61 protein-coding genes and 1 pseudogene (2 of these 62 running past the window's edge) are annotated in these 55596 nt (G+C 56.5%); 49 read left to right on the forward strand and 13 right to left on the reverse strand.

Annotated elements, in window-relative coordinates; translation table 11 throughout:
- Window positions 1–1128 carry the 5' portion of a DNA mismatch repair protein MutS gene (mutS, locus tag AB4N73_RS00490; RefSeq protein ID WP_200890491.1) on the reverse strand. 1443 nt of this gene lie to the left of the window's left edge, so 1128 of the gene's 2571 nt are visible here — the first part of the coding sequence; the start codon lies at window positions 1126–1128; the stop codon falls past the left edge of the window.
- Between the two features lie 350 nt (window positions 1129–1478).
- Here mutS and AB4N73_RS00495 point away from each other — a divergent pair, with 350 nt between their 5' ends.
- Window positions 1479–2261, forward strand: coding sequence for a tetratricopeptide repeat protein (locus AB4N73_RS00495; protein WP_460142783.1), 783 nt, complete (start codon window positions 1479–1481; stop codon window positions 2259–2261).
- A gap of 13 nt (window positions 2262–2274) precedes the next feature.
- The gene (locus AB4N73_RS00500) at window positions 2275–2682 is read left to right on the forward strand and encodes a hypothetical protein (protein ID WP_460142784.1); all 408 of its coding nucleotides are present in this window, start codon (window positions 2275–2277) and stop codon (window positions 2680–2682) included.
- 54 nt (window positions 2683–2736) lie between these two features.
- Here AB4N73_RS00500 and AB4N73_RS00505 read toward each other — a convergent pair whose 3' ends face one another.
- From AB4N73_RS00505 to AB4N73_RS00545, 9 genes are all read right to left on the reverse strand, one after another.
- On the reverse strand, window positions 2737–3984 hold the full coding sequence (locus AB4N73_RS00505; protein WP_460142785.1) for an Arm DNA-binding domain-containing protein: 1248 nt from the start codon (window positions 3982–3984) through the stop codon (window positions 2737–2739).
- Between the two features lie 160 nt (window positions 3985–4144).
- On the reverse strand, window positions 4145–4432 hold the full coding sequence (locus AB4N73_RS00510; protein WP_150687736.1) for a hypothetical protein: 288 nt from the start codon (window positions 4430–4432) through the stop codon (window positions 4145–4147).
- Window positions 4433–4682: 250 nt separating this feature from the next.
- Window positions 4683–5225, reverse strand: coding sequence for a phosphohydrolase (locus AB4N73_RS00515; protein WP_460142786.1), 543 nt, complete (start codon window positions 5223–5225; stop codon window positions 4683–4685).
- Window positions 5222–5737: a hypothetical protein gene (locus AB4N73_RS00520; protein WP_460142787.1), complete on the reverse strand. Its 516-nt coding sequence runs from the start codon at window positions 5735–5737 to the stop codon at window positions 5222–5224. The genes AB4N73_RS00515 and AB4N73_RS00520 overlap by 4 nt, the downstream gene beginning before the upstream one ends.
- A gap of 55 nt (window positions 5738–5792) precedes the next feature.
- Window positions 5793–6110, reverse strand: coding sequence for a pyocin activator PrtN family protein (locus tag AB4N73_RS00525; protein WP_460142788.1), 318 nt, complete (start codon window positions 6108–6110; stop codon window positions 5793–5795).
- A gap of 158 nt (window positions 6111–6268) precedes the next feature.
- On the reverse strand, window positions 6269–6550 hold the full coding sequence (locus AB4N73_RS00530; RefSeq protein WP_460142789.1) for a phage antirepressor KilAC domain-containing protein: 282 nt from the start codon (window positions 6548–6550) through the stop codon (window positions 6269–6271).
- 10 nt (window positions 6551–6560) lie between these two features.
- A complete protein-coding gene (locus AB4N73_RS00535) occupies window positions 6561–7151 on the reverse strand; it encodes a hypothetical protein (RefSeq protein ID WP_460142790.1) in 591 nt (196 codons plus the stop codon).
- A gap of 293 nt (window positions 7152–7444) precedes the next feature.
- The gene (locus AB4N73_RS00540) at window positions 7445–8791 is read right to left on the reverse strand and encodes a hypothetical protein (RefSeq protein WP_460142791.1); all 1347 of its coding nucleotides are present in this window, start codon (window positions 8789–8791) and stop codon (window positions 7445–7447) included.
- A 37-nt stretch (window positions 8792–8828) separates the two neighbouring features.
- On the reverse strand, window positions 8829–9476 hold the full coding sequence (locus AB4N73_RS00545; RefSeq protein WP_460142792.1) for a LexA family protein: 648 nt from the start codon (window positions 9474–9476) through the stop codon (window positions 8829–8831).
- 98 nt (window positions 9477–9574) lie between these two features.
- On the opposite strand from AB4N73_RS00545, the gene AB4N73_RS00550 reads away from it, so the two are divergent.
- From AB4N73_RS00550 to AB4N73_RS00710, 33 genes and pseudogenes are all read left to right on the forward strand, one after another.
- Window positions 9575–9808 carry a hypothetical protein gene (locus AB4N73_RS00550; RefSeq protein WP_460142793.1) on the forward strand — a complete coding sequence of 78 codons (234 nt, stop codon included), beginning with the start codon at window positions 9575–9577 and terminating at the stop codon, window positions 9806–9808.
- 331 nt (window positions 9809–10139) lie between these two features.
- Window positions 10140–10658, forward strand: a complete 519-nt coding sequence (locus AB4N73_RS00555) for a phage regulatory CII family protein (protein WP_460142794.1) — start codon at window positions 10140–10142, stop codon at window positions 10656–10658.
- Entirely contained in the window at window positions 10651–10881 is a 231-nt protein-coding gene (locus tag AB4N73_RS00560) for a TraR/DksA family transcriptional regulator (protein WP_460142795.1), read from the forward strand. The genes AB4N73_RS00555 and AB4N73_RS00560 overlap by 8 nt, the downstream gene beginning before the upstream one ends.
- Window positions 10871–13090 (forward strand): VapE domain-containing protein, encoded by a 2220-nt coding sequence (locus tag AB4N73_RS00565; RefSeq protein ID WP_460142796.1) that lies wholly within the window; start codon window positions 10871–10873, stop codon window positions 13088–13090. Before AB4N73_RS00560 ends, AB4N73_RS00565 begins: the two co-directional genes overlap by 11 nt.
- Window positions 13083–13442 carry a PA0613 family protein gene (locus AB4N73_RS00570; protein ID WP_038362361.1) on the forward strand — a complete coding sequence of 120 codons (360 nt, stop codon included), beginning with the start codon at window positions 13083–13085 and terminating at the stop codon, window positions 13440–13442. The genes AB4N73_RS00565 and AB4N73_RS00570 overlap by 8 nt, the downstream gene beginning before the upstream one ends.
- A gap of 524 nt (window positions 13443–13966) precedes the next feature.
- Entirely contained in the window at window positions 13967–14311 is a 345-nt protein-coding gene (locus AB4N73_RS00575; protein WP_186633590.1) for a phage holin family protein, read from the forward strand.
- 135 nt (window positions 14312–14446) lie between these two features.
- Window positions 14447–15010: a hypothetical protein gene (locus AB4N73_RS00580; RefSeq protein WP_201135556.1), complete on the forward strand. Its 564-nt coding sequence runs from the start codon at window positions 14447–14449 to the stop codon at window positions 15008–15010.
- Window positions 15011–15014: 4 nt separating this feature from the next.
- Window positions 15015–17033, forward strand: a complete 2019-nt coding sequence (locus tag AB4N73_RS00585; RefSeq protein ID WP_460142797.1) for a phage terminase large subunit family protein — start codon at window positions 15015–15017, stop codon at window positions 17031–17033.
- 1 nt (window position 17034) lies between these two features.
- On the forward strand, window positions 17035–17241 hold the full coding sequence (locus AB4N73_RS00590; RefSeq protein WP_008087653.1) for a phage head-tail joining protein: 207 nt from the start codon (window positions 17035–17037) through the stop codon (window positions 17239–17241).
- Entirely contained in the window at window positions 17241–18722 is a 1482-nt protein-coding gene (locus AB4N73_RS00595; protein WP_401216877.1) for a phage portal protein, read from the forward strand. Before AB4N73_RS00590 ends, AB4N73_RS00595 begins: the two co-directional genes overlap by 1 nt.
- Window positions 18719–19867, forward strand: a complete 1149-nt coding sequence (locus AB4N73_RS00600; protein WP_460142798.1) for a head maturation protease, ClpP-related — start codon at window positions 18719–18721, stop codon at window positions 19865–19867. Before AB4N73_RS00595 ends, AB4N73_RS00600 begins: the two co-directional genes overlap by 4 nt.
- 2 nt (window positions 19868–19869) lie before the next feature.
- Window positions 19870–20214, forward strand: coding sequence for a head decoration protein (locus AB4N73_RS00605; protein ID WP_102902291.1), 345 nt, complete (start codon window positions 19870–19872; stop codon window positions 20212–20214).
- A gap of 63 nt (window positions 20215–20277) precedes the next feature.
- A complete protein-coding gene (locus AB4N73_RS00610) occupies window positions 20278–21273 on the forward strand; it encodes a major capsid protein (RefSeq protein WP_460142799.1) in 996 nt (331 codons plus the stop codon).
- Between the two features lie 2 nt (window positions 21274–21275).
- Complete coding sequence (locus AB4N73_RS00615) at window positions 21276–21596, forward strand: head-tail joining protein (protein WP_116254767.1); 321 nt, start codon at window positions 21276–21278, stop codon at window positions 21594–21596.
- A pseudogene (locus AB4N73_RS00620) lies at window positions 21593–22257 on the forward strand (hypothetical protein). Before AB4N73_RS00615 ends, AB4N73_RS00620 begins: the two are co-directional and overlap by 4 nt.
- The gene (locus AB4N73_RS00625; protein ID WP_460142800.1) at window positions 22250–22762 is read left to right on the forward strand and encodes a hypothetical protein; all 513 of its coding nucleotides are present in this window, start codon (window positions 22250–22252) and stop codon (window positions 22760–22762) included. The pseudogene AB4N73_RS00620 and the gene AB4N73_RS00625 overlap by 8 nt, the downstream one beginning before the upstream one ends.
- Window positions 22759–23325: a phage baseplate assembly protein V gene (locus AB4N73_RS00630; protein ID WP_460142801.1), complete on the forward strand. Its 567-nt coding sequence runs from the start codon at window positions 22759–22761 to the stop codon at window positions 23323–23325. Before AB4N73_RS00625 ends, AB4N73_RS00630 begins: the two co-directional genes overlap by 4 nt.
- Window positions 23326–23379: 54 nt before the next feature.
- Complete coding sequence (locus AB4N73_RS00635; RefSeq protein WP_460142802.1) at window positions 23380–23628, forward strand: hypothetical protein; 249 nt, start codon at window positions 23380–23382, stop codon at window positions 23626–23628.
- 5 nt (window positions 23629–23633) lie between these two features.
- Window positions 23634–23960: a GPW/gp25 family protein gene (locus AB4N73_RS00640; protein WP_083352359.1), complete on the forward strand. Its 327-nt coding sequence runs from the start codon at window positions 23634–23636 to the stop codon at window positions 23958–23960.
- Window positions 23957–24838: a baseplate assembly protein gene (locus AB4N73_RS00645; RefSeq protein ID WP_460142803.1), complete on the forward strand. Its 882-nt coding sequence runs from the start codon at window positions 23957–23959 to the stop codon at window positions 24836–24838. Before AB4N73_RS00640 ends, AB4N73_RS00645 begins: the two co-directional genes overlap by 4 nt.
- A 1-nt stretch (window position 24839) precedes the next feature.
- Complete coding sequence (locus AB4N73_RS00650; protein ID WP_460142804.1) at window positions 24840–25448, forward strand: phage tail protein I; 609 nt, start codon at window positions 24840–24842, stop codon at window positions 25446–25448.
- A complete protein-coding gene (locus AB4N73_RS00655; protein WP_460142805.1) occupies window positions 25441–27351 on the forward strand; it encodes a phage tail-collar fiber domain-containing protein in 1911 nt (636 codons plus the stop codon). The genes AB4N73_RS00650 and AB4N73_RS00655 overlap by 8 nt, the downstream gene beginning before the upstream one ends.
- On the forward strand, window positions 27351–27887 hold the full coding sequence (locus tag AB4N73_RS00660; protein ID WP_460142806.1) for a DUF4376 domain-containing protein: 537 nt from the start codon (window positions 27351–27353) through the stop codon (window positions 27885–27887). The genes AB4N73_RS00655 and AB4N73_RS00660 overlap by 1 nt, the downstream gene beginning before the upstream one ends.
- 104 nt (window positions 27888–27991) lie before the next feature.
- Window positions 27992–29158, forward strand: coding sequence for a phage tail sheath subtilisin-like domain-containing protein (locus AB4N73_RS00665; RefSeq protein WP_460142807.1), 1167 nt, complete (start codon window positions 27992–27994; stop codon window positions 29156–29158).
- Window positions 29159–29171: 13 nt separating this feature from the next.
- On the forward strand, window positions 29172–29675 hold the full coding sequence (locus AB4N73_RS00670; protein WP_460142808.1) for a phage major tail tube protein: 504 nt from the start codon (window positions 29172–29174) through the stop codon (window positions 29673–29675).
- Window positions 29676–29688: 13 nt separating this feature from the next.
- Window positions 29689–30288, forward strand: coding sequence for a phage tail assembly protein (locus tag AB4N73_RS00675; protein WP_136494152.1), 600 nt, complete (start codon window positions 29689–29691; stop codon window positions 30286–30288).
- 150 nt (window positions 30289–30438) lie between these two features.
- Window positions 30439–33078, forward strand: coding sequence for a phage tail tape measure protein (locus AB4N73_RS00680; protein WP_460142809.1), 2640 nt, complete (start codon window positions 30439–30441; stop codon window positions 33076–33078).
- 9 nt (window positions 33079–33087) lie between these two features.
- Window positions 33088–33933, forward strand: coding sequence for a phage tail protein (locus tag AB4N73_RS00685; RefSeq protein WP_108225745.1), 846 nt, complete (start codon window positions 33088–33090; stop codon window positions 33931–33933).
- The gene (locus tag AB4N73_RS00690) at window positions 33908–34114 is read left to right on the forward strand and encodes a tail protein X (protein WP_064596196.1); all 207 of its coding nucleotides are present in this window, start codon (window positions 33908–33910) and stop codon (window positions 34112–34114) included. Before AB4N73_RS00685 ends, AB4N73_RS00690 begins: the two co-directional genes overlap by 26 nt.
- 94 nt (window positions 34115–34208) lie before the next feature.
- Complete coding sequence (locus tag AB4N73_RS00695; RefSeq protein WP_460142810.1) at window positions 34209–35258, forward strand: phage late control D family protein; 1050 nt, start codon at window positions 34209–34211, stop codon at window positions 35256–35258.
- A 49-nt stretch (window positions 35259–35307) separates the two neighbouring features.
- Window positions 35308–35871 carry a glycoside hydrolase family 19 protein gene (locus tag AB4N73_RS00700; RefSeq protein WP_423662446.1) on the forward strand — a complete coding sequence of 188 codons (564 nt, stop codon included), beginning with the start codon at window positions 35308–35310 and terminating at the stop codon, window positions 35869–35871.
- On the forward strand, window positions 35853–36392 hold the full coding sequence (locus AB4N73_RS00705; RefSeq protein ID WP_460142811.1) for a lysis protein: 540 nt from the start codon (window positions 35853–35855) through the stop codon (window positions 36390–36392). Before AB4N73_RS00700 ends, AB4N73_RS00705 begins: the two co-directional genes overlap by 19 nt.
- A gap of 150 nt (window positions 36393–36542) precedes the next feature.
- The gene (locus AB4N73_RS00710; protein ID WP_423662449.1) at window positions 36543–37337 is read left to right on the forward strand and encodes a DNA adenine methylase; all 795 of its coding nucleotides are present in this window, start codon (window positions 36543–36545) and stop codon (window positions 37335–37337) included.
- 667 nt (window positions 37338–38004) lie between these two features.
- On the opposite strand, the gene AB4N73_RS00715 is transcribed toward AB4N73_RS00710, so the two are convergent.
- Entirely contained in the window at window positions 38005–38223 is a 219-nt protein-coding gene (locus AB4N73_RS00715; RefSeq protein ID WP_423662451.1) for a hypothetical protein, read from the reverse strand.
- Between the two features lie 419 nt (window positions 38224–38642).
- Between AB4N73_RS00715 and AB4N73_RS00720 the strand changes: the two genes are divergently transcribed.
- Window positions 38643–39461, forward strand: coding sequence for a DUF2971 domain-containing protein (locus AB4N73_RS00720; RefSeq protein ID WP_460142812.1), 819 nt, complete (start codon window positions 38643–38645; stop codon window positions 39459–39461).
- A gap of 337 nt (window positions 39462–39798) precedes the next feature.
- Here the strand turns inward: AB4N73_RS00720 and AB4N73_RS00725 are convergent, their stop codons facing one another.
- Together AB4N73_RS00725 and AB4N73_RS00730 are read right to left on the reverse strand one after the other, a co-directional pair.
- Entirely contained in the window at window positions 39799–41262 is a 1464-nt protein-coding gene (locus AB4N73_RS00725) for an SEC-C metal-binding domain-containing protein (protein WP_460142813.1), read from the reverse strand.
- 469 nt (window positions 41263–41731) lie between these two features.
- On the reverse strand, window positions 41732–43678 hold the full coding sequence (locus tag AB4N73_RS00730) for an AIPR family protein (protein ID WP_460142814.1): 1947 nt from the start codon (window positions 43676–43678) through the stop codon (window positions 41732–41734).
- A gap of 2258 nt (window positions 43679–45936) precedes the next feature.
- Between AB4N73_RS00730 and AB4N73_RS00735 the strand changes: the two genes are divergently transcribed.
- From AB4N73_RS00735 to AB4N73_RS00795, 13 genes are all read left to right on the forward strand, one after another.
- A complete protein-coding gene (locus AB4N73_RS00735; protein WP_056783238.1) occupies window positions 45937–46680 on the forward strand; it encodes a LexA family transcriptional regulator in 744 nt (247 codons plus the stop codon).
- A gap of 526 nt (window positions 46681–47206) precedes the next feature.
- The gene (locus AB4N73_RS00740) at window positions 47207–47545 is read left to right on the forward strand and encodes a phage holin family protein (protein ID WP_056783240.1); all 339 of its coding nucleotides are present in this window, start codon (window positions 47207–47209) and stop codon (window positions 47543–47545) included.
- Window positions 47546–47615: 70 nt separating this feature from the next.
- On the forward strand, window positions 47616–48137 hold the full coding sequence (locus AB4N73_RS00745; protein WP_056783242.1) for a hypothetical protein: 522 nt from the start codon (window positions 47616–47618) through the stop codon (window positions 48135–48137).
- A gap of 3 nt (window positions 48138–48140) precedes the next feature.
- Window positions 48141–48749, forward strand: coding sequence for a phage baseplate assembly protein V (locus tag AB4N73_RS00750; protein ID WP_252868876.1), 609 nt, complete (start codon window positions 48141–48143; stop codon window positions 48747–48749).
- A gap of 14 nt (window positions 48750–48763) precedes the next feature.
- Window positions 48764–49096: a hypothetical protein gene (locus AB4N73_RS00755; protein WP_056783245.1), complete on the forward strand. Its 333-nt coding sequence runs from the start codon at window positions 48764–48766 to the stop codon at window positions 49094–49096.
- Entirely contained in the window at window positions 49093–50088 is a 996-nt protein-coding gene (locus AB4N73_RS00760) for a baseplate J/gp47 family protein (RefSeq protein ID WP_423663568.1), read from the forward strand. The genes AB4N73_RS00755 and AB4N73_RS00760 overlap by 4 nt, the downstream gene beginning before the upstream one ends.
- On the forward strand, window positions 50085–50720 hold the full coding sequence (locus AB4N73_RS00765) for a phage tail protein I (protein WP_252868878.1): 636 nt from the start codon (window positions 50085–50087) through the stop codon (window positions 50718–50720). The genes AB4N73_RS00760 and AB4N73_RS00765 overlap by 4 nt, the downstream gene beginning before the upstream one ends.
- Entirely contained in the window at window positions 50721–52598 is a 1878-nt protein-coding gene (locus AB4N73_RS00770) for a phage tail-collar fiber domain-containing protein (protein WP_460142815.1), read from the forward strand.
- A 9-nt stretch (window positions 52599–52607) separates the two neighbouring features.
- Window positions 52608–53153 carry a DUF4376 domain-containing protein gene (locus tag AB4N73_RS00775; protein ID WP_305382320.1) on the forward strand — a complete coding sequence of 182 codons (546 nt, stop codon included), beginning with the start codon at window positions 52608–52610 and terminating at the stop codon, window positions 53151–53153.
- A 102-nt stretch (window positions 53154–53255) separates the two neighbouring features.
- Window positions 53256–53441, forward strand: a complete 186-nt coding sequence (locus tag AB4N73_RS00780; protein WP_039762525.1) for a hypothetical protein — start codon at window positions 53256–53258, stop codon at window positions 53439–53441.
- Between the two features lie 2 nt (window positions 53442–53443).
- Window positions 53444–54610, forward strand: coding sequence for a phage tail sheath protein (locus tag AB4N73_RS00785; RefSeq protein WP_016771437.1), 1167 nt, complete (start codon window positions 53444–53446; stop codon window positions 54608–54610).
- Window positions 54610–55116 carry a phage major tail tube protein gene (locus AB4N73_RS00790; RefSeq protein ID WP_039762530.1) on the forward strand — a complete coding sequence of 169 codons (507 nt, stop codon included), beginning with the start codon at window positions 54610–54612 and terminating at the stop codon, window positions 55114–55116. Before AB4N73_RS00785 ends, AB4N73_RS00790 begins: the two co-directional genes overlap by 1 nt.
- Window positions 55117–55268: 152 nt before the next feature.
- Window positions 55269–55596: the 5' portion of a phage tail assembly protein gene (locus tag AB4N73_RS00795; protein ID WP_305382322.1), read on the forward strand. It continues 254 nt past the right edge of the window; the window shows 328 of its 582 coding nt (coding positions 1–328); the start codon lies at window positions 55269–55271; its stop codon lies off the right edge, out of view.

The raw sequence follows: 55596 nt of genomic DNA on the forward strand, positions 1-55596 counted from the left end.
TTCGGGCAGTGCGCCGAGTGCGTCACGCAGACGCGCAAGGTCACGTGGTCGTGCATTGCGCAGACCGATACGCGCCAGAATCCGCTCGATATCGCCGATTTCCTTGAGCTGCGGTTGCAGCTTTTCGAAGCGGTAGCCGTCGAGCAGGCAGCGGATCGAGGTCTGACGCGCCAGCAACACGGTGAGATCGCGCAACGGCCGGTTCAGCCAACGAGTCAGCAAGCGGCTGCCCATGGCGGTCTGGCAGCGATCGACCACCGATTGCAGCGTGTTGTCGCGGCCACCGGCCAGGTTGGTGTCGAGTTCCAGATTGCGCCGGCTGGCGCCGTCGAGCACCACGGTGTCATCGAGACGTTCGTGACGCAGGCTGCGCAAGTGGGGCAGGGCGGTGCGCTGGGTTTCCTTGGCGTAGGCCAGCAGGCAGCCGGCAGCGCCGATGGCCAGGGTCAGGTTTTCGCAGCCGAAGCCTTTCAGGTCTTGGGTGGAAAACTGCTGGCAGAGACTTTTCAGCGCCGAATCACGCTCGAAATCCCACGGCGCGCGACGGCGTACGCCACGGCGTTTTTCCGCCGGCAGGTCTTTTGGCCAGTCATCCGGAATCAGCAATTCCACCGGGTTGACCCGCTCCAGTTCCGCCAGCAGGTTTTCCCAGCCTTTGATCTCGAGCACGGTGAAGTTGCCGCTGGTGATGTCCAGCACCGCCAGACCGAATAGACGCTCATCGCCCAATACCGCTGCAATCAGGTTATCGCGGCGTTCATCCAGCAGCGCCTCATCACTGACCGTCCCCGGCGTGATGATCCTTACGACCTGGCGCTCCACCGGGCCTTTGCTGGTGGCCGGGTCACCGACCTGCTCACATATCACCACCGACTCGCCGAGCTTGACCAGTTTTGCCAGGTACCCTTCCGCCGCGTGGTAAGGAATCCCACACATCGGAATCGCCTGACCCGCCGACTGCCCGCGCGCGGTCAGGGTGATGTCCAGCAATTTGGCGGCTTTCTTCGCATCTTCGTAGAAGATTTCGTAGAAATCGCCCATGCGATAGAACATCAGCTGGTCTGGGTGCTGATTCTTCAGGCGCCAGTATTGCTGCATCATCGGAGTGTGGGAGGACAGGTCTGAAATAGCTTTATTCATCAGTAGGTTAGCGTTAATCGTAAGGATAGGTGGGGCAGAAATGGGGCAAATAATAAAACAGCCTGATATTTATTTTCGAATGGTGCTGTTCTTTTATTGTCCCAGTCACTAGCATGAGTTGAACGAGGTTAACACGGTGAGAAAATGTCGTCCTCGGGAGCTATGGAGAAGGGGTGTTTCGTCGGACTATGTTGCTTGATGCCAATCTGCTACGTAGACTTCCGCCCCCAAGGCGAGAACGCTTACCTATGTAAGGATAGGTAAGCGTTTTTGCGGTCCGCCATGCACGGTAGAGATCGCGAAAATTATGGCAAGGAAAGCCGTTCAAAGGAGGGTTTATGCCCGTTCCCCAGCTTGCGACCGCAGGCATCACAGATAGGATCCAGGCGCTTAGCGACCAGGAAACCAAACGTCCTTTTGACGTTAAGTCTATCGAGCGTGATATCGAGCGTCTGAAAGCTATTAGCGCTGCCGAAGCTTTTATGCTATCCGGTATGCTTAAAGCAGCACTTGGCGAATATGAGGCTTCTAAGGAACTTCATCTTAAAAGCTTGCGCTTATCTATGAATGAGGTCGTGTTGGTTAACTACGGCATCTCATTGAGAATGCTCGGTAGGTACACCGAGGCTAAAGTTTATTTTCTTAAAGCTTTAGAAAGATCGCCAGGCTCTTCAGAAATACTCGAAAAAATTGTCCGTACGAGCACTTTTGTTTGTGACTACGAAGATCTTGAAAAGATTGTCGCGGGTTTTGCGAAAGCAAATCCAACTTTTGTCATAGAGGATATGCCTTGTATGGCCAAAGCACGATCTGTTATCAGCCATCTGGAAGAGATGAATATTTCTTTGTCGGAATATAGGTTGGTTGGTGGATTTATTGAGCAGGCAATGATTGAATTTGGACTTGTTGCAAATTTTATGCATGAGAAGCTCAGCAACTTCGACGGGGTAAAACATGTTTACATCGAAATTCCGTTGCCTGTAAGGGATGCTGCGCAGTTAGTTGCAATCAATGATCGTGTTGCTGAGTTAGTGCTCGGTTGTGACGATATTTTAAGCTGGGATAGATTGGTAGTGAACTTCATTGATCGTCGCTCAGTCCTATCATCCGCGGTAGCGTAAAAGGATTTGCGGTATGCCAGTAAGTTATGAAGATATTAGCAATGTAGCATTGACGTTGCTGAACACTGTACCCGGTACAGAGGCCGAGCGACGTAGTGCTATATCGCGTGCGTACTACGGTTTGTATCATGTCTCGCTCGAGTATGCTGATTCGATAAGTGTGCCTCCAGTTTCCGACGTAAGAGGGCCAGTTCACGCCACTCTCGGGGCGTACTATCAAAACCATATGCACGCTGATAAACAGGTCAGAATGCATTTGAAACAGATTGGTTGGTCCCTGAAGAGTCTGCATGAGTTGCGTTGCAAATCAGATTATCATCTGGATGCTACGGTCACTCATATTGATGCTGAAGCAGTATATCTTCGCTGCGCATCTAAAATTGCATTGGTACAGCAACTTATGTCCTCAAAGGCGGCATGAAAAAAAGGAGCTTCGGCTCCTTTTTCTATTTTTCGCACCTGGTATCAAAGTCGTTTAGTTAGACATCAATTTCGATATTCCTTTCCAGATATGGGTGATCTCAGTGTTTGAGGCGTCGTCCATCCATTTCGCATAGACGTCCACGAGCATAGAGAAGTCTTTGTGCCCCATCTGTTTCGCAATGAACGCCAAATTTCCGCGTGCAGTCAGGCACCAACAGGCGTAAGTATGTCGTGTCTGGTATGGGCGGCGGGGGCGTATCTCTGACCGCCTCTGAATCGCTGACCACTTCGTATTCCATGATGTTGGGACATACCACTGATTTATGGTTTTTTTTCTAGCTTGGGTCGTCGGGGACAGTAATGGAGTTACCGTTTCTATGCGGCTCTCATGCCGATTCATATAGATGTCGATTTGCAGCGGTTCATGATTGGTGACAAGACCGATAAGGGTCTTACACGCGTCGAGGGCAGGCGGCATCAAAAACACGGTGCGAGGCTTTCCTGTCTTGGGTACTTTGAAGGTGCCATCTGCAGTGATCGCCCTGGTTATTTGCAGCTGCCCGGATTCGAGGTCAATATCTTCCACTGCGAGCCCGCATAGCTCCCCGGGCCGAAGCCCCGTGTAAACGGCGAGTGTGATCGCAGCTGAATCCTGAACGTGTAAACAGCCTTTACTGATCAGCTGGTCGAACTCTGCCTTTGTCAGCGGATCTGGCTCTCGTCCGGTCATCGCGAAGCGGACGCAAGCCGCCGCCAATCCCTCACGGCAATATTGATTGTCTTCACACCACGCTAAGAAGCCGGCAAAGGTCGCCAGGTAATGGTTCGCCGTCGACGGCGCCCTAGTGGCGATGAGTTGAGTCCTCAGCCGCTGTATATCTTCGGGTAATAGGATGCCCGCCAAGCGTTCCGAGCCGAGCAGATCGGCGCAAATATCCAATGCGTAGCCGTATTTTTCTTCGGTCATCGGAGTGATGTCGACAGCCTTAAGCGGCTTGTAACGTTCCATCAACGCTCCGATCCGCTCGTCTTTAACCGCGGTGTAGTTGGCCGCGTTTTTGGAGTTTGGAAAATGGCGACCGTATTCAAAATGTCCCGTTTTGATCTCGTGAATAATTGCCGCCCTGAGCAGGGCGGCGTGCTTGATGTTAGCCTTGGTTACAGGCAGTCCAAGGGTTTCGCGGCAGCGAATCCGCCGCCACATGAACACCACGCGAATGCTCCCGCCGTGTATTTCAATCCCTTTATGTTTAGCCAGCTCTGCCTCTAGGCCGCTTGTTGCGGTGCGCTCTCGGCCCACTTGTCATACTCCGTCATGTTAATAGCGATTCGGCCGTCTGGTGTTTTGCGCCAAACACGACCTTGTGCCCAGGTACCGTTCTTCACTTTGTGGCGTATCGCGTCTTCGCTATAGCCAGTCAGTTCAGAGGCACGATTGATCATCACCCAGCGAGGTAAGCTCACTTATCGCTCTCCTGTACGGATTTGCTGCAGCAAAGCTGGTGGCAAAGTTTCTGCTCCCTAATAGCGCAAATTGCTCTTTCTAATGCCTCCTCGCGGGCGAGTGATTTTTCGTGAAGGGCTGTGAGGAGTTCGAGTTCTTCTTTCAGGGTCAGCTCTCGTCGATGAGCTGCATCCCGTTGTTCGATCGAATTTCCGTAAGACGAGGTGACGAAGCATTCTTTGTCACGTAACGCATCGAGTAGGGCGGGCGGAGGAGCATAGAGGACAATCGATACTTCGCTCATGCGGCCTCCAATGAGGGACGCATACATCCCACCACAGGCTGCGCGAGCTGGCGATTTTGAGCGATTAGCGTTGCATTGGGTGTCGCTGCCCCACGCAGCTTTTCGTGGGGTATAAGTGCCTCGGCAGTGGCGCTGGAAGAAGCAATAATGCCTGCTGCTGCGCAGCAGAGTCGGTTTTTTACAGGCGTGTCGATCCCGCTGTCATTGCGAAGCAAAGCGGCCTGCACCCATGTGTTGTCCTGTGAGTGCGTCATGCCGCTTTCCTCCGGTGTTCGATAGCGAGTTGATCCATCAGGCGCTGGTGGTAGGTGGTGCGTGCTTCTGCGGCAGACCATGGGCGCATGGTTTCGGGCATTGGATTTACGCCGACCAAGCAATCCCAGATAGCCGGAGCGGTTGGCATGAGATCGCGGCGTTCGGTAGCCAGCGCTATCAGATCGGCCTGGTGAACGCACATAGGGAGTTCTGGGTCTATGTCGAACCGATCACAAATGCGCCACCAGATACTGTCCTCGAAGTGTTGATATGCACTGATCCATTGCTTGAGTGGCCGCGTCATGTCACCCAGGTACGCCTCGGGTGCGTCATGAAGTAAAGCCGCAAGTTTGTGTTCTTCCGGCACTAGCTCGGCGACGATGCAGCTGTGTTGGGCAACGCTGTAAAACTCGCGGGTGTGACCGTTGAAGCGGCACAAATGAGCCAGCGAGTGCGCAATATCTCGCGGATCGATCATTTCGGCGTCCGGCTCAAACAAATCAAAATGCTTGCCGGTATGGGTGAGGATCCAGCTCATGCTGCACCTCTCGATTGCGCGGTGGTGGCAATGGCCTGATCGTCTTGTTGGAAAAAAATGGCAGCTTTCTCTGCATCGTCCGTGCTGAGAGGGATACGGAGAGGCACCATCTCAACCTTTGCATGGCCTGTTATTTCGGCGGGCTTCAGTAATTCCGCCATGGCGAGCGCCTCTTCGCGCAGGGCGAGGGTTTCGCGTTCAAGTTTTTTTCCCGTACGGAACGCGGCGAACGTATCGGCGGCGATGCGGAGTTTTTCGGCGATACCGAGCAGTGTCTGACGTTCAGGATTGCCGATCGTCAACGCTTGCTGAAGGCGTTTGCTGAATTGCGCCAATTGGGCGTGGTCGGCCTTGATGAGGTCGAGGGAGGCTTTTAACTCGCGAATGGTCATGGCGCTTTGTTTCATGTCAGCGGACATGCCGTCGGTACGGCCCATGAAGTAGCCAGCCCAGACTAATAGCCCGGCCAGAATGATTAGGGCGATGAGTGCGCAGATTTGAATTGCAGTCATTTGGTTTGCTCCTAGTTCAGTGTCGGACTGGTGGTGGCAGTCCTTGGAAGAAGGCTTACTCTGTTGGCTCGTCTTGCTGACTCTGCATGTCTTCGTCGGCCTGATAGGCGCGAATATCGATGAGCGATGCAACGTGTCGAATGTGTGCGTACTTGGGCGCTTTCCGACTTGAGTCCAGTGTGGTGATCGGAAGCTGGATCCGACCGCTATTGATTTCCATCACAAACTTTTGCTCGTTTAGGTTGCGGAAATACTTCTCGCGCACGGCCTCCAGCGGAATCAGCACATCACCGAAGGTGCGGTACAGCAGCTCGATGGTCGTGGATTCAGGAGCGGGGCGTAGCCGCAGTGGGGCTTGGGCTGCATTACTCATGGCTTTGTGTGGCCTCCTTGCGTTTGCTTCTTGCTGGATGGTTCCAGGCGTGCAGGCAATGGCGTTTGGTCAATTCCCGCAGATGCTCGGGCACCTCAAGGAGCGCGGCATTGCGCTCCTCTCGTGTCCGCATTGCGATGATCTGTCGGGCGTATTCCCTAGGCCACGTCACGGCGGTCTGCCGGAATTTCAGGTAGGTCGATGCCGAGTTTTTCAGCCAGCCAACGAATGCCGACTTGCTTGACCCGCGTCGACTGGCTGTATTGCACGCCGTACTTTTCGTCATACCAGGTGCCGTCCTTGACCCGCAGATACTCTTTGTCCCTTTTTGGGTAAGCCGGCAGGTTGCCCTTAAGCAGGTCTTTTTCCCGCATGAGTGCAATCAGTTTTGGACGTGTGAGGCCGAGTTTCGAGGCTGCTTGGGCGAGGGTGCGTTCCATGTCGTCCACCTCATGCCGCATGTGCGGCGGGTGTTGCTGCGGCCGCGAGATGGTTGATGGACTCGATAACCATTAGGTAAATCTCGGCATCGGTGTCGCTCACGGTGAAGCATCGGGTGTTGGGGCTTTTATTCCCGATGCTCAGGATGATGGTCGCCCCTCGGCGCGTGTGTGTCCGGTGAATGGCAACGTGCAGGGGGAGATCAAACCCCATGTCGAGGCTCAGCACGCCGCCGGTGCGCACCAGCTCAAGCACACGCTGCTTGTCTTGGGCTTCAAAGCGGCCGTATACGCGGCTGGCATGCGGGAGATGAACCGGGTCGCTGCTATCACTAGGACCGAACGGTCCGTTAGCGATCTCTTCAATGAAGTCGGCCAGCTTAAGGTGAGTTTTCTTGTCGCTTGGAAGGGTCAGCGTGTGACGTTCAGTCCCCAGCTCGACGCTGAATGCGGTCTCAGTTGCGCCCCGTTCTACTTTAAGGCGGAACGCCAGGCACTCGCGCGTGGTAGCGGTTCGTAGGACATGATTGAAGGTCTCGGTCAGGTTGACCTGAGCTTTGAGCAACTGCAGGGTGCGGTTGTCGATTCGGTATTTGCTCATGCCGCGTGCCCTCCACCATTTGGATCAAATGGAGAGCGTTGGGGCTTGGCAATAAGCTTCGGTTTGTTGTTGTGAATGATGACCAAGCAGCCGCTGAAGGACTGCAGCTGCTCGATCATCTTCTTGTTGCTGACGCACGCCGGATGGACGTGGAGGGTTGCTCTGGTTTGCATGATTTCGCCTCGCTCTGCGGTGGTAGAGTGAGGCGAGATTGTTAATCTCAAAGGTGAATCAAGTCAACAAAAAAACAACCTTATAGGTTAATTTTCTGGTCGCGTAGGGATTTACAACCCTCAGGCCGCTGGCTCAGGTTCATCCAAGCCCGTAAGCAGATCATCAGAGAAATCCGTTACCGGATGCGGAATGTCCGCCAAAATCGCGTCGCGGTCACAATGTCTTAAGAAAAAATACAAAGATGAATCGATGATTTTGAGTAGCTTGCTGCCACGATCATAATCTACAAACGGAGGCTGGATTCGTTTGTTAATCTGATGCTGAGTAATATTGTGAAGAAATGCACCAAGATCACCGGAGCGCACGTCATCTGGTCTGTGATGAACTCTCCGAATTCCCTCTAGTAGAGTAGACCTAGAGAGCCCTTGCTCTATATTTTCTAGGTCCGTCTTAAGAAGTAAATGTATGAAGTAAAAAGGGAATGCTAAAGACGGTTTGCCGCTTTGATTGCTTGTTTTTCTTGCGATGTCTACAAAGGATTCAAAGTTTCGAATATGACGGCCTCCATATTCGCCTGCTTTTGTTTCCAATGCTGTAGATAAATGGCCTTCAGTTATAGCTACAATTGACTCTGCCGTTTCAGTGATTCCGGCGGCAATACAACATTGCTTGCAAAGTTCTTGGACTACGCCGACACTATCGAATGACGATTTTATGAGTTTTTCTTTGATTTCAGAAAAGTCGACATTCAATAGCTCTGAACCCTTTTCTATTACTTTTGCAAAGTCCGAGTTTAGCCAGGGTTCGACAGGTACTTCTGTAACACGGTCTAAAAGATCGCCATTGAATTGAACTAGTCTATTCGCCTCGCGCCATATTCCTAGTACGATAAAAATTACACCTAGATCTTGGAATACTCGAAGATCGTATGCTAGTCGCTCTTGGACTTCTAGCGAAAGATAGTGGAAATTTTCGAGGACTATAAACTTATCAATATTTTTTTTTCTTAGAAGCTCTGAAACATCCTGTGCAAGCTCTAGGTTGTACTCAATATATAGTTCTTTAGAAGAGCTACTTTGAGTTGTTTTGTCAGCAGTACCTGCGCCAAGGTTTGCTTCACCCATAAAGGGAACTTTTACTTTGATCCCAGCATTGACATTTGATCCGACCTCGAAGCTGAGGCCCTGAGTGTCACTTTCAAAGTACGTAATGTTTGATTGTCTAAGAATTGATCGGTAGATGTCGATGGCTTGTGTTTGCGGAGAACACTCTACTTTCACATATTCTTCTGGATTCAGATGCTTAAGGGTGAGGGAAGTCTTCCCTTGTTTTGATGAGCCGTAAACGATTACTTGGTTTTTATCTTCCAAGGCAGCGCTGAATAGCTCGTCAACACTCGGTCTCTCTATATAAGATTCTATAAGTTGACTGCGTACGCCAAAAACATCACTTGTCTTGTACTTCATTTGATATCCCTTTCTGAAGTCGGAGTTTGATGATTGTTTACAAGTCTGAAATTTTCCAGCGGGCTCTTCCGCAGATGCTCCACTCTTCAGTCATCCGGATTATTCTTTCCGGCCAATCTGGGTTTAGTGCATACAGAAACTGTTCATTTCCCTCTTGCCTCAACTGTTTAAGCGTCGTGGCTTGATCTCTGGTGCGTTTGGCGGCCACAAAATGGCCAGGTAAAGCCTCGAGTGCAGGGTCGATTACTATCTTGTCCCCTTCTAAAAACTTTGGCTCCATGCTCATACCCTCCACGCGAAGAATGAACGCGCGTGGACCGACAGGGCCAGGTGCATCAATCCACTCTTCAGCATCACGCGGGTCAAAGCTGATATCAGGTTCGCACCATGCTCCGGCAGCGATTGATCCCATCACTGGTAGTTTTCGTCCTGTATGACTAAGTAACGTTGCATTGTCGTATTCGCCTAGCCCATAGGGCATGTCGAGATAACCGTCATGCAGTTGTAGCGCTTTCTCAATTTCACGTGCGATCTGATCGCCGATGCCCTTCGTGGGATTTTTTCCACCGAACGCGCTTACCTGAGCGGGGGCTTTGCCCAAAAGCTCGGCGATGTCAGTCAAGCGCAGTTTTTTTTCTGCCAAGACCCTTCGGAAATTCTGGAGGCGGGTATCTGAAATTTTCATTCGCCGATTCTGGCTGGATTAACCTTGAAGGTGAATGCTCTCTGGGGTATTGCAAAACATAACCCCAAAGGTTAATTTATCGTTTTGGAGGTAAACCCATGAAGCTACGCGACTACATCACCTACTTGGATTCGGAGGAGCTCACGGCTTACGCAACGCGTTGTCGTATTGCCGACAGTTATCTGCGCCTCCATGTCAAATACGCAAGCAAAGACCCGAGTGTTTCATTGATCAAGGCATTAGCCCGTGAAAGCGAAGGGAACGTCTCGCTAGCGGAGGTTTTGGAGCATTTCGGCGTCACCGAAACTGTTCCCGTTAGCGAAGCTGCATAGTCAGAAAAAAGGCGACCAAAAGGTCGCCCAGTTCCTCCCGACACGCACCACCACAGCGCTGTCGGGCCGCGATAGGGGCTGGCGGGCAAACCAAATGCAAAACCGCCCACTCCTATCGCGTTTTCCAAGGCTCGGAAGCTTTGGTGTTGCTGCCTTTTCCACCACAGAGCTGGCAGCTTGTGCGCCAGGGGTGAACAACGGATTGTTCGCCCCGGCACGGTGCCGGTGTTGGTCATAGGGACCTCGCCGGCGTTTGGGCCTATCAAGCCACACGACAAATGTATCACTACTGCTTGTCGTGCGGCACTGGCAACATTCAAGGATTAATGCCATGAGCCGAATCGCTCTGAGTTCTGTAGATCGAGCCCAGCGGGAAGTCCTGCCGCTCGATCTTGCGCTTTATCACGCTGCGCGCGACTACCCAGGCGGCGCCGCTGCTATCGCAGCCACCACTGGCCGCAACGCCACGACGTTGCAGCACAAGCTTTCCCCAACCCACCCAAGCCACACCGTGAACATCCAAGAGTTTGGCGAGATCCTGGAACTGACTAAGGATCGCCGCATTTTGGATGCGGTGCATGCGCTGGTCGGCGACACGACTTGGCAGGAACTGGCTGAGGCCTACACCAACGACATGCCCGAGACATTGACGACCGGCATCGCGGAGTACTTCCGGCGTGTGGCGGATTTGGCCGAGACCTGGGCTAAGAGCATCGGTGACGGCGTCGTCACCGACCAAGAACTGGCGGCGATTCGTCTGCAGGTGTTCCGTGGGATTCAGGGGCTGCTCGGATTGTTCAACCGCGCCACCTACGTCAACCAAACGACGCGAGGTGCTGACCATGGCTGACATCGCTGACTTCGCTAATGATCTGATTCTGGAGCGTGTCGACCAAGCGCTCGCAGCACGTCGAATCGCCGCCAAACCTGCCTTGGCGGCGCACTCGTTTCTGTTCTGCGAAGAGTGCGATGAGCCAATTCCGGAAGCGCGCCGTGTGGCGCAGCTTGGCTGCACGCATTGTGTGGATTGTCTTTCCCTCGCGGAATTGAAGGGAGCTCGTCATGCTCGATGAAGTATTGGCGCAGTTCGCGGACTATGGCCTTTTACCAGCGCAGCCGCTGGTCTTCGGTAAGCTCACTCGGTGCAAGACGACGCAGGATAAGGGCACCGAGAAAAACGGCTGGTATGTCGCCCATGAACATCGCACCGAGAAAGGCGAGACGCTTATTTTCGGCTCATTCGGCGATTGGCGTTCGGGCGAAACGCAGAAGATCAAGGTTAAGGCCGGTCGGATGTCTCCCGAAGAACGCGAGGTTATGCGCGCCCGTCAGGAGGAGGGCAAACGTCGTGCTGCTGAGGTGGCAGCCAATGCGGCGCGCCGTGCGGCGAAGCGTGCGGACGGCTTATTCCAGCGCATGCCGGAGAAGGGTCGCAGCGAGTATCTGGACCGCAAGCAGATTGTCGGTTTCCGAGTTCGCTACGCGCCGCGCTCAGGTGCAGTCTTGGTTCCTATGAGCAATGCGCGGGACGAAATCGTCGGGCTTCAGGTGATTTACCCCAGCAAACAGGAAGACACCGGTCGGGACAAGTCTTACTGGCCCTACGGGATGTCGAAAGAGGGTGCTTTCCACCTTATCGGGCCGGATGCTGAGCCAGGTGATCCAGTGCTGGTATGTGAGGGCTACGCCACCGGCGCCAGCCTGCACATGGCGACTTCGCTGACCGTGGCGGTGGCATTCGACGCGGGTAACCTGCTGGCCGTGTGTAAGGCCATGCGCGAGCGGTTTGCCGGTTGCACTCTGATCATTTGCAGGGACGATGACTGGAAGACCACGAAGCCAAACGGCGACGCCTGGAACCCTGGTGAAGAGAAGGCCAATAACGCGGCACTGATCGTCGGTGGCCAAGTGGTTGCGCCGATCTTTTCCAGTGAGCGGGAAGTGAAGTGGACCGACTTCAACGATCTGCATGTCGCCGAGGGTTTGGAGGCGGTGCGCCGTCAGGTATTGGCCGTGGTCAAGCCACCGGCTGCAGGTGGTTGGAAAGATCTACTAGCTCGCAGTGATAGCGGCGCTCTGATCGCACACATGCAGAACGTTGAATTGATACTGGCCAATGATCCACGTTGGGCTGGGGTCATCAGCTACAGCGCCTTCAGTTCGAAGCTCGTCAAGCTACGTGCGGCGCCTTATGGCGGCGGCACGGGTGACTGGGCGGACATCGATGACGTGCGGGTAATGAAGTGGCTCGCGCAGCAATACAACCTTCGGGTCAAGGCGTCCCATGTGATCGAGGCGGTCAGTGTGGTCGCACATGATCATGCGTTTCATCCGGTGCGACAGTACCTGCGCAAGCTTGAATGGGATCGCGTGCCTCGTCTAGAAAGCTGGCTCACCGATGTCATGGGTGTGAAGGCCACCGACTACTCGTCCAAGGTTGGCAAGCGCTGGATGTTGTCGGCCGTGGCGCGAGTGATGAAGCCTGGCTGCAAGGCTGACTCGGTGATGATCCTTGAGGGGGCACAGGGCGCCGGTAAGTCGACGGCGATGAGCATTCTCGGCGGCGAGTGGTTCATGGATACGCCGTTCGCGCTGGGCGACAAGGACGGCTTTCAGGCGATCAGGGGCAAGTGGATTGTTGAGCTGGGCGAGCTGGACAGCTTCAACAAGGCCGAGAGTACCAAGGCCAAGCAGTTTTTCTCGGCGTCCACGGACACTTATCGCGAGAGCTACGGCCGTAGAACAATGGACGTGCCACGCCAGTGTGTTTTCGTAGGTACAACGAACCAGGACGAGTACCTCAAAGATGCCACCGGTAACCGCCGTTACTGGCCGGTGGCGTGTACCAAAGTGGATCTGGAGTTGTTGCGCTCAATCCGCGATCAGCTGTGGGCCGAGGCGGTGTTCTGCTACGACGCGGGCGACCTTTGGTGGGTAACGCTGGATGAGGCGGCATTGTTCGCGGAGGAGCAGGACGAGCGCTTCGTAGTGGACGAATGGGAAACACCAATCTTGACCTGGTTAGAAGAGTCGCAGATTGGTGAGACCACGACCGGCAGCGAGGTTCTGACTCAGGCACTCAAGCTCGACCCGGGACATTGGGGTAAGCCGGAGCAAATGCGTGTCGGTGCAATCCTGCATCGGTTGGGCTGGAGACGTTTCCGGCTCGGTGCAATGACCAAGAGTCGGCAGCGGTTGTGGGGCTACAAAAAACCAGCGGACTGGGGGAAGGTGCCTGCCTTGGAATTAGAAGCTTCAGAGGAGCCTTGTTTCGGTGATTAAGGAGATCGATTCGCTGCTTCGGTTGTGGGCGCAGGAGCTGCATTCCGAACATTCGAAAGGGGGGCTTGCTGGGGGGAACATGGTTGCCATGATGATGGAGAGCAATGGGCAACTGATTCGTGGACGGCGGGCCTTTCGTGCGCCGCTGGAGAGTTCTCTCGACATCGAGCTGATCGTTAACAAGCATCTTCCGCCTGAGCTGGTGACGGTTGTGCGGGAGCATTACTGCACGCTCGATGTTGATATGCGCTTGCGGTACGCGCACTGCGGTTGTGGCCGTGACACGTACTACCAGCGCCTGCATGAGGCACACCTGCAGATCTTCGGCGTGATGATGGGGATGGCTGCGTGACCCCAGGCTTTCGTCCGGCTGTTGCTGTCCCACCGGCCCGCCTTGTCCCACTATGTTTAGACGTAGTGGGACAGGTGCGGGCCTTGTCTTTGCTGGGCTGTCCCACCGTCCCACCTTGCAACGTCACCCGCCCGCATATGCGTAGCAGACACAATGCGCGCGCTTCACGCGCCAGCGTGTTTATAAATTTCTCTCTTTACACGAGAAAATAGATAAATAAGTAGGACGGTGGGGCTAAGCCCCGAACCTAGGCGCTCTCAGGCGTCCCACCTCAATTCTAAAAGGTGGGACAGATGGGACGCCGCCGAAACAACAGAATGCCGTGGTGAGTTATTCGCTTACATTCGCTAGACGTTCACCCCACATTGACCACTTATTCACCGGGTGGCATTAAACCGGGGTTGCTGCCACCGGAATCGCCCTGTAAAAAGTAGTCATCTTCGATAGGTGCGACCGCAGAGAGCGGCACGTACCAACCACCAAACCCGGCCATTGCGCCGGGTTTTTGCGTTTAGGGGTTGGCGATGACAAGCGAGCAGCAAGCACTGGCAGAAATGCCGATCTGGTTAGTGATCGTCCTGGCTCTGGTCGGTGGCGTATCGGGAGAGATGTGGCGGGCCGATAAAGACGGGGCGCGAGGCTGGGCATTGTTGCGCAGGCTGGCACTTCGGTCTGGTGCCTGCATTGTCTGCGGGGTGTCAGCGATGATGCTGATGATCGCCGCCGGCATGACGATCTGGACGGCGGGCGCCTTGGGTTGCCTGACGGCGATGGCCGGCGCGGACGTAGCCATTGGGTTGTACGAACGATGGGCCGCCAAGCGATTGGGCGTGTGCGAAGTTCCGCCGAATGGGGGCGGGCCAGCCTGAAACCGCCGGGGACCCTGGGGTTATTCGGCGGGTACGGGGTCGGAAACCCGCGGGATCTTGCGACTGGCTGTTTTTTCCACGTTGGTTGACAGAGGTTGACAGAGGTTGACGGCCCTAGGTTGACAGGAGGTTTACATGACCGTTTTGAGCCGAACGGAATACGCGGCCAGCAAAGGTTGGTCCCGCCAGTACGTCGGCAAACTGGCCAAGCAAGGCCGATTGATTTACGCCTCGGATGGCAAGATCGATGTTGAAGCCACCGATCAATATTTAGAAATGACGGGCGATCCAGCACGCAGCAATTCGGGTACCCGAATCGCACCGGTCGCCGCTACATCGGTCCAGCAGCCATGGATCGCTCCCGCGCTTCCCACTTCCGCCCCTCAAGCTGCGCCGGACTATCACCAGGCTAAAACACGGTTGGCTCTTGCGCAGGCTGAGAGGGCGGAAGCTGACCTCCAAAAGATCACCGGTGAGTTGGTTGATAGGGAAGTCGTCGACCAAGCTGCTTTTGCGACTGGGCGCATGACTCGCGATTTGTTACTGAGCTTGCCACCCAAACTTGCCCCCGTGTTGTCGGCTATGACCAGCACCTGGGACATTGAAAAACACTTACTTGGTGAGATCCGCCAGGCGCTTGAAGAGGCTGAGCGCCTTTCAGCCGAAGACTTTAGTCACGCTTTAACCCCCGGAAACTGATCATATGGATGCCAAACTTGCAGACGGCGCCGAGGTTTACCGGGCGGCGTATTTTCGTGGCCTGCGCCCAGAGCCTGAGCTGTGGGTCGATCAATGGGCTGACGAGTACATGCGCATTCCGCGCGATACGGGTGCTGCTGAACCTGGACGGTACCGCACCTCCCGGACCCCTTATGCTCGCGAGCCTATGCGTTGCCTGTCACCGGCACATCGCAGCAAACGTGTAGTGACTATGGTGGCCTCGCAGCTAATGAAAACCCAGATTGCGCTGAACTGGATCGGTGGGCTGATCCACATGGCACCGTCAAATATCCTGACCTTGCTGCCAAGCTTAGGCCTGGCCAAACGTGTGTCGTCGCGGATCGGAAAGACCATCAAGGCCACGCCTGTTTTACGTGACCGCATCGCGACCGGGCGTGATGCGGTCAACACGATGGACACCAAGGAGTTTGAAGGCGGATCACTGTATGTCACCACAGCAGGCTCTGCTGCTAACTTGTCAGAGTTGTCGGCGCGCTACATTTACGGCGATGAAATTGACCGCTGGGAAGTCGACATCGGTGAGGAGGGGGACCCCATCGAATTGGCGGAGACGCGAGCGAGTACTTTCGGTCGCAACGCTAAGTTTTACTTCTCCAGTTCGCCAACCATCAAAGGCGCTTCGCGGATTGCGGATCTCTTTGAAGGTAGCGACCAGCGTCACTACTACGTGCCCTGTCCAGACTGCGGTCATATGCAGGTACTGGAATGGGAGCGTCTTCACTACAGCGACGATTTCAGCACCGTGCATTACGAGTGCGCTGGAGCCGAATGTGATGTGCTGATTGAGGAACACCATAAAGGTGAAATGCTCGCCAAAGGCGAATGGCGTGCGCACGCTGAGGGCGATGGCGAGACGGTAGGGTTCCACCTTAACGCACTCTATTCACCGCCCGGCTGGATGGACTGGCGCACCTTGGCCATGCAGTTTGAGAAGGCAAAAATCGCTCAAAATAAAGGCGATCTCGAACCCATGCAGGTGTTCTACAACACTCGATTGGCCAAGGTTTGGGACAGTGCGCAAGAGCAAACCAAGGCCGAAGTGCTGATCGCTCGGGCGCGTCTCGAAACCTACACTCTCGGTACGATGCCGGTCAGTGTGCTGATGCTTACCGGCGCTGTTGACGTTCAGGCTAACCGTTTGGAACTGATGGTGATGGGCTTCGGCGTCGGCATGGAACGCTGGGTTGTAGATCACCAGATCATCTGGGGCGACCCGGCCGACGAGCGCACCTGGGCCGTGTTGGACGAGAAACTCAAGGCCCGATATCGGCATCCCTGCGGCGTCGGTTTGGCGATTCTCGCCACTGGCGTTGACTCCGGCGGTCACCACACCGACGAGGTTTACCAGTTCTGCCGCGTCCGTCGCTGGCGCAATATCTTCGCTATCAAGGGCGCGAGCAAGCCGGGTAGACCGGTGATCGCTCAGCGACCGTCCATGGTTGATGTGACCTGGAAGGGACAAACCGAACGCAACGGCGCAGAGCTTTGGTTTGTGGGCACCGATACAGCCAAAGACTGGATCTACAATCGCTATCCGTTCCCGGATGGGCCTGGATCGTTGCACTTTGCCAACGATTTACCCGATGAGTTTTTCGCCCAGTGCGTTGCGGAGCGCAAGGTCGCTCGTTACGTGCGCGGCCACAAACGCATCGAGTGGATCAAGGGTAAAGCAGAGCGTAACGAAGCCCTCGATCTTATGGTGTATTGCTTGGCGATGGCGCATTACATGGGCATCAACCGTTATCAAGAAAATGACTGGGAGCGCGTGCGACATTCCTTGGCGCAATCCGGTTTGTTTGATGACGCACCGGTTCCCAAGCCTGTTCAAGACGGATGTGTTACCACGGCAGCTCCACCAGCGAGAGTCGTCGCTTCCGCTAGATCCGCACCTCAACCGGCTGCACCGGTCGCGACATCGCGACCAGTAGCGGCACCCCCTCAACGCCGCAGCTCTACCAGCGGCTATCTGAAGAGACGCTGATATGTCCTTTACAAAAAAGCACCTCGACGCGGTTGAGGCGGCCATTGCTCGCGGGGAGAAAACTGTGCGCTACACCGACCGTACCGTGGAATACCGCACGGTCGATGAACTGCTCAAGGCGCGCGAGGAAATACGCTCCTCGTTGGCAAGTGCAGCTGGGCCACGTTCGCGCGTGGTCCGGCTGTACCATGCTGGGAAGGGGGTCTGATGGCCCGACAGTTTCCAACGCTGACCCGTAACGGATTTGTCTTGCCGTCCAACATCAAGGCCAGTTACGAAGGCGCCGGGGAAGGGCGCCGTTCCACTGGCTGGGATGCACCCGACAATGGGATCAACAGCATCAACACTCCTGCTCTGCGCAATCTGCGGTCGCGCTCCCGGGCAGCGGTTCGCAATGACCCGTATGCCTTCAACGTCATTGACAAGCGCGTCAGCAACCTCATCGGCACCGGCATCACCCCTCGACCCACAACCGACGATGATGCTTTGCGCAAGCTTCTGCAGGAGCTGTGGGGGGATTGGGTCGATGAGTCGGACGCGGATGATCGCACCGACTTTTACGGCCAGCAGGCACTGGTGGCGCGCACGGTTGAAACCTCGGGCGAGTGCTTCGTACGGTTGCGTCCGCGCGGTCTGGATGAAGGCTTGGCCGTTCCGCTGCAGCTGCAGATCCTCGCACCGGAATTTGTGCCGCACGACAAATTCGAGACCACCAAAAACGGCAACGTGATTCGCGCTGGCATCGAGTTCACCCCCGGCGGCAAGCGGGTGGCGTACTGGATGTACCTGTCCCATCCGCGCGATGCAGCCTCGCTGAACGCCGGTTACAACCAGTTGGTGCGCGTCCCCGCCGCTCAAGTGCTGCACATCTTCGAACCGGTGGAGCCTGGACAGTTGCGGGGTGTGCCACGATTGTCGCCGGTGCTCAAACGCCTGCGCAGTCTGGACAACTACGACGACGCGGTGCTGTTCCGGCAGGAAGTGGCCAACCTGTTTGCTGGTTTCATCAAGCGTCCGGCGCCGGACTCGGGGCCACTTCCCAGAGATCCGGTGACCGGTCAGCCGCTCGATCTGGACCGTGATGGCTTCACGCCAATGGTTGCGCTCGAACCCGGCACCATGCAGGAACTGGGGGCAGGCGAGGAGGTTGAGTTCTCCAAACCGCCCGACGCCGGCAACAACTACCCGGACTTCATGCGGCAGCAACTGATGGCTGCTGCAGCAGGGTCGGGCACGCCTTACGAGATCCTCACGGGCGACATGCGCGGCATCAACGACCGTGCGCTTCGGGTGGTGCTCAATGAGTTTCGCCGCCGCCTGGAACAACTGCAATTCAGCGTGTACGTGCATCAGCTCTGCCGTCCTGTACGGGCGGCGTGGATGGACATGGCGGTGCTGTCTGGCGTCCTGGTGCTGGACGATTACGCACAGAAACGCCGCCAGTACCTGCGTACCCGATGGGTGCCACAAGGCTGGGCCTACATCCAGCCAGTGCAGGACGTGCAGGCACGCCGGATGGAAGTACAGGCCGGCTTTTCCTCTCGCAGTGAGATGGTGCTGCGCACCGGCTACGACGCCGAAACTGTCGATCTGGAAAACGCCGCCGATTTGGCACGGGCCACAAAACTGGGCCTCAACTACAACACCCTTGATGCCGTCGAAGACACCGACGACAAGGAGCAACCATGAGCAAAAGCGCGAAACCGCGTATTTACAATCGCGCCGGCAAGCGCGTCGAGGTTCAGGACAAAACCTGGTACGCCCTGCAGGCCAGCGGAGAGGCCACCGAGCGAGTGATCGAGGTTTTCGTCTATGGCGAGATCGGCGCGTGGGGCATCACTGCCAATCAGTTCGTGCAGGATCTGCGCGCCATGGATGATGGTGTGTCACCGGTGATCGCTGCGTTCAACAGTATCGGCGGCGACCTGTTTGACGGTCTGGCCATGCACAACGCGCTGTCGCGTCTGGGCGCGCGTTGCACTGGACGAATCGATGCGCTTGCTGCCAGTGCCGCGAGTGTCGCCGTATGCGGTGCACACCGCGTAGTCATCGCGGCGAACGCCATGTTGATGATTCACAACCCATATACGTATGCAGGCGGTGGCGCTGAGGACTTCCGCCGGGTCGCTGATGTATTGGATCAAACCTTGGAGGCGATCATTGCGGCCTATAAAGCCAAGGCGCCCGACATCGATGACGTCGAACTGCGGCGAATGGTTGATGCTGAAACCTGGTTGACTGCTAACGAAGCGGTGGCTCTTGGTCTTGCAGACGAAGTCGGCGACGGCATCAAGGTCAAAGCCTGTCTCGGTCAAGGCGCGGTGTTGCAACGGTTCCAGCACGCTCCGGTTGAGTTGGTGGCGCAACTCGACGAACCACCTGAACCGGATCCTGAACTGGAACCTGTGGATCCACCACTGGTGCCGCCTGTAGTCGACTCGGCCAAGTTGGCACTGATGATCACTCAGCGCTGCACGGCGGCGGGCATCAGCAACCTGATCGAGCCGCTGCTCAATTCCACCCAGCTCGAAAGCGAGGAAATCGTTCTCGCCGGCCTGGCACGCGCCAAGGCGGTGAACGACCTCTGCGTGGCCGCGCGTCTGCCGGAATTCAGCGCCGAATATGTCGCGGCCGGTCTGGATGCGGCGGCGGTGCGGGCACGTCTGTTCGACAAGATGGTCACCAGCGGTAAGGGCTTTGAAATCGACAACAGTCTTCCGCTGGCGGACGATCCGGCACCCAAGGTCCTGGCCAAACAACCTGACCCCAACTCGATTTGGGCTGCTCGCCAAGCGGCACAAACTGGAACCGCGCGCGGCGCGAAAGGAGCATGAGCATGACCATCAAACAGGAACCGATGCACGCAGGTGAATTTCTGCTGTCCGAGGGCGCCGGCACGATCTCGCGCGAAGCGATCAATGTCGCGGCGGGTCCAGCATTGTGGCCGGGCCAAATTCTTGGGCTGGTGACTGCCAGCGGCGAATTCGCACCGTACAACCCAACGGCAGAGGACGGCACAGAAAACGCTGTCGCCATTCTTTACGGCCCGCTCGGTGAATCCGACGTAGTGCGTCGCGGTCGCGCCGTGGTGCGGCTGGCCGAGGTCAGCGAAGCGCACTTGACCGGCCTCGATCTGGCCGCTGAGAAAGCCTTAGCTGCACATTCGCTGATCGTCCGCTAAAGCATTTCCCTCTTTATTTTGCATCCCGCCGCGTGCGGGATTTTTCGTTTCTGGAGAGTACCCATGGCCGATATCGCCATTTTTGACGACGAAGCGTTTACCGTTACTTCGCTCACCGCTGCACTCAATGATCAACCGTACCTGCCAGGGCGCATCAGCGCTCTGGGCCTGTTCCGCGAGGAAGGCATTACCACACTGACCGTGCAGATTGAGAAGGACGGCGACACCCTTGCACTGGTGCCCGCTGGTGAACGTGGTGGTTCTGGCCTGGTGGTTGCTGCCAGCAAGCGCAACCTGATCCCGTTCAACACTGTGCACCTGCCTGAGCGCTTCATGATCAAGGCTGACGAGATCCAAGGCATCCGTGCCTTCGGCACTCGCACTGAACTGCAGGCAGTGCAGGACGTGGTCAATGCGCGGCTGGCAAAGGCGCGGCGCCAGTTGGACGCCACGCACGAATTCCAGCGTATGGGCGCACTGAATGGCCAGATCCTCGACGCCGATGGCAAAACCGTACTGCTGGATCTCTATGACCGCTTCGGTGTGGATCGCCAAAAGTTGTCCATGGGACTGGCGGATGCGGGCACGGAGTTGCGGGTCAAGTGCGGTGAAGCGCTGGACATGCAGGAAGACGCGCTCGGCAGCGTGACCAGCACCGGTTCTCGCGCCTTCTGCGGCAAGAACTTCTGGAACAAGCTGATCGTTCACAAGTCGGTCAAAGAGACCTACCTCAACAGTCAGCAGGCAGCGGCTCTGCGCGGTGATGCTCGTGAAAGCTTCGAGTTCGGCGGCATCATCTGGGAGCGCTATCGTGGCAAGGTGGCCGGCGTGTCGTTCGTGCATGACGACAAGGCGCTTCTGATCCCTGAAGGTGTGCCGGATCTGTACATCTCGGTGTTCGCGCCGGCTGACTACATGGAAACGGTCAACACCCAAGGCATTCCGTACTACAGCATGATCGAGCCGCTGCCCTTCAACAAAGGCATGGCCGGTGAAGCCCAGTCCAACCCACTGCACCTGTGCACTCGACCGCGTGCCCAGATCCTGCTTGAGCTCTGACCGTGGGTTTTCGCGATCTGATCGCCGAGGTCGACGCAGTGGTGTTCGAAACGCTGGGCGATACCGCGCGGATCGAGGGGCGCGACGAGCCAGTGTTCGGCATGTTCGCTGCACCCTGGCTGCAACCCAAGTTCGGCAAGCTCAACACCGGGTTGCGCGAGCCGCGCTTCGAGATCCGAGTAAGCGATTCGCAAGGTCTGGAGCAGGGCATGCTGGTCAGCGTTGACTTACCTGCCTTGGATGGCGGCGGCGACTACGACCTGATTCAGCTCGAGCCAAGCGGCGATGGCCTGGTCGCCTTGATTCTGAGGTTGCGCCCATGAGTGTCGGCAGCTATTTCAAACCCTCGGCCGGGGGCGGGATGATATCTATCCAGTCTTCGGCTGCAGACTTTCAGGCGTTCCAGGACTTTGCCAAGGCGGTACCGAAAGCGGCTGCTGCGGCGCAACGGCGCGCGATCAACAAGACGTTGGGTTGGTTGCGCACGCACATCGCCCGAGCGGTCAGTCGGTCGGAGCGCATCGCTGTTGCGGCGGTGCGTCAGCGGTTGCGCAGTTACCCGGTTTCCGGCGGTGCCGCGAGCGGCAAACTGTGGTTCGGTTTGAACGCCATCGAGTCCAGCCGGATCGGTCGGGCGCGGCAGACCGGGAGCGGTGTGTCAGTGGCGGGGCGGCGCTACCAAGGGGCTTTCCTCAAGAAGGTCTACGGCAACAAGCCCGACATCTGGATCCGCACGGCCAGCAAGCATTTCAACGCGGACGACTACCCCGATAGCACGGTGTCCCCTAGTCGCGGGCCGAGTTCGGGTTGGGTTGCCGAAAACGGCAGTCGTTTCCCACTGGCCAAGGCCAAAGTGTCGCTGGAACAAGCCCGACCGCACTTCGAAAGCTGGGTAAAAAAGCGGACGAGCGCCTGCTGGAGATCCTCAAGCAGGAGCTCAACTTTGAGCTGCAAAAATACCTCAAGAGGATCGGCAATGTCTGAGGAACCTTTCAGCCTTGATCAGCTTTATCGGGCGGTAGAACAGCATCTGCGTACCCACTTGCCTGGCGTGCAGGCCGTCACAGTCTGGCCAGACATTAAGGATCGCGTATCGCTGCCAGCGGTGTTTTTGGAGGTGTCCGAGATCGAGCCGGGCACCGATATCGGTACCGGCGAAACCTCGCTCGTGTGCAAGTTCGAGGCTCGGATCATTGTTGACCCGATCAAGCCGCACCATCATCAACAGGCCGTGCAATTGGCGACCCAGTTGGCGGTGCTGCTGCGTGCACAGACGTGGGGGTTGGCAGTTGAACCCGCCGAGTTTGTGCAATCGCTGCAGGACTGGACCCAGCCGCATCTGGATGGTTACACCGTGTGGCTGGTGGAGTGGACTCAGCAGGTATATCTCGGCGTTGAGGAATGGCCGTGGTTTGACGAACCGCCGGGGTCGTTGGTGTTGGACGTTGATCCGGGTGATGGGCCATTCAAGCCCGAGGATCTGCCGTGAGTTACGCAAGCGCCCAGCATGACCGCATGATCGCGGGGGCGGTAAAGGCTTGCTACGTGGTTGCGGTGGATCTGTCCGCTTCGCCGCCGGTATGTCGCGTGTCGGATGGCAGTGAATGGGTCAGTGCGTGGGTGCGGTGGCACAGCATCGCGGCGGGCAAGGCCAGGCACTGGCGCGCGCCGTCTTTGGGTGAGCAGGGCAGTTTGATCAGTCCCAGCGGTGATGTGTCGCAAGGGACGTTTGTCCCGGGCCTGTATGGCAATGCTGGACCGCCGCCAGACAACCGCGACCATGTCGAGGTCTGGCGCTTCGATGATGGCGGCTCGCTGATCTACGACTGGCAGGCCAAGAGCTACAGCATCACCCTGCCCAGCGGCACAGTCACCATCAAGGTGGCCAGCACGGAAGCGGTCGTAACTGATAGCGCGGTGAGCGTGACCACCGGCAACATCAACCTGAAAGCGGCGGTGATGATCGAAGGTGCGCTGCACGTCACCAAGGGCATCACCAGCGCCGGCGCGATCATTGATGCCACCGGAAACAGCAATCACCACACGCATTAATTTCAACTCACCACAGCCCGCCAAGTGCGGGCTTTTTCATGCCTGGAGAACCACATGGCCAAGATCGATACGACCTCAACCGATGCGCAAACATCCCCGGAACCGGCACTGTCGCCCTCAACTTACTCATCGTCTGAGTTCTTGAAATTCCGCGACAAGCTCTACACGTCGCGACTGTTGATCGTGCCGGGCACAGACCGTTCCTATCCGGTCGACAAGGCGACGGTTTTGGTGCCGGCCTCCGACATCGATGCGGTCAAGTTCCTGAAAGCCAGCGAAGAATACGAGCCGTTCAAGGAGTGACATCGATGATCGGAATGGATCGCCAGACCGGCCTACCCATATCCGGCATCGAGCATCTGCGGCAATCCATTGCCGACATCTTGAGCACGCCGCTGGGCAGTCGCCGGCACCGTATGGAATACGGCAGCAAGCTACGGCGGTTTGTCGATTTACCCATCAACGAAGGCTGGAAAAGTGCCGTACAGGCTGAGGTTGCCCGCGCTTTGGGGCGCTGGGAACCACGTTTGAAGTTGGATCAGGTGCGGGTCATTTCCGTCATTGGCGGGCAAATCAATTTGCAAATCGTCGGGAAGTACCTGGGCGACAGCGTCACGTTGGAGGTGGCCGCATGAGTACCGTAGATCTGTCGTCGCTGCCATCGCCGACTGTGCTGGAGCCTTTGGACTTCGAAGAGGTTTATCAGGACGGGCTGAGCGTGTTTCGCGGGTACATGGGGGGCAACTGGACGGCCGCGCTGGAAAGCGATCCGGTGGTCAAAGTGCTTGAGGTCGGGGCCTACAATAAGGTCGGCAACCGCGCCCGAGTCAATGACGCAGGCAAGGCGCTGTTACTGGCGCATGCCATTCGCGGCGACCTCGATCACTTGGGGGCCAACGTCAATCTGAAGCGCCTGGTCATTCAGGCCGAGGATCTGCTGGCGGTGCCGGCAGTGCCCAAGGTCATGGAAGACGACGACCCGTTTCGCGAGCGCATCCAGCTGGCCTATGAGGGCTTGACCACAGCCGGCCCGCGTAACAGCTACATCCTGCATGCGCGGAACGCCTCAGGGCTTGTGGCAGATGCCACGGCCGAAAGTCCGAAGCCTTGTTATGTAACGGTCACGGTGCTGGGTCTGGACGGCGAAGGCGAGGCGCCGCCGGAGCTGCTGGATATCGTGGCCGCCGCGCTGAATGATGACGACGTGCGGCCGGTGGGTGATCGGGTGACTGTGCAGAGCGCGCAGGTGATCCGTTACGAGATAGACGCCATCTTGCACATGGCCAGCGCTGGTCCGGAAGCGGATGCCAGTCTGGCCGAGGCGAAAAGCCGCTTGGCAGCCTGGATCAATCCACGCAAGCGGCTGGGTGTAGAAGTCGCACGCTCCGCTGTTGACGCCCAACTGCACGTTGCCGGCGTTGCCCGGGTTGAGTTGGTCGGGTGGCAGGATCTAGCCCCGACCAAGGCGCAAGCGGCGTTTTGTACGCGCTACAACGTGAGGCTGGCGGGCTGATATGAAAAGTCTACTGCCGCTCAATAGCACGCAACTGGAACGGGCCATGGAGGCCGCGTTTTTCGAGAAGACGATTGTCCCTCTGCGCGACCTCTACAACGCTGATACCTGCCCGGTGCATTTGTTGCCGCACCTGGCATGGGCATGGTCGGTGGATCGCTGGGATTACCGGTGGACTGAGGCGACCAAGCGCGCGGCCATCAAGGCGTCGTACTACATCCACAAACACAAGGGCACCATCGGCGCTCTGCGCCGTGTGGTCGAGCCGCTGGGCTATCTGATTGAGATTGTCGAGTGGTTCCAGACGGTGCCGGAGGGCGTGCCGGGTACCTTTGCGCTGAAGGTCGGGGTGCTGGATACCGGCATCACCGAAGAAATGTATCAGGAGCTTGATCGCCTGATTGACGACGCCAAGCCTGTCACCCGGCACCTGACCGGGCTGGCGATCAGCCTGGAAGCTCAAGGCAATTTGAATATCGCGGTGGCCCTCTACGAAGGCGACGAAATCGACGTGTACCCGCCCGTCATGCGTGACATTGAGGTCACTGGCCGCTTTGGCGTAGTCGGTCGCGAACACACCATAGACACCCTGGACGTTTATTATGATTGATGCGAATTCGCAGTTTTTCGCGATCCTTACCAATGTGGGGATGGCCAAGCAGGCGAACGCCGACGCGCTCGGCATTCCCTGGCTAATCACGCAAATGGGCGTGGGTGATGCCAACCCGAACGGGCTGGCCGATCCTCCCAATCCGGTGCCGTCGGCCAGTCAAACCAAGCTGCTCAACGAGTGGCGCCGCAAGCCGCTCAACCAATTGAAGATTGACCCGGTCAACCCGGCGGTGATCATCGCCGAGCAGATCATCCCGGCCGACGAGGGCGGAAAGTGGATCCGCGAAGTCGGCCTCTACGATGCGGACGGCGATCTGGTGGCGGTGGCCAACTGCGCGCCAAGCTTCAAGCCGCTGCTGTCGCAAGGCTCGGGCCGCACGCAAATCGTGCGGATGAACTTCATTGTCACCAGCACCGGCAACATTCAGCTCAAGATTGACCCGGCGATTGTGCTGGCCTCGCGGGCCTACGTCGACGCGGCCATTCTGGAAGTGCTGCCGAAGAACAAGGCGGCCGGCCAATACACCCGCGTCAAGGTCAACGATCGCGGGGTTTTCGTCTCTGGTGATAACCCGGAAACGCTGGCTGGGATGGGCATTAAGGACACCTACACCAAAACCGAAATCGAGGCGATGATTGCGCAGGCCTCGGCTTTGCCGGTCGGCGCGACAGTGGCGTTTCCGCTGGACAAGGTGGCGCCGGGTTTTCTGGAGCTTGATGGCAGCGTTAAGAGCATTGCCCTCTATCCCGATCTGGCGTCATTCCTTGGCACGGCCTTCAACAAGGGCGACGAGGGTGCCGGCAATTTCCGCTTGCCGGAATCGCGCGGCGAATTCCTGCGCGGTTGGGATCATGGGCGTGGTGTGGACGCGGGGCGTGCTATCGGAAGCTGGCAAAATGCGACTGCTGTTGCCGCTGATGCCGTAGCGGCTAATGGGCTGGCCAAGCAACTCACGACCACCGGTTACAAGCTAGGTGACTACGCGAATATGCGCGGATCGGTCGGGGGCGATCTACTGACCGAAGGGCCTTATCCTAACGTGGGCATCGTCGTGCAGGACAACGACCAGCCCGGCGTCGGCTTTACCATTGGCTCTAGCGTGTTCGCTAGTCAGGCGCTGTTAGGCGCGCGGCCGCGAAACATCGCTGTAGTGTGGTGTATCAAGGCTTGGAATGCTCCGATTAATCAGGGCCTTATCGATATCGCGGCGCTGGAGCAGCGGGTCAATAACAACGAATTCGGGCGCCTGCTGAATATTCAAAAGATTACAGCCAGCGGCACCTACATTCCGACGCCGGGGATGAAGAAGGTACGGATTCGTATTGTAGGGGGAGGGGGTGGATCTGGCGGCGCGTCGGCTACGACCTCTACCCAGACTTCTGCCTCTGGTGGCGGTGGAGGGGGAAGTTATGCGGAAGCGCTGCTAACGGCGTCAGACATCGGTGCGAGCCAGCCGGTGATCATTGGCGCGGCTGGTACTGCGGGCACTGCTTCGGGAACCAACGGAACTAGCGGCGGCACAGGTGGGGCGACTTCGGTCGGGGCCTTACTGTCTGCGCCGGGTGGTCTGGGGTCAAGCTTTGGCGGCCCGATCGGAGGGACAGCCTTTGCATTGATGTCAAACGGTTATCCGGGGGCGCCTGCCTCTGGAGGAAATATTGTCAACATGGCAGGCGCTCCGGGTTCGCCCGCTATTTCCGTGAATTATTCGACGCTGGCCGGGCACGGTGGTAGCGGCCCGCTGGGTTCGGGGGGATATGGAGCTGGCACTAGCGGGCCGCTTTCGCCCGGCTTGGGATATGGGGGCGGCGCAGGTGGCGTGGCAGTCGGCCCATCTTTACCAGCTCGCAATGGTGCGCCGGGAGCTGGTGGTGTAGCGATTTTTGAGGAGTATGCCTGATGAAAAAATACGCACTCCTTTACATGGGTAAGGCCGTTCAGTTGCTCGAAACAGACGGCGACATAAAAACGATGTTTCACCCGGATATGACTTGGATTGAATGCCCCAGCGAGGTTAAAGAAGGCTGGTTGTATGACGGCAAGCAATTTGCGCCGGAGGGCGTGCCGATCGTCTCGCTGGATGAACTCAGGGATGCTGTCGCGGCTGAGAGGTTCGCGCGCGAGGGCGTTGGCATTGTTGTCGAAGGCCTGCAAATCGAAACGACCCGAGATAGTCAGGCGCTGATTGCCAGCACTGGACTGTCGGCCGTCCTCGATCCTGAGTATCGCTGCAACTTCAAAACGGTCGGCGGTTTCGTCGAGATCGGATCGGAGCAGATCATCACGATCGCCAAGGCAGTTCGGGCGCATGTACAGGCCTGCTTTGACCGTGAGCTGACGCTGTTGCGCGAGATCGAGGCCGGCGAGTACCACGACGAAATGCTGTCGCAGGGCTGGCCGGATTCCTTGCCGCCTGATCCGGCAGAGCTGCAATAGACGCCCCGCACTGACGGGGCGTTTTCTTTTCCGTTACGCGTAACACGAACACCCATCACAGCCTCGCTTATGCGGGGCTTTTTCGTTTCTGGAGATTGACCCTTATGAGTTTTTTCCACGGCGTGACGACCACGTCGGTCGACACTGGCGCGCGCACCATTTCGCTGCCGTCGTCATCGATCATCGGTCTGTGCGATACCTTCACACCTGGCGTTCTGGGCGGTGGTACGGCCAAGGCGGGCGAGTTGAAGTTGATCACCACTGAGCGCGAAGCCATCGCCGCTTTCGGCCCTGACTCGGCGATCACCAAGGCCTGTCAGGCCATCTACGTCAAGGCCAAGGCGGTGATCGTCGCCATCGGCGTGGCCAAGCTGGAAGACCCCGCGCTGCAGACCTCGGCGATCATCGGCGGCGTTCTGGCCTCGGGTCAGCGCACCGGGTTGCAGGCTCTGCTCGACGGTAAAAGCCTGTTCAACGCGCAGCCGCGATTGCTGATCGCGCCGGGTCACACCGCGACTCAGGCGGTGGCCACGGCGCTCGATAGCTTGGCGCAGAAACTGCGAGCCATCGGCATCATCGACGGCCCGGGCACGACCGATGAGGCCGCCATGGCCTACGCCGATAACTTCGGCAGTCGCAACCTGTTCATGGTCGACCCGGGCGTCAAGTATTGGGACACCGTCACCAGTTCGACGGTCGATGCGCCCGGCTCGGCATGGGCAGCAGGTCTGTTTGCGTGGACGGATGCTGAATACGGTTTCTGGGCTTCGCCATCGAACAAGGAATTGACCGGCATCACCGGCACCGGCCGCGCGGTCGAGTACCTGGACGGCGACGAGACCTGCCGAGCCAACCTGCTCAACAACGCCAATATCACTACGATCATTCGCGACGACGGTTATCGCCTGTGGGGTAACCGCACGCTGTCGAGCGATCCGAAGTGGGCATTCGTTACCCGCGTTCGCACGCTGTTCATCCTCATGGACGCGGTGCAGGCCGGGCACAAGTGGGCGGTCGACCGCTCAATCACCAAGACTTACGTGACCGATGTCACCAACGGTCTCAACGCTTTCATGGCCGACCTGAAAGCTCAGGGCGCGATCATCAACTTTGAAGTGTTCCCCGACACCGAGCTGAACACGGCCAGCCAAATTGCCCAGGGCAAGGTGTACTGGCGCATCCGTTTCACCGACGTGCCGCCGGCAGAAAACCCGAATTTCCTTTTCGAAGTCACCGATCAGTGGATGACCGAAGTGCTTGAAGCAGCCTAAGGGGGCGTAACCAATGATTCCTCAAACTTTGTACAACACCAACCTGTTCGTCGACGGCGTGAACTTCTCCGGCGACGTGCCCAGCCTGACGCTGCCCAAGCTGACCTCCAAGACCGACGAATATCGTGGGGGCGGCATGGCCGGCCCCATCGAGATGGATCAGGGGCTTGAGAAAATGGAAGCCTCGTTTGTCACCAAGGGCGTGCGCCGCGAGTCGCTCAAATACTTCGGCCTGGCTGACGGCACCCCGTTCAACGCCACGTTCCGTGGTGCCTTCAAGGGCCAGAAGGGTGCGGTAACGGCAGTCGTTGCCACCCTGCGCGGTCGGCTCAAAGAGGTCGATCTGGGTGACTGGAAAGCCGGTGATGCGGCCGAGATCAAACACGCCGTTGCGGTCACGTACTACAAGCTCGAAATCGACGGGCGCCTGATGTACGAGATCGACATGGTCGCCGGCATTCAGGTGATCGACGGCAAAGACCAACTCCTCGAAGTGCGCCAAGCGCTCGGCCTGTAAGGAATAGATCCAGATGACTCAAGCAATCGCTCAAAACCTGCCGGCCTGGCTGTCGCTCAGCGCGCACGGCGCGGTCGTGACGCTGACCCGCCCAACCAAAGCCAACAGCATCGACGTCGAGACGTTGAACCTGCGCAATCCGACCGTGCGTGAAGTGCGCGCGGCTGATCGTGCTGCCAACGGCGATGATGAACAGCGCGAACTGATGCTGTTCGCCGGTCTCGCCGAAGTCGGGCTGAAGGATCTGGAAGGCCTCAAGCTGACGGATTATCGCCGCGTGCAAACGGCGTATTCGCACCTGGTACCGAAAACCGATTATTCGGACTCGATGCCGGCATGGCTGTCGCTGACGACCGACCAGGTGCTGGTGACGCTGTCGTGCCCGAGCGAAATCAACGGCGTGACCGTCGATAAGCTGGCCTTGCGTTCACCGACCGTGGGCGACGTGCGAGCCGCCAACCGTGAAGTGGGTGGTGACGATGAGCAGCGCGAACTGGTGTTGTTTGCTGCGTTGTCCGGTGCGCCGGTAGCGGATCTGGAGGGGCTGAAGCTGGTGGATTTTAACCGCTTGCAGGCCGGCTATTTTCGCATGGACAACGACGACGGGCTTTAACCCCAGCGTGATCAAGGCGGCGGCGAAGCGCCTGGCGGCGGAAACAGGATTTTCCGCCGCTGAGATCCAGTCGATGCCGTTCGCGGACATGGTGTGGTGGCTCACGGATTGAGCCGCCACCGGTAGTGCTGGGCACATGAGGGCCATGACATGGCAAACAAACTCGCCCTCGGGCTGGTGATCGGCGGCGCCGTCAGTTCCACAGTCGGCGCTGCGTTCAAGGACGTGACCGGGCGCATCAAGCGCCTCGAGGCAGAAGGCAATAAAGCGCGCGTGCTGCAGCGCACGATTGGCGACACCATCCGCCTGCGCGAAGAATGGAAAAAGGCTCACGACACTGGCGCTGCCGGCGCCTCCAAATTACTCAACCGCTTGAACTCGAACCTCGACAGCTTGAAAAAGCAGGGGATTGAGGTCGGCCGGTTGGAAAAAGCCTATCGCTCGATGGGGCAGACAGCCAACAAAGCCGAGCTGAAAGCCAAGGGGCATCAGCAGATCGATTCTGGCGTAAAGGGCATGAAGGGCGCCGTCGGTGCAGCGGTGGTTGGTGTCGGTGCCATGGCGGTACCGACCAAGGTCAGCGCTGATTTTGGCGCCATTGTGCGAGACATTGCGATCAAGGCTGGCATTGCCAACAAGCCGCAAGAGCAGGAGATGTCGCGCAAGATCATCGACACTTCACGCGACACCGGCATGGCGCGCAATGATGTGGCCGACGTGGTCAATCAATTGGTCGGCGCCGGTATGGATCTGAGCAAGGCGCTGGAGTACGCGCCTGTCGCGGCCAAGTTTGTCGTGGGGCAGGGATCCAGCGGTGTCGACACGGCGAAGATGATCAACGCCCTGGGGCAGAACGCCAAGATCACCGACCCCAAGCAGATGCAGCAGGCGCTGGAGGCGATCGCCTACCAAGGGCAGGCGGGCAGCTTTGAAGCGGCCGACATGGCCAAGTGGTTTCCGGAGCTGTTGGCCAACATGGCCAGCAACGGCATCACCGGCCTGGATGCGGTGACGCAACTGGGCGCCATGTTGCAGGTGCAGATGAAGCAGGCCGGCAGTTCGGATGAAGCGGCCAACAACCTGAAAAACTGGATGGGCAAAATCGGTTCGACCGATACGGTCAAGGCCTACGAAAAAGCCGGGATTGATTACAAGGGATCGATGCAGACCGGTTTGCAAAACGGTATGTCGACGCTTGAGACCAGCATGGCGCTGGCTCAGAAATACATTCAGGCGACCGATCCAAAGCGCGCGGCGGCCATGGCTGAAGCGACGTCGAAAATCAGCAAGGAAGCCAATCCCGAAAAGGCCAAGGCCATGATGGCCTCGCTGGAAGAATCCTTGCGCACCGGCGACCTGTTCGCTGACATGCAGGTCAAGGCAGCGCTGTCGGCCTACATGCAGAACAAGGCGCTGTACAGCCAGCTTAAAAACGATTCGCGTGACGCGATCGGGATCCTCGACAAGAACCTCGCCGAACGGCGCGAGTCGTCATCGCAGAAATGGGCGGAAATGGCTCAGTCGATGGATGACGCCATGCGCAGCATCGGGGATGCGCTGCGCCCGGTGACGGACACCGTGGCCGAGTCATTGACCAAGGTTACTAAAGGCATTACGTCACTGACGGACAGCGCGCCCGGGGTAGTTGCCGGTATCGCCACGGTCGGGGCGGCGCTGATCGCCTTAAAAGGTATCTTCAGCACGATCAAGATCAGCAAGGGGCTGCTAAACCTTGCGCGTGGGTCGCGCGGTGGCAAGAGTGGGAGCGAAGCCCCAAATAAAAACCCCGGAGAACTTGGTCTGGTAGCGACTGGCCTGGATGTTGTTTCACGGGTGAAGGAAGCGGCAACAGGCGGTGGCCTTGGTACTGAAAGTGGTGCAGGTAACGACGGCGTCAAAAAGGTTTTCGTCGTCAATGCCGGCGCTATAGGTGGCGGTGTGGATGCGTCGGGCGAATCGCGCCGACGTGGACGTGGGTCAAGGCGCAGCGCTCGGCGCCGATCGTTGCCGAGTTCGAGAGGTCCTCGCCCGTCTGTGCCTCGTCCACCTGTTCCGGCTCCGCGTCCCCCGGTTTCGATCCCATCGCCATCAGTCCCTTCCGTTCAAAGTGGGGCATTGTCCAAGCTCGGCGTCGTCGCAGAAACCGTCGGTAAGGTCGGCAAGGCGGCCAAGGTCATTCCTGGCGGCACGCTGCTGGAGTCTGGCGCGATGGCTTTTGAAACCTTTCAAAACGCCAAGACCAAGGACGAAAAAGCCGAAGGTTACGGTTCGGCCGCTGGCAACCTGGCTGGCACCATGGCCGGTGCAGCAGCAGGCGCCGCCATCGGTTCGGTTGTGCCGATCATCGGCACCGCTATCGGCGGGATGATCGGTGCTTACCTGGGCAGTCAGGGCGGCGCAGCACTGGGCGGATCCTTGGGTAAATCGCTGTTCGGTGGTGAGGATGAAAAGCCCGAGCAAACGGCAAAGGCGCCGGTGCCGAGCACGCCGCTCATGATGGCGTCAGCGGGCCAGCAAGGACCGGCGCTGGGGGATGTCGCACGCTCGATGGCGGTGACAGCGCCGCTCAAGTCAGCGGCGCTGGCTATCCAGCCCAAGGAGGCGGAGAAGCCAGTTCCGGCCAAGGTGGATCAGCAGTTTCAGTACTCGCTGAGCATTCCGGTCACGGTGCAAGGTGATGTCAAAGACCCGCAAAAATTGGCGCAGGATCTGCTGCCGCACATGCAGCGAATGATGGAAGGCGCTGCGAAGCAGAATGCCGCCAAGCTGTACGACGAACCCCATGTGTAAGGAGGCCTCATGGCTTACATGGAGCAAATGCAATCGAGCCTGAAGTATTTGGTCGAGGCAGCGGAAACCGGGCGGCGCAGTGCTGACGGCATGCTGACCCCGGTCAACGGCGCGATCCGCGAACTGACCGGCGCCGCGTCCGAGCTGGAGAACATCCCGTTTGTCGGGCCTGCCATCGGCGCCAAACTTCAGCGGGTGATGCGCGGCGTCGACGCCGCTCAGGCCAAGGTCGGTCAGGTGGTAGCGGTGTACGGCCGCGCCACCCGCGCGGCGGCTGAAGTGCAGGATCGGCTGGGTACGTTGAAGGAACAGGCGGGCAAGGCGGCCACTGCGATCAACAACGTCGCCGGCAAGGTCAGTCCGTCGCTGGCCAACATCGTGCCCACCAGTTCCTTTGCCGTGGAGGCCACGCCGGCGCCGGAGGCGGTGAAGCCGTTCCCGCATCTGATGATCATTCAGCCGCGCGACCCGAAGATTGAGCCGTATTACTTCAACCTGGACACGGCAGCTTTCGACGAGCTGAGCCGTTCGACCGAATTTCGCTGGGCTTCCCAGGAGCGGCTGACGCGCCGGCCGGCAAAGCAGGCCATCGGTATGGGCGATGAAAAGTTGACGCTCAAGGGCACGATCTACCCAGGCTTCAAAGGCGGTTTAAAGCAACTCGACACCCTGCGCTCCATCGGAGCCAGGCTGCAGCCGCTGACGTTGACTACGGGCTATGGCGAGGTGATCGGGACGTGGTGCCTGAAAAACATCAACGAGGAACAATCCGCGCTGCTGCACGGCGGGATTGCTCGAAAACAGGGTTTCACTTTGGAGTTTGAGCGCTATGGCGACGACATGCAGGACGTCTGATGGCGACATGCTCGATGTCATTTGCAACAACGTTTATGGCCATCTGAATGGCAGCGTCGAGGCTGTACTCGATGCCAATCAGGGGCTGGCCGATGAGCCGCAGCCGTTTCGGTCTGGCGTGATTATCGTCCTGCCGGATCTGCCGAGTCCGACCAGTGAGGGCGTCAGCTTGTGGGATTGACCCGGGGCGATCTCTTCGCCGGCGCCGCTCCGCGTTACGCGTAACGACATATTTTTTGGCCCGCCCTGTGCGGGTTTTTTATTGGGGAAAATTCATGACTCCGATGTTTCGCATTGTCGCCGATGGCGCCGATGTCACGGCCAAGATCAATGATCGCCTGTTGTTGCTGCGTACCTCTGACAAGCCAGGCATGGAGTCCGACGAGTTTGAGTTGCGTATCGACGACCGTGATGGGCAAGTGCAATTGCCACGGCGCGGCAGCTCAATCGAGATTTACCTGGGTTACGCCGAAACGACCTTGGCGCGCATGGGCAGCTACACCGTGGACACGGTCGAGGTATCAGGCCCGCCGGATACCATCGTGATCAAGGGTAAGGCCAGCGACATGCGTGGCAGCGGCAAGACCATCCGTAGCGGAAGCTGGGAAGACGTGCCGCTGTCGAAGATCGTGGCTGATGTGGCCGCGCGCAATGGCTGGACGCCGGTGTGTCCGGTGTCGACCAAGGTTGCCCGGGTCGACCAGCTCAACGAGTCCGATTTTAATTTCATCACCCGTCTGGCCAAGCAGTACGACTGCACGGCGAAGGTCGCCGACGGCAAGCTGTTGGTGATGCCGCGCCAGGGTGGGCAGACTGCCAGCGGCAAAGCATTTGGCGCTATCACGCTGACCCGCAGTGACCTTAGCCGCTGGCAATTCAGCCTCGGTGATCGCAACTCACACAAGGCTGTGGCGACCAAGCATCAGGACAAAAAGAACGGCAAGTTGACGGTGGTCACCATCGACAACGATGACGCTCCGGACGGATTGCCGGCAGTGCATACCGACCGTCATATCTACCCAGACAAGGGCGCTGCTGAAGCGGCGGCCAAGGCCCGATTGTCAGCGTTCAACCGCTCGACCGCCGATGTGCGGCTTGAGATGCCCGGCCGCACGGACATCTTCGCCGAGCGTCCCATCATCGCTCAGGGGTTCAAGCTCAGGCTTGATGGTGAATACCTGGCGGATTCGGTCGAGCAGGTGTTCACCCAGTCTGGCTGGTCGACCACGGTCGAATGCAATGCCGGCAAAGCCGGTAAATCCAAGGGCAAGAAAAAGAAAGGACCGAAACCACCACTCAAGGTGGTGAACATCGAGAAGCAGTAGCCGCATCTTGTCGCCGCCTGAGTGCGGTTTTTTTACGCCTGGAGTTTGTATGTCCATCACTGAACAACAGCTGCAAAGCATCATGCCCAACGCCCGCCGCCAAGCGGGCGTTTTTGTATCCGCTCTCAACGCAGCCATGGCCAATCGGCAGATCAACACCCCGAAACGCCAAGCCGCGTTCCTGGCGCAAGTCGGTCACGAGTCGGGTCAGCTGCACTACGTCCGAGAACTGGGCGGCGATCAGTACCTGAGCAAATACGACACCGGCAACCTGGCGGCAAAACTGGGCAACACGCCGGCAGCGGATGGTGATGGCCAGCGCTATCGCGGTCGCGGCCTGATCCAGGTCACTGGCCACGACAACTACCTGCGCTGCAGCTTGGCGCTGTTCGGTGACGAGCGATTGCTGCGCACGCCTGAACTGCTGGAGCTGCCGCAGTGGGCCGCCGAGTCCGCCGCATGGTTCTGGTTCGTGAATGGGCTGAACGCGCTGGCTGATCAAAATGAATTCAACACGATCACCCGCAGGATCAATGGCGGTCTCAACGGCCTGCAGGATCGGCTGGAGTTGTGGGGACGGGCGAGGGCGGTGCTATGCGTTTCGGCGAACTGATCCCGGCGCCGTACTGGCTACTGGCAAAAGGCGTGCTGTTGGTCGTCTTGGTCGGTGGTTCTGCGGCCATTACTTGGCAAGTCCAGGATTGGCGCTACGGCAAACAGCTCGCAGAGCAGGCCCGGCTCCACACCGAAACCCTCAACCAACTGAATCTGGCCTCGGCGGCACAGCAGCGTGCCGAACAGGACAAACGCCTTGCGCTCGAGCAGCGCCTGGCCACCAGCGAACAAACCCATTACCGAGCCTTGAGCGATGCCCAACGTGATCAAGGTCGCCTGCGCGACCGTCTTGCCACTGCTGATCTGCGCCTGTCAGTCCTACTCAACACCACCGGCGCCGGCAACGGACCGGTGTCAGTCGCCACCGCCACCGGCGGCGTGGTACATGGTCCCACAAGAGCCGAACTTGACCCAGCGCATGCTCAACGAATTATCGGCGTCACCGATGACGGCGACCGGGGGCTGATTGCCCTCGCGGCCTGTCAGGCATACGCCAAAGAAGTCTCAACACCGAAGTGAAAAAGAGCGGCCGGTCCGGATGCGTCAACATCCGGATCGACCGCCGTCCCTGCAGATTGTCCCTGCAAGTCCAGCCAAGGCTCTTGCTCCGTGCACAAAGCGCGGCGAGCCTAGCACCTGTTTATTCATACAGTAAAGGTCTTGCTTTCAATGTCCACACCCATCATTCCTTGGATGGGCGGCAAACGCCGCCTGGCCGACCGCCTCATTCCGCTTTTTCCGCCACACGAATGCTACGTTGAAGTCTTTGCCGGCGGTGCCGCGCTCTACTTCATGAAGCCCCAGCCATCGCCGGTCGAAGTCCTAAACGACATCAACGGCGACCTGGTCACGCTTTACCGCGTCGTGCAGAACCACCTCGAAGAATTTGTGCGCCAATTCAAATGGGCGCTCAGTTCGCGGCAGGTGTTCGAATGGCAGAAAATGACCCGCCCCGAAACCCTTACCGACATCCAGCGCGCCGCCCGTTTCTTCTACCTGCAGCACCATGCCTTCGCCGGCAAGGTCTCCGGTCAGACATTCGGCACGGCAACTACCGCACCGGCCATCAACCTGCTGCGCATCGAGGAAAACCTCTCGGCCGCATGGCAGCGCCTGTCCGGCACCTACGTCGAAAACCTCCCCTGGCTTGAATGCGCTGAACGCTACGACCGTGCCCACACGTTCCACTACATGGATCCTCCTTATTGGCAGACCGCCGGGTATGGCGTGGACTTTCCATTCGAGAACTACGAGCGGATGGCCGACTTCATGCGCCGCTGCAAAGGCAAAGTGATGGTCAGCATCAACGACCACCCAGACATCCGCCGCGTGTTCGAAGGCTTCCACTTCGAGACACTGGATATCCGTTACTGCAATACCAACCAGCGGCAAGGCAAAGCCGAGGTGAGCGGCGAGTTGGTAATCATGAACTGGACGCCAGAATCCTTCGGGGGCTTGTTTTGATGATGAGCAAAGCGTCAGAACCAGCCTGCCGGCATTTGGTTATCCACTGTTGGCAGGTTTGGTTGCCGCTTCTCAGACAAAATGCCCCCACGCCTGACCAAGATCTGGGGGCCAATTCAAAATAAACGGCGTTCTATTCATTGGTCGTCAACAACTGCAATGGGCCATAAAGGTGCACGCCCATCTGCCATCTACAAAAACCGATAGACGGAGGTTCCAGTCGCCGCTCTGGATTGAACCCGCCTCCGCTTGTTGCTATCAATTGGCCAAGGAGGGAAACTTTATGAACTGTATGTGCTGGATTTGTCGGGAAACCGCGGAGCTTAAATATGAGGTAGGCGACTGGCAGAACATCGACTGTCACGGCTGCGGCCGCTACCTTATCAGCAAGCAATTCATGCAGGAAAATGTGGGCAATACTGCTGACGTAGAGGTCATGAGACAGCTCATTCAAGACTCGGTGTCGGCGGGGTTAATCCCGGCAGTAATTGATGGCACGGCTAGATACGCGTTATCACCTAGAAACATACGGTGACCCCTGCAGGTCCATTCGATGGCGCGCCGAAAACGTCATGGTTAGCCAGCAAATCTGGATGATCACACTCAGAGTCTTTCGGCTAACGCTCGGTTGATCGACACTGGCCGTTTGCTTGGTCGTGACGATTCTCTAACTCTGTCGTAAACGCATGATTGCTTCGGTAATCGCGTTTGCGTTTGCGTCGAGCGTTTGCAAGGCCTCAGTAGCGTTATCGGCAACTTCATCCGCGCCCGCCCCCGAGATCCAGTGAGTAATCTCTTCTATCGCCGCACCCAGAGCATGCTGGTTATGCAGTAACAGTGTCAGCGCATCGGCAGTGGTGATATTGGAGCTTGCAGTACTTGGCATGTGGATCGTCCTTGTGAAAGCTTCGTAAAAGTGTGGTTTTTGCACGCTCAATCAGGGTAGCGCAACACTCAATCTCTTGAGGTCCATTCAGCATCGGAACAGCGCATCTGTCCCAGATCTGTCCTAGACGGCCATTTTTTGACACCAAAAACCAAAAGCCACCGACTTTCTCTAGTGAAATCAGGGGGATTGCGTTCTCTGAATTTGGCGGTGAAGGAGAGATTAGAACTTGCAACGTCTATGAGCCTTTCGCCCGCCCACGAATTCACGCCAAGCCCATCCTAATACTGTCAGAGGGTCAACGGCCGCTTTCGGCCATAAGCGGACGTTCACAAGCGGCCGCTATCTGACAGCAACGCACAGTGGACAGACTGATAGCGAAACAGTAGCGTCTGGTTTTTATCTAGGAAGTTAAACCCATGTCATCGCCGCTGCACCTCTACAAGTACGAGCGCTTTACCGCTCAGTCGCTTCAGAACCTTAAAGACCAGTTAATTTATTTCGGTTCCCCGCTCGCTTTCAATGACCCTTACGACTGCGCCCTTTCACCACGCATCAAGGAGCTAACTGACGACGATGTTGAGAAACTGCGAAGCCACTACTTAGCGAAGCCCGAAATCGAAAATGGGATTCGGCGAGAGTTCGAGAAGGCGTCTCCTACTGTGCTTCGGGATATGCTTCTTCGCATAGGTCAAGAAACCTTAGATGACATGATCAAAAGGTTTCTGTCACAACGTGGGGTCAGCTGCTTTTCTGAGAAGAAGGACAACTTGTTGATGTGGTCCCACTACGGGGATCATTGCAAAGGTTTCTGTCTGGAGTTCTCAACCTTGGCCGATCCATTTCACAAGATTAAGAAGGTCCGCTACACACAAGACATGCCAATTATCGACCTCGTTCCGATCCTGCGCGGTGGAGACTCCGACCCTGTCTCCGATCTCTATTGTACCAAAGCGATTGATTGGGCCTATGAGCACGAGTGGCGTGCTATTCATAGCCAAGCCGGAACGGCGTATCGGTATGCTTCCAAAGCACTCACCGGCATCTACTTCGGCCCCGACATGCCCCTCACTGCGATTGAGATCATCGCGTTAGTTCTCGCAGGACAGAATGAGCATGTCCAGCTCTGGCAAGGCTCTCGTAGCAAGTCTAACTTCTCAGTTGAATTTCAGCCCGTAAAGTACATGTCACATCTGGAAGCAAAGCGGCTAGGACTGCTGGGGACAGCAGGTACTTAATTGGCTACTCAAATTGCCCCCTCGAACCATGATATCTCCTGCCCGTTCAACATAGCAGGCTTCTTTCGGCCAGTTGCTGCCCTTCGCGACAGCTGGCAATCGGTCACCTATGTGAATTGGCTCAACAAGCATTTAAACGCGCGTTAGGACGAAATTCTCGGTCAGGAAGGCATGACTGACGCGGCTAGATGAGCTGATCCTCAGCGCCTTCTACAATGATTAGGGAGGCCTCTTCCCCATAATGAACTGTACCAGCGAACCAGTGGTGCAATATAAGCTCAGCTTCCCGTTCGCAGGTGCGTGCACCCACCGTCAACGCTTCCGGCAGATAAAGCATTTACCACTCAAGGCTGAGGTTTCCGCAGCATTTCTTAAACTTCTTGTTAGAGCCGCACGGACATTTTTCATTTCGCCCCGGAGTTTTTTCCTCGAAGTTACTCGAGCGAATCTCTGTGGTGTCATTCAATATGTCATGATGGCGCATTACATATTGTGCGTTTGCACGCTCTTCAGCATTCAGCGGAGTGGAGGTATCGATGACTAGTATGGTTTCTGAACCAAGTGTCGCCCCTTTGGTTGCGGAGCCGAAAACTACGATCTCCCTTGTTTTTTGGTATTTATAGGCTGCAACGTGTGCGTATAAGACCATGCAGTCCAACCTTTCTTTCCGATACTCTTCATAAGACGCGTAATCGTCACTCCAAGGGAAGAAAAGTAGTACGTATAGCCTTTTTTTATTCGACAGTGACGGAACCACCCTTGCCGAGCGAACAAACTCCGGAACCGAGTGATACTTATCGAATAATTCTTTTGCCAATCGTGCCCGGGATACCACATTCTCAGAAGCCAGAGTTTTGATTGCGTCGGAATGTTCAACCACTGAAAGGTGATGACCTTCACCGACTGTTGCGTTGACAATGCAATCAGAAAAGTTTCGAAGAATTGATGCCCACCCCGCCCCTTCCTTCTTTTCGCCGCAATGCAGGTAATAAGGTACGGTTTTAATGAATTCTCTCCAGTACCATTCGTGGATCATAAATGGCCCTTGACTCTCCCTTGGGTTTAGAATGGATCCATAACCATCTTCTTGACGATTTTCCAAATAGTAAGCTAATAGATCTTCTTCACCGCCAGTCGATAACAAATTCAGCTTTCGAATCGCGTACTCTTTTGCCTTGAGGTAGCGGATAAAATCAGTCGGGGTCGCAAGCTCTCCAAGCAGTAGATCAACACCTGTTTCGTCCAATACGTGTACGAATGTTTTCTTGGGATTAATGTCGTTGATAGTGAAAGGCCGCTCTAATACTTCCTTTTCATCGAGCGCGTAAAATGAAGCCAACGTTCCAGCACTTCCTGGCATTATAGAATCAAAATAACTCTTAGCCGCAGCTCCAACATTTCTGGTTACGCAAATCAGGTGGATTTGTAGGTCGGGCAGACTTAGATCAAAGGGGAATTGCCGTTGACATTGGCGATCTAGAAAAATCCTAGCAGGGTGATTTCTTATGAAAGATTCTGCACCATGTAATTGTTTCGCGGACTCACTAATGGCAGTTCTGTACCATCGTTTCCAAGCGACATCTGTAGGCTTGTGATTTTGAAAAACAACCTCACCCTTGTCGGAGAATAGTATGAGTGTATTGTCAAAATAAATTGTGAGATCAGCAACCTCTTTACCGCCCGAGACATCTCTATACAGGCTGGGATAGCTCCACAAGCTAAAAAAAGTTTTAGTGGCTACTTGATCTAGAACTCGCTCACTCTCATTGGCGCTTATGCCTTTTATAATTGGTTCTAGCATGAACTTCTATCCTTAGACTTTTTCGTTATGTTCAATGTATAAGGTGACACCATCAAGAATGAGCGTACCAGCATTGACCTTCGAACTCTACGCCGCTCAGCTTGAAGCATTCGGAACTAAGGTAACGCCACGAAATTTAAGGGGAGTTCAGGAGGTGTATACATTGGCTATATCCGGATAGGCAATGCCTGCGATCGGCTGTGGATTCAACCGCTCAAAGGAACGCTTTGAAGGTTTCCAATTTATCTTTAGTCTATCCGTCGATCATAGGCTTCGTCTCCCATCGGAGTAGGTGGGCTATGTGTGGCATGGTGAACGAACTTAGCGATCTACTACGCCAATCCAGACCTAACAATATGATATTGCCGAAATACTAAGTGGCGCTCAAGCCTCGGTATTTCGGGCATTGAGCGCATATCTTTTTACTACAGCGGCACGTCAGTGGTATGCCGTTATATCGAAGCAAAAATTAGAATACGATGTCGTGAATTGTTCCGTTTTCGAACCTTATATTGCAAGTAACCTCTTCGATGGAATCGAATTTCGGATTTTCGTATTGGTAACTATGGACTTTGGAGTTGTAGCTGAACGTAGCAGTTCCGTTTGATGCTTTATAATGACGAACCCTATAGTTTCCTTTTAGGAATGGAGCTTGGGGTTGCAGTAGCTTCAGGGTATCGCTCGAACCAGCATTTTTTCCTTCTTGCGCTGCTTTGGCTTTTTGACGGTATGAGTCTGCAATGACAATCTTGTATTTTTCGAGAATGGCGCTGGTGTGACGTGGGTCCATATGATCATTTGAACCGAAACCAAACGAATTAATGATCGCTTCCGCCGTTTGTATCGCTTGTTCAAAGCCGCTATTAATTTTTGCGATCATATCCTTGACATGGTCATCAGTCGTCTTCTTTTCTGGACTAAGATCGATTTGGAGGATTTTCTTAACTAGAAGCGCAACATGGTAACTCCATTTGGACAGTCGGCGTCTTGCGCAGTGCTCCTTGGATTTTGAGAAAATCAAATGGGATACGAAGTATAGGGCCGGGTGATGACTTTCATTAAAAAGAAGGCTGCTTGCTTCGTTATTGTAGTCTCGAAGCAGCTGACCATAATAAAAGTGAACTTTATGAGGCTCTTCCAGCGCTATGGATATGAATGATTTTATTAGTAGAGGTGCTGACACTGTTTCGCTCAATAGTATCGTATCATCTTCATCATATTGATGAGGTCGCCGAGCATAAAAAATGCGGTGCCCTTGCGTATTCATCGCTGCGAAGAAGTCTTCAAGTCGCTTATGATATGGCTTGATGGTTGCGAATGCTTCCTTCATCACCACCGACTGGCTGTTAGTGGCCTTAATGACACTGCTAGATAACTCAATGTCGTCAGTTTCAATAAGCTTAATCGTGACGTACATGTCATCCGTTATATGTTCTCTGTTTTCAAAAAGAACGTGGCTCGTCTGGCATCCATTGACAATTTGGAAGCCCGATATCTTAAAAACATCTCCAGAGGGTACTACCTTTTTTGCGACAACTGTTACGCCATTATTAAGAACAGAAAACAAATTTCTCTGGGCGTCACTTTTTATTGTTTCAGCAATATCCGCATTTACTTGGTTTGCGCTGCCGAGATAGTCACGAACGTTGTCGTAAAATACACCCTTATTAATACTCCCACTTTGATTCTTAATGAACTCTACATAATCTTTGCACTTAGAGACGCCCAGATATGCTGCAGTGGCCAAGGATAACTTAGGTAGTGCAACGTGGCGCTGAAACATCAAAGGCTTAGTGATTCTGTTTAATGTCTCTTTGTAAAGATTTTGTAGCTCGACAGCTCCAATCAACTTGCTCTCGACAGATGAGAACATGTATTTCAAATTTTCGATCTCGCTGATCGAGGCTTGTACTTGAGGTAAAAAATCCTTGTCAGGAAATTTTCCGTCGCCGGTGTAGACATATTTCATTGTTAATGTCGGATCACAACGAAATTTTCCGGCCTTATCATAGATGAATTGCTTGATTGCATATGCTTCTTTAAGTTCTGCCGGCTGATCTTCTAATTTCCCAGCGAAAAATATTTTAACAGTTTGCAGGAACTTAAGATAATCACCCAAGTCCACGCTAGATGAGGTTTTAGCTTGGATGAATGTAAAGCTTGTGTCGAATATACCTGTAGTAAGCGGGACGGCTGAGTTAACGCTATAAACCAAGACGTCATTAATTGCAATCGCTACCGAGTCAACCCCAATGCAACTACCTGTGCTTAGGGAATCAGGTTCAAATGTATCGTTGTAATCGTTGGCTAGCAATGAATAAACTACGAATTGTTCAAAGCGGAGGCTATCGCTATCAGTTAGAGAGTTTTTAGTTGAGAACTCTTTAAGCATGCTTTGTAGTGTGATGTTATTCATGCAAATCCTTGGCATTAATTTGAATTGTTGACGCGGAAGGGATGTCTAAATTGGTAGTCCAGGAGGATTACCGCTGCAGAGACTAGAAGCGCAGAAAATTCAGCCCTGTGTGGATTCTAACTGATGGCTATTAGCTATGCATACCCCGCAGCTTGAGAGGCTAGGTATCATCGCTATACATCAATTCACCAACCAGATTCCGTTTTTCGTGGCGCCTGCGAACGTCCGTTTTGGGTCGAATGCTGCTCATTAAACGGCTGCTTTTGGCCGACAGCGGTCGCTCCAGAACGTCCGCTTTTGGCCGAAAGCCGGCGTTGCTGTTTAGGGCAAAATTAGGGCATATGGAAGGCCGCTTGAGCCCACTGTACGCCAACGGCGAAGGACGAAAGAGCCGTTTTTGGTGGGCTCAAGCGGCCTGCAAAGACTCCAGAAGGGGTTCGAATCCCTAACCTCGGCTTGGAGTTTCATGACGACCTAGCATCGCATCTACCCCCAGCGGATTGTCGACGATTAAACAACTCTCGTTTTTTATTGGTGTCTTACCAGTGCGCCGCCGCAGAGTCATTTTTTGTATCTGGGATAGAGTCTTCTTAGGCCGCTAACCGTGGGAAAATGCATCGTTGCATCGACTTTCCGATTGGCATCGTGGTGCAGAAAGCATAGCTAATGGAAATGATTGGAAGGGGCCGAGGGGGGTTGCAGCATTGTGCGGTGCCCTCAAGGCCCATTACATCGAAACCCTTGAAATAGTCCTATTTGGAGCAGCTTGGAGTTCCGGAGTTGCAACCACAGGTCTCGCCTTTATTGCACGTTTTGGAAGAAACCTTCCCGTATACGTCGGTACAGGTGCAGCTAAATGTCTTATTATCGGCTGGGTCGTCGCTAGCCAAAACAAAGTCAGATTGAAGGGGTTTCGGAAGGAGAAAATTTTCAGAAGTGTTCTGCTCCTCAGCCGCTGTTGCTACAAACGCCAATGCAAAAAGTATTGCGGTAATTAAAGTGCGCATGTTTGTGTCCAATGATTGTACGTTTCTAGGAAATAAGATTGTAGTTAGCTGGGTGCGCGAGTATAGATTTTTTTGAAGTTTAAGTTCGTTTTTTACCGCTAATAATTATAACGGCACGTCAGTGTTACTAATGCCCGAGCAGATGTACCTTCCAGCCCTGAATAGCTGCTTTGGTGGATGATTACACTTGTTGTGGGAGATCGAAAAACAATACCTAGGCCAGCGTTTTTGATTTTATAGACAGCCTGCGCCAGGTAGGGTGTTTTCCAATCCATAGACCGTGTATTGCCCGAGTGCGATGCCATCGGAGGTGAGCAATCGCAGCATGCTTAAAAAATGGCTACTAGGCTTTGGCCTTTCGTGGATTAGACCCATAGGACTAGGGGAAGAGGGCTACTGCATCCAATCCATCACTGGAAGCATTTCGAATCCCTATTTATCCAATCGCTGCTTTTACCCAAAGCTCTCCGCAAAGGGTAATAAGCAGCTGTCTGCATGCGACTACGTGGCGTGATATACCCAGATCAGCAAGGCAAAGGATATGACGGGAACTGAAAATGATATGGGGAGTAAGAGAAGTCGTAGCTGAGGCGATGTATCAACAATTCTCAAGCAAGCGGCGAGGTGCTTAAACATAATTCGGTACCCAAATCAGTTTTTGAAGTTGAGTTCCCGGTTGATTCAAAGCAACCCAGAGATCGATCTGGAGAAGATGAAGATCTGCCCAGAATCGCCCTTTTGGGGGGCAGCGGGCTTGCACCTTGGAATGGATTCGATGCTAATTCCAGAACGTCTGTTCTGCATAGGACGAATTTAGACCCGTCCATGAGGGGCGATTGCTCTGCGGCTCACGGAGCGTGCAGTTGTCATGGGGCAAAAATGGGGCAAACCGTACGCCAATTAATGCCATTCAATGCCAAACATGCGTTTGTGCATTGAGTGGTGATATGCGCTGAGCCTCAATAAAGACGTGGGTTTGAAGCTTTACGTGGGAAATACTCCAACACAATCGGAGTGTGGGAGGACAGGTCGGAGACGGCTTTATTCATCGGATTGTCGGGCAACTCGTTAAAAGATGTAGGGCAAAGCGCGGGCAGTGGCCGGGCTTTTCCGCGATGGGCGCAAGGTTACCATGGCCAGTCTGCCCGACGCAGGCGCTGCGGTCGGGTGAGCATTTATTGACAGGGAAAAGTTGATCTATGCACGATCTATGCAAATCAGCATTTGTCTTCGCGAAAAACTTCAAGCAATATGCGCGTTATGCAAAAACGCAACGTTTCCTCCGTCTTAAGAGCACTGCTCGACCAGCACGGGATCTCCCCCACGGAGCTCCACCGTCGCACCGGCGTGCCTCAATCAACGCTCTCGCGGATTCTCAGCGGGAAGATTGTCGATCCTTCGGATAAACACATCTCGAAGATCGCTGAATATTTCAACGTCAGCACCGATCAGTTGCGCGGGCGCGCGGATGTCGCGCCAACGGCGGCCGGCACGCGCGCTGACGTGCATGCGGAACTCAAGGACATAAGCCTGTGGGACGACGACACCCCTGTCGATGACGACGAGGTGTCGGTGCCCTTTCTACGTGAGGTTGAATTGGCTGCTGGATCAGGAAGATTCGTCATCGAAGAGAGCGAGCGCTCAAGCCTGCGCTTCGGCAAGCGCAGCCTGCGCCACAATGGTGTGCAGTTCGACCAGGCCAAGTGTGTGACAGTACGCGGCAACAGCATGTTGCCGGTTCTGCGCGATGGCGCCACCGTCGGCGTCAATGCCGGCAAGTGCGGCATCGGCGACATCATTGATGGCGACCTGTATGCGATCAATCACAATGGCCAGCTGCGCGTGAAGCAACTCTATCGTTTGCCCACCGGTATCCGTCTGCGCAGCTTCAATCGCGACGAGCATCCGGACGAGGACTACAGCTTCCAGGAAATCCAGGAAGAGCAGATCGTTATCCTTGGTCACGTCTTCTGGTGGGGCATGTACGCCCGCTAGCCCCTTTCGATTCAACTGAAACCTGCCCCTCGGCAGGTTTTTTTACGCCTGCAGAAATCTCCCCACCCCTTGGCCCGCTTGGGTTTCATGCATATGCGCAAATTTAATGCATAAATAAATGCATTTACGCATTGACTGTATATGCATCCATGCATATTCTTGCCACCAAGCCGCTCGACAAAGCGGCTGGCAAGACAAGCTCTTTAGTTCCACAAGAACAGGCAGCGATGAACCGGCCTCAACGGTTCAGAGGGTTGGCAACTGACCCGGGTGTGCAGCGTAAAGCACCAGAAGCAGTTATCCGGCGGGCAGGGACCGCGGTCGGAAAAACAATCTGAATGGACTCGTACCGCGCCAGTAGCGCCGAAAAGTCAGCTTCCTTCTCGAACACAGGATTTGAAGGAAGGCGAAGGAGCGCATTACTGAAAAGCCCGGTGTGCAAGCGCCGGGCTTTTTGGAATGCCTGCCTCAAGAGAAACCGTTTGAATCCAACCCATCACTCATCAATCACCCACGGAGGCGTGACATGACAAACGAGCAACAAGCGTTGGCGGACATGCCGATCTGGCTGGTCATCCTCCTCGCTGTCGTCGGCGGGGTGTCCGGCGAAATGTGGCGCGCCGACAAGGAGGGCGCCCGCGGCTGGTCACTTGTGCGGCGTCTGGCTCTGCGTTCCGGCGCCTGCATGATCTGCGGCGTGTCAGCGATCATGCTGCTGTATGCCGCCGGCATGTCGATCTGGGCCGCTGGCGCGTTTGGCTGCCTGACGGCGATGGCCGGCGCTGATGTCGCTATAGGCCTTTACGAACGCTGGGCGGCCAAGCGTATCGGCGTCTGCGAAGTGCCGCCGCGCGACCACCCTTAACCCTGAATATTTTCCCTGCCGCCATGTTGGCGGCAGGGCTGCGCGTGGACGATTGAAAAGGAGGTCATGTATGCCCACACCGATCCAGCAGCCGTCGCAACTGTTTACAGCCATCGCGACGTCACTGCGCAACACCGCCGGCCTCAACCTCACCGTCGGCAACCATGATGATTTCACTGCACCGGGCGATCAGGCCTGGGTGCTGATCGACTTCGACCGCAATGGACCCGGGGTGCGCGCCGCTGACGGGCGAATTGCTCATGTCATGACGGTCTCTCTGCAAGTCATCCCGGCCCTTGCCGCCAGTGCATTTGCAGCGTGCGATCTGATTGCCGTGCTGAAAAACCTGATGACTGACAACCGCTGGAACATATCCGGCGATCAATGCGATCTGCCGATGAATATCGATGGCTTGCCGTCATTGCTCATCCGTGGCGATCAGCAATACAAAACCTGGACCCTGACGTTCAACCAGACACTCTACCTCGGCCCGACCTTGCTCGACGATCCGCTGGGCATGCCGAAATTCGCTCGCACCTGGGAAGTCAGCAACATCGACGACCCGGACCAGTACACCGCGCTGGAGGGCTGACCGATGTTCGATGCATTACTGCGCATGCAACTCGGCCCGATCATTGAGCGTCTGGCGGAAATGGAAGCGGAAATCGAAGACTTGCACCGCCGCGCCGAGAGTTTCTGTCGCATTGGCATCTGCCAGTCAGTTGATGCGGCGAGCAATACCTGCCAAGTCAGCCATGGTGGATTGCTCACCCCAGCGATCAAGTTCTTCAACCCCAGCGCTGGTGCGCAAAGTGAATCGCGCATCCCGACGGTGGGCGAGCAGTGCCTGCTGTTCAACTATGGCAGCGGCGAAAGCGGCGCGCAGAGTGTCGCGTTGTTCGGCTTGAACAGCGACCGTTTTCCCCCGGCCTCGACTGTGCCGACGCTGACCCGTCGGGTACATCAGGACGGCAGCGAAAGCAGTTACGACGACGCCAGCCACGCCTTGCACTGGCTCAACGGACCAACGCAATTCCACGGGTCTCGCGAGTCGCTCGAACTGAGCATCGGCCCTGCACGTCTGGCCATGACGCCACAACTGATCACCCTGCAACTGGGCGCCGTCGGCCTGAGTATCGACGCCTCGGGCGTGCACTTCAGCGGCCCCTTGGTCGATCACCAGGGCCGCGTCATCAGCCCCTGATTCAAGAGCCTCCCATGATCGGAATCGATAGAGACAGCGGGGCCACGGTCGACGACTGGCTGCAATTCGTGCAGCGCGCGACCCGGGCCCTGACCACACCGCTGGGCACTCGGCAGAAACGACCTTTGTACGGTTCGCTGATTCCCACTCTCCTCGGGCAGAACCTCGGTGACGACATTCTGCTTCTGGCACAGAGCCACGCCGCGCAAGCGTTCTACAACCCGCATAACGGTATCGATGATTTTCAGCCGCAAGTGATTGTTGCCAGTCGCCACGGCGACGGCCTGCTGCTGCGTTTTGCCGGCACCTGGAAAAACCGCCAACAAACCTTCGAGGTGGTGACATGAGCATGCTGATCCCCGGCCAGAATCAACTGGCCGAACCCGCGCTGATCACGGTTGAAGCGTTCGAAGATTTACTCAACGAGTTCAAAGCCTTCGTCGTCGAATACGTGGGTGCTCGCTCGCCGACCAGCGCCGCGAAACTCAAGGTGAGCCTGGAAAACGAAAGCGAATTGCTCACCCTCGCGCTAGAAGCGTTCTGCGTGCGTCTGCAAACCCATGAGCGCAAATACAACGCACGCATCAAACAGATGCTGGCGTGGTGGGCGACCGGCAGCAATCTCGATGCGCGGCTGGCCGACATGGGGCTTGAGCGGCAACTGCTCGATCCCGGCGACCCGGCGGCATTTCCGCCAGTGCCGGCGATTTATGAAAGTGATGACGACGCTCGGTTGCGTTATTACCTGGCACCTCATGCACCGGCGGCGGGTTCGCGGATGCAGTATCGCCGCGAGGTGTTCACCCTCGGCGAGCGGCCCACGGTGCAGGTTGAGTCCACTGATTCCGGCGTAGTGAATGTCACTTACACCTTCAACCCGGACGGCCTCGCCGCGCAGGTCAAGGATGGCAACGGGCGCCGCACTGCGCCGGGCGAAGTGCAAGTCACCGTGCTTTCTCGAGACGGCGATGGCACGCCTTCCGAAGCATTGCTCGAGGGCGTCCGTCAGCACTTTGCTCGTCCAGACGTGCGCCCGGAAACCGACCTCGTCACCGTCAAGGCTGCCGAGATCCAGCGCTACAAAATCCGCGTCGTCGCCAAGATCAATTCCGGCCCCGACTCGGGCCTGACCAAGGTCGCGGCGCAAGCACAATTGCAAGCGTATGCCGACAGTTGCCATCGCCTCGAAGGCCGGGTCGATCCGAGCTGGATCGACTACACGCTGCACAGCGCCGGCGCCGTGCAACTGCAGATTCTCGAACCGCTGACGCCGATCGTGACCACCGCGTTTCAGGCGCCGTATTGCACAGCGGTTGAAGTCGAGGTGCTGACGCTATGAGTGAAAAAACTCAGCGGCCAACCTTGCTTCCGGCCAACAGCTCGGCCCTCGAACGCGGACTGGATCTGGGCTTCGACGCCTTGCTCGACCGCATCGCGCCGCCGTTCCCGGAACTGATGAACCCCAGCGAAACGCCGGTGGCCTTCCTGCCGTATCTGGCTGCCGATCGCGGCGTCGCCGAATGGAGCACCGATGCGCCGGTGGCGGAGAAGCGCGTAACTGTCGAACTGGCCTGGCCCACCGCGCGCCAGGCCGGCACACGCAAGGCGCTGGAAAACGCCGCCAAGGGTTTGCAACTGCGCCCGGAAATCCGCGCCTGGTACGAACAGACACCGCCCGGCGCGCCGTACAGCTTTTCCGTGCGTGCCTTCAGCGACCAAACCTACAGCGAAGAAATCGACGCCCGTCTCGACCGCCGTCTGGCCGATGCGAAAAGCGAGAGGGACGTTCTCTCCGTGTCGGTGGGTTTGAGCGCATTCGGCAATCACGTCATTGGTGCTGCGACGTTTTGCGGCGAACTGACCACGGTTTATCCGGTGTTCATCGAAGGGCTTGAAACCTCTGGCGAGGCGTTCATGGTCGCGGCGTTGTACACCGTCGAAACATCCACTATTTATCCTCAGGGGGCCTGAATGGCTGACTATTACACCCTGCTCACCAACGCAGGGATTGCCTACGAAACGGCGTGCAAGGCTGCGGGTGTGCCGATCAAGTTGACGCAGATTTCCGTCGGCGACGGCGGCGGCGCGGTCTACAACCCGGCCGCCACCGCGACCGCTCTGAAACGCGAAGTCTGGCGCGGACCGCTCAACGCACTGTTCCAGGACGAGAAAAACCCGAGTTGGCTGCTCGCCGAAGTCACTATCCCGCCGGACGTCGGCGGCTGGTATGTGCGTGAAGCCGGGCTGTGGACCGACACCGGCATTCTCTACGCTATCGTCAAATACCCGGAGTCGTTCAAACCGGTGCTAGCGACGTCGGGTTCAGGTAAAGAGTTTTATATCCGCTCGATTTTCGAGACCAGCAATGCCTCGCTGGTGACCTTGTTGATTGATGACACGGTGGTCAAGGCTACTCGTGCGTGGGTCATGAGTTATCTGGCTGAAGAACTCGGCAAACTTGATGGCAAGCAGTCGGTGCGCGTTGCGGCGACTGCCAATGTCGTGATGAACAGCGCGCAGCAGATTGATGGTGTGGCAGTGATCGCCGGCGATCGTGTGGTGCTGACGAGCCAGACGCTGGCCAAGGACAACGGCTTGTGGATCGTTGCCAATGGCGACTGGGTGCGGGCCACCGATGCCAACACCAGCGCCAAGGTTACCCCGGGCCTGACGGTAATGGTGGAGGAGGGCGTAGCGAATGGAGATTCGCTGTGGCACCTGACCACCAATGCGCCGATCACCCTCGGCACGACTGCGCTGACGTTCAAGATGCTCGCGGGGCGCACCGGGATTGCAGCCGGGACTTATAAGAGTCTGACGGTTGATGAATATGGCCGGGCGACTGCCGGTGCCAATCCGGAAACGCTGGCAGGGTTTGGCATCAAGGACTCGTACACCAAGGCTGAAGTTGAGGCGTTGATCGCCAAGGCTTCCGCGTTGCCAGTTGGATCGATTGTGGCGTTTCCGGTTGATGCGCCACCGCCGGGTTTTCTGGAGCTGGATAACAGCGTCAAGAGCAGTGCGACGTATCCGGACCTGAGCGCTTATCTGGGCGGCAAGTTCAACAAGGGGGACGAGGGGGGTGGGAACTTCCGTTTGCCAGAGGCGCGCGGGGAGTTTTTGCGGGGTTGGGATCATGGGCGGGGCGTCGATGGAGGTCGGGCGCTCGGCAGCTATCAGGCTGATACGTTACAGAACATTACCGGGACTTTTGACGGCTATCTTGATATCAACACGGCAAGTGGCGCGTTCGGGTTGGCGAATTTGAGCGGAGCCCTGAGTCCGCTTAACCAAAAAGCTGCTTACCACGGTGTGTTGTTTGATGCTTCAAAAGTAGCGCGTACCTCTGCGGAGACACGCCCGCGCAATCTCGCGATCATCTGGTGCATAAAAGCTTGGAACGCCCCTGTCAACCAGGGGACCATTGATATCGCTGCGCTCTCTGCTTTGGCGCAACAAGCCTCCGAAACCAATCAAGGGACAGCGAAAGTTGCCACTCAAGCGCAGACGAATACCGGCGCCGATGACAGCGCTATCGTTACACCAAAAAAAATGACCTGGGGCTTTCAATTTCAGAAAAGTGGGGTCGGTTACTGTGTATTCCCGTCTTGGCTGGGAGGATTCACTATCCAGTGGGGAATTTACTCAGTTGTCTCAAGCACGGCGGATCAAGCAATTCCTTTTCCACTCACATTTCCTAATTCCGCGCTATCAGCCATCGCAATTAGTGACTATACCCCGGGCTCCGGGTCAGTCGGATTCGTTGCGTTAGGCGCGTTAAACAAGAACGGCTTTACAGTTCGGTCTTCTTCGGGCACTTCAACTCGATGGCTCGCAGTTGGTTGCTGAGGAAAAAATATGACTAACAAATACATGACGTTTGATGAGTCAGGCCACATTAAAGATCGCCTGATTCGAGGTGTTTGCGATATACCCGAGGGAGCGGTTCGCATTAGCGAAGAACTTTGGCTGCAGTCCGCGATAGACATGACAGGACAATGGTGTCTAGTCGATGGAGCGCTTACCAAAATACCATTTGAAGACAAAGTAGATTTTGCAAAGTTAATCGCTGTTGAACGGTTCCACCGGGAAACATCTGGTGTGGAATTTCAAGGCTCTACAGCGGATACCACGCGAGACGGTCAGGCATTGGTCGCAAGTGCTGCGGTAGCTGCAATTCTAGACCCGTCTTACAAGTGTGCATGGAAGTTTTCTGAAGGTTTCGCCGAGTTGGAGGCTGCCCAGATAATTGCAATGGCGACTTTGATTCGGACCCATGTTCAAGATTGTTTTGATCGTGAACGAGTATTGTTGGCAGCCGTTGAGTCTGGTGAATGTACTGAGGAGATGATCCATCAAGGCTGGCCAAACTCAGCCCGGTTAAACAACCTTCCTGAGCTATAACCGCCCCGACCTCAAGCGCTTTTTCTTATCCCTTCAAAACACCCCCCCCCCAAAAAAGCCCCTCCCTCCCGAGGGGCTTTCCCGTTTATGGAGAAACGAAAAATGGCAACCCGCCAAACCTACACCGTGCTCGTCCCATTCCCCACCGGCGGTGGGCATTGGTCGAGCGTTGGTCAAGAACTCGATCTGCTCGATGTCGAGGCCAGTGCCTTGCACTTTGCCGGGCGACTTGAGCCGAAAACCCCTATCACCCAGGCCAAAAAGGCCGCTGCCAAGAAGGCTGACTGAACATGGCTGAGGTTCTGAACTTCGAGCACAACGGCATTACCGTCAATGCCACCGAATCCCCCGAGGCCATGGGTGGCCTGGGTGACAACGTCATCGGTCTGGTCGGCACCGCGCCGAAAGCCGATCCGCTGATTCCGCGAAACGCGCCGTTTCGCATCAACAGCTTCACCACCCATGCGCTGCTCGATCCGACTGGGTCGGAAGAGGGCACGCTGTACCACGCGGTCTACCAGATCCTCAAAGTGGTCAAGGTGCCGGTCTACGTGGTCATCGTCGAGGCAGGCGCGACACCGGCCGACACGGTCAACAATGTGATCGGCGGTGTCGAGCCGGCCACTGGCCGCAAGCTCGGTCTGGCGGCGCTGGGCAGTGTCCCGGAAGACCTGACCATCATCGGCGCGCCGGGCTTCACCGGCACTAAAGCGGTGGCCGGCGAGTTCGCCGCGTTCGGCAAGCGTATCAAGGCCCGTGTAGTGCTGGACGGCAAGGATGTCTCGGTGGCCGATCAGGTCCTGTACAGCCAGGAACTCGGCGGGGCCGAACTCGGTTTCGACCGTTGCCTGGTGGTGCACAACATGCCCGCCGTGTATTCGAAAGCGGCGAAGAAAAACGTCTTCCTGTCGCCCTCCAGTCTGGCGATTGCCGCGCTGGCCAAGGTCAAGCAATGGGAGAGCCCGGGCAACCAGGTGACTTTCGCCGAAGACGTTTCGCGGGTCGTCGAGTACAACATCCTCGATACGTCCACCGAAGGCGATCTGCTCAACCGTTACGGCGTCAGCTACTACGCCCGCACCGTGCTTGGCGGCTTCTCGCTGCTGGGTAACCGCTCGATCACCGGCAAGTTCATCAGCTACGTCGGCCTCGAGGATGCGATCAGCCGCAAGCTGGTCAAGGCCGGCCAGAAAGCCATGGCCAAGAACCTCACCAAATCCTTCATGGATCAGGAGGTCAAGCGCATCAACGACTGGCTGCAGACCCTGGTTGCCGATGAAACCATTCCCGGCGGCAGCGTGTATCTGCACCCGGAACTCAACAGCGTCGAGAAGTACAAGAACGGCACCTGGTACGTGGTCATCGACTACGGCCGCTACGCGCCGAACGAACACATGGTTTATCAACTCAACGCCCGCGATGAAATCATCGAGCAGTTCCTGGAGGACGTTCTCTAATGTTTACCAACCGCGTAAGACAGGCCATCGCGGCCACCCTGCAAGGCCTGCCGTTGTCGGCGACCGTTGAGGAATTCACCCCGCCGAAAATCGAATTCGACATGGAAGAGATGCGTGGCGGGCGCTTTATCGTCGAAGAAATGGCCAAGGGCGGCAAAGCGCTCGGCGCCAAGCTGACCCTGCAAGGCCTCGGCGCCGAGGTTCTGCTGGCGCTGGGCGTGAAGCTGGGCGACGACATTCTGCTGAACGTGCGTGAAGCCGGTCAGGATCAGGACGGCAATACCTGGTTCACCTACCACACCGTCGGCGGCCAGTTGAAATCCCTTGAGGAAACCGCAGTGAAAATGGGCGAGAAGCCCAAGACCAATCTGGAACTGTCCTGCCGCACCTACAACCGCCTGGAAAACGGCGTGCCGGTGATCGACATCGACGTGCGCACGCAGAAATTCGTGCTCAACGGCGTCGACATCCTCGGTGATGCACGGCGTGCGGTGTTGATGCCGTAAACCCCGGTTTACCGGCAAATCACAAAACCCTGTGGGAGCGAGCCTGCTCGCGAAAGCGGTCGTTCAGTTACATCAATGTCGAATGTGCCAAAGCCTTCGCGAGCAGGCTCGCTCCCACAGTGGATCTAAACGAATCACCAAGGAATTCATACATGCCGTGGATGCCCCCCCAACACGAACTGCTGTCGCCGATCACCGGCGACGATGGCTCGCTGATCGAATCTATCCAGCTCAAACCGCTGTTCTACGCCGCACAAAAAGATGCGCTGGAGCGCGCCGGCGATGACGAAGACGATCAGTTCTTCGAGCTGGCGCTGCTCGCCACCGGCCTGTCGGTGAAAGAGCTCGATCAACTCAAACGTCCGGACTACGTAAGCATCGCTCAGTACGTCCATGAGATGTCGACCCGGCCGAGTGCGTACTTTCTTGACCAGATCGATGACGCGGAGAAATCCGACGATCCCGACCAGGTGCAATTGC

The sequence above is a fragment of the Pseudomonas sp. S3_B08 genome (assembly GCF_054667725.1).

What these genes read in the sequence shown, in the direction of transcription:
- AB4N73_RS00740 (WP_056783240.1), top strand. Translation starts at nt 47,207, where the DNA reads ATGACAAACGAGCAACAAGCGTTGGCGGACATGCCGATCTGGCTGGTC.
- AB4N73_RS00660 (WP_460142806.1), top strand. Translation starts at nt 27,351, where the DNA reads ATGAAAAAATACGCACTCCTTTACATGGGTAAGGCCGTTCAGTTGCTC.
- AB4N73_RS00650 (WP_460142804.1), top strand. Translation starts at nt 24,840, where the DNA reads ATGAAAAGTCTACTGCCGCTCAATAGCACGCAACTGGAACGGGCCATG.
- AB4N73_RS00635 (WP_460142802.1), top strand. Translation starts at nt 23,380, where the DNA reads ATGGCCAAGATCGATACGACCTCAACCGATGCGCAAACATCCCCGGAA.
- AB4N73_RS00515 (WP_460142786.1), bottom strand. Translation starts at nt 5,225, where the DNA reads ATGAGCTGGATCCTCACCCATACCGGCAAGCATTTTGATTTGTTTGAG.
- AB4N73_RS00550 (WP_460142793.1), top strand. Translation starts at nt 9,575, where the DNA reads ATGAAGCTACGCGACTACATCACCTACTTGGATTCGGAGGAGCTCACG.
- AB4N73_RS00725 (WP_460142813.1), bottom strand. Translation starts at nt 41,262, where the DNA reads ATGCTAGAACCAATTATAAAAGGCATAAGCGCCAATGAGAGTGAGCGA.
- AB4N73_RS00495 (WP_460142783.1), top strand. Translation starts at nt 1,479, where the DNA reads ATGCCCGTTCCCCAGCTTGCGACCGCAGGCATCACAGATAGGATCCAG.
- AB4N73_RS00565 (WP_460142796.1), top strand. Translation starts at nt 10,871, where the DNA reads ATGCTCGATGAAGTATTGGCGCAGTTCGCGGACTATGGCCTTTTACCA.
- AB4N73_RS00780 (WP_039762525.1), top strand. Translation starts at nt 53,256, where the DNA reads ATGGCAACCCGCCAAACCTACACCGTGCTCGTCCCATTCCCCACCGGC.
- AB4N73_RS00625 (WP_460142800.1), top strand. Translation starts at nt 22,250, where the DNA reads ATGTCTGAGGAACCTTTCAGCCTTGATCAGCTTTATCGGGCGGTAGAA.
- AB4N73_RS00640 (WP_083352359.1), top strand. Translation starts at nt 23,634, where the DNA reads ATGATCGGAATGGATCGCCAGACCGGCCTACCCATATCCGGCATCGAG.
- AB4N73_RS00610 (WP_460142799.1), top strand. Translation starts at nt 20,278, where the DNA reads ATGGCCGATATCGCCATTTTTGACGACGAAGCGTTTACCGTTACTTCG.
- AB4N73_RS00545 (WP_460142792.1), bottom strand. Translation starts at nt 9,476, where the DNA reads ATGAAAATTTCAGATACCCGCCTCCAGAATTTCCGAAGGGTCTTGGCA.
- AB4N73_RS00685 (WP_108225745.1), top strand. Translation starts at nt 33,088, where the DNA reads ATGGCTTACATGGAGCAAATGCAATCGAGCCTGAAGTATTTGGTCGAG.
- AB4N73_RS00520 (WP_460142787.1), bottom strand. Translation starts at nt 5,737, where the DNA reads ATGACTGCAATTCAAATCTGCGCACTCATCGCCCTAATCATTCTGGCC.
- AB4N73_RS00560 (WP_460142795.1), top strand. Translation starts at nt 10,651, where the DNA reads ATGGCTGACATCGCTGACTTCGCTAATGATCTGATTCTGGAGCGTGTC.
- AB4N73_RS00530 (WP_460142789.1), bottom strand. Translation starts at nt 6,550, where the DNA reads ATGGAACGCACCCTCGCCCAAGCAGCCTCGAAACTCGGCCTCACACGT.
- AB4N73_RS00770 (WP_460142815.1), top strand. Translation starts at nt 50,721, where the DNA reads ATGGCTGACTATTACACCCTGCTCACCAACGCAGGGATTGCCTACGAA.
- AB4N73_RS00680 (WP_460142809.1), top strand. Translation starts at nt 30,439, where the DNA reads ATGGCAAACAAACTCGCCCTCGGGCTGGTGATCGGCGGCGCCGTCAGT.
- AB4N73_RS00500 (WP_460142784.1), top strand. Translation starts at nt 2,275, where the DNA reads ATGCCAGTAAGTTATGAAGATATTAGCAATGTAGCATTGACGTTGCTG.
- AB4N73_RS00695 (WP_460142810.1), top strand. Translation starts at nt 34,209, where the DNA reads ATGACTCCGATGTTTCGCATTGTCGCCGATGGCGCCGATGTCACGGCC.
- AB4N73_RS00540 (WP_460142791.1), bottom strand. Translation starts at nt 8,791, where the DNA reads ATGAAGTACAAGACAAGTGATGTTTTTGGCGTACGCAGTCAACTTATA.
- AB4N73_RS00760 (WP_423663568.1), top strand. Translation starts at nt 49,093, where the DNA reads ATGAGCATGCTGATCCCCGGCCAGAATCAACTGGCCGAACCCGCGCTG.
- AB4N73_RS00715 (WP_423662451.1), bottom strand. Translation starts at nt 38,223, where the DNA reads ATGCCAAGTACTGCAAGCTCCAATATCACCACTGCCGATGCGCTGACA.
- AB4N73_RS00735 (WP_056783238.1), top strand. Translation starts at nt 45,937, where the DNA reads ATGCGCGTTATGCAAAAACGCAACGTTTCCTCCGTCTTAAGAGCACTG.
- AB4N73_RS00605 (WP_102902291.1), top strand. Translation starts at nt 19,870, where the DNA reads ATGACCATCAAACAGGAACCGATGCACGCAGGTGAATTTCTGCTGTCC.
- AB4N73_RS00675 (WP_136494152.1), top strand. Translation starts at nt 29,689, where the DNA reads ATGACTCAAGCAATCGCTCAAAACCTGCCGGCCTGGCTGTCGCTCAGC.
- AB4N73_RS00730 (WP_460142814.1), bottom strand. Translation starts at nt 43,678, where the DNA reads ATGAATAACATCACACTACAAAGCATGCTTAAAGAGTTCTCAACTAAA.
- AB4N73_RS00665 (WP_460142807.1), top strand. Translation starts at nt 27,992, where the DNA reads ATGAGTTTTTTCCACGGCGTGACGACCACGTCGGTCGACACTGGCGCG.
- AB4N73_RS00590 (WP_008087653.1), top strand. Translation starts at nt 17,035, where the DNA reads ATGTCCTTTACAAAAAAGCACCTCGACGCGGTTGAGGCGGCCATTGCT.
- AB4N73_RS00710 (WP_423662449.1), top strand. Translation starts at nt 36,543, where the DNA reads ATGTCCACACCCATCATTCCTTGGATGGGCGGCAAACGCCGCCTGGCC.
- AB4N73_RS00655 (WP_460142805.1), top strand. Translation starts at nt 25,441, where the DNA reads ATGATTGATGCGAATTCGCAGTTTTTCGCGATCCTTACCAATGTGGGG.
- AB4N73_RS00600 (WP_460142798.1), top strand. Translation starts at nt 18,719, where the DNA reads ATGAGCAAAAGCGCGAAACCGCGTATTTACAATCGCGCCGGCAAGCGC.
- AB4N73_RS00555 (WP_460142794.1), top strand. Translation starts at nt 10,140, where the DNA reads ATGAGCCGAATCGCTCTGAGTTCTGTAGATCGAGCCCAGCGGGAAGTC.
- AB4N73_RS00745 (WP_056783242.1), top strand. Translation starts at nt 47,616, where the DNA reads ATGCCCACACCGATCCAGCAGCCGTCGCAACTGTTTACAGCCATCGCG.
- AB4N73_RS00535 (WP_460142790.1), bottom strand. Translation starts at nt 7,151, where the DNA reads ATGAGCAAATACCGAATCGACAACCGCACCCTGCAGTTGCTCAAAGCT.
- AB4N73_RS00645 (WP_460142803.1), top strand. Translation starts at nt 23,957, where the DNA reads ATGAGTACCGTAGATCTGTCGTCGCTGCCATCGCCGACTGTGCTGGAG.
- AB4N73_RS00690 (WP_064596196.1), top strand. Translation starts at nt 33,908, where the DNA reads ATGGCGACGACATGCAGGACGTCTGATGGCGACATGCTCGATGTCATT.
- AB4N73_RS00585 (WP_460142797.1), top strand. Translation starts at nt 15,015, where the DNA reads ATGGATGCCAAACTTGCAGACGGCGCCGAGGTTTACCGGGCGGCGTAT.
- AB4N73_RS00670 (WP_460142808.1), top strand. Translation starts at nt 29,172, where the DNA reads ATGATTCCTCAAACTTTGTACAACACCAACCTGTTCGTCGACGGCGTG.
- AB4N73_RS00700 (WP_423662446.1), top strand. Translation starts at nt 35,308, where the DNA reads ATGTCCATCACTGAACAACAGCTGCAAAGCATCATGCCCAACGCCCGC.
- AB4N73_RS00705 (WP_460142811.1), top strand. Translation starts at nt 35,853, where the DNA reads ATGCGTTTCGGCGAACTGATCCCGGCGCCGTACTGGCTACTGGCAAAA.
- AB4N73_RS00765 (WP_252868878.1), top strand. Translation starts at nt 50,085, where the DNA reads ATGAGTGAAAAAACTCAGCGGCCAACCTTGCTTCCGGCCAACAGCTCG.
- AB4N73_RS00775 (WP_305382320.1), top strand. Translation starts at nt 52,608, where the DNA reads ATGACTAACAAATACATGACGTTTGATGAGTCAGGCCACATTAAAGAT.
- AB4N73_RS00510 (WP_150687736.1), bottom strand. Translation starts at nt 4,432, where the DNA reads ATGAGCGAAGTATCGATTGTCCTCTATGCTCCTCCGCCCGCCCTACTC.
- AB4N73_RS00525 (WP_460142788.1), bottom strand. Translation starts at nt 6,110, where the DNA reads ATGAGTAATGCAGCCCAAGCCCCACTGCGGCTACGCCCCGCTCCTGAA.
- AB4N73_RS00595 (WP_401216877.1), top strand. Translation starts at nt 17,241, where the DNA reads ATGGCCCGACAGTTTCCAACGCTGACCCGTAACGGATTTGTCTTGCCG.
- AB4N73_RS00750 (WP_252868876.1), top strand. Translation starts at nt 48,141, where the DNA reads ATGTTCGATGCATTACTGCGCATGCAACTCGGCCCGATCATTGAGCGT.
- AB4N73_RS00720 (WP_460142812.1), top strand. Translation starts at nt 38,643, where the DNA reads ATGTCATCGCCGCTGCACCTCTACAAGTACGAGCGCTTTACCGCTCAG.
- AB4N73_RS00575 (WP_186633590.1), top strand. Translation starts at nt 13,967, where the DNA reads ATGACAAGCGAGCAGCAAGCACTGGCAGAAATGCCGATCTGGTTAGTG.
- AB4N73_RS00790 (WP_039762530.1), top strand. Translation starts at nt 54,610, where the DNA reads ATGTTTACCAACCGCGTAAGACAGGCCATCGCGGCCACCCTGCAAGGC.
- AB4N73_RS00580 (WP_201135556.1), top strand. Translation starts at nt 14,447, where the DNA reads ATGACCGTTTTGAGCCGAACGGAATACGCGGCCAGCAAAGGTTGGTCC.
- AB4N73_RS00755 (WP_056783245.1), top strand. Translation starts at nt 48,764, where the DNA reads ATGATCGGAATCGATAGAGACAGCGGGGCCACGGTCGACGACTGGCTG.
- AB4N73_RS00785 (WP_016771437.1), top strand. Translation starts at nt 53,444, where the DNA reads ATGGCTGAGGTTCTGAACTTCGAGCACAACGGCATTACCGTCAATGCC.